Annotated in this window: 46 protein-coding genes, 2 tRNA genes, 1 other RNA gene and 1 pseudogene (1 of these 50 running past the window's edge); 31 read left to right on the forward strand and 19 right to left on the reverse strand. The window is 36.2% G+C overall.

Annotation, left to right across the window (positions count from 1 at the left end; translation table 11 throughout):
- A pseudogene (locus ACFINR_RS04330) lies at positions 1–582 on the forward strand (phage late control D family protein); the annotation flags it as partial.
- Positions 539–2,002, forward strand: coding sequence for a replicative DNA helicase (locus ACFINR_RS04335; protein ID WP_375652678.1), 1,464 nt, complete (start codon positions 539–541; stop codon positions 2,000–2,002). The pseudogene ACFINR_RS04330 and the gene ACFINR_RS04335, both read left to right, overlap by 44 nt.
- A 213-nt stretch (positions 2,003–2,215) precedes the next feature.
- Here the strand turns inward: ACFINR_RS04335 and ACFINR_RS04340 are convergent.
- Positions 2,216–2,292: transfer RNA gene (locus tag ACFINR_RS04340), tRNA-Met, on the reverse strand.
- A gap of 164 nt (positions 2,293–2,456) precedes the next feature.
- Between ACFINR_RS04340 and ACFINR_RS04345 the strand changes: the two genes are divergently transcribed.
- Together ACFINR_RS04345 and ACFINR_RS04350 are read left to right on the forward strand one after the other, a co-directional pair.
- Positions 2,457–3,413: a Gfo/Idh/MocA family protein gene (locus ACFINR_RS04345; protein WP_375631206.1), complete on the forward strand. Its 957-nt coding sequence runs from the start codon at positions 2,457–2,459 to the stop codon at positions 3,411–3,413.
- A 49-nt stretch (positions 3,414–3,462) separates the two neighbouring features.
- Positions 3,463–4,581 carry a DegT/DnrJ/EryC1/StrS family aminotransferase gene (locus ACFINR_RS04350; RefSeq protein WP_375628772.1) on the forward strand — a complete coding sequence of 373 codons (1,119 nt, stop codon included), beginning with the start codon at positions 3,463–3,465 and terminating at the stop codon, positions 4,579–4,581.
- Between the two features lie 324 nt (positions 4,582–4,905).
- Here the strand turns inward: ACFINR_RS04350 and ACFINR_RS04355 are convergent, their stop codons facing one another.
- From ACFINR_RS04355 to ACFINR_RS04365, 3 genes are read right to left on the reverse strand one after another with little or no spacing between them, the layout of a single operon-like run.
- Entirely contained in the window at positions 4,906–5,172 is a 267-nt protein-coding gene (locus ACFINR_RS04355) for a hypothetical protein (RefSeq protein ID WP_375611955.1), read from the reverse strand.
- Positions 5,162–5,548: a hypothetical protein gene (locus ACFINR_RS04360; protein WP_375611956.1), complete on the reverse strand. Its 387-nt coding sequence runs from the start codon at positions 5,546–5,548 to the stop codon at positions 5,162–5,164. Before ACFINR_RS04360 ends, ACFINR_RS04355 begins: the two co-directional genes overlap by 11 nt.
- A 27-nt stretch (positions 5,549–5,575) precedes the next feature.
- The gene (locus tag ACFINR_RS04365) at positions 5,576–6,172 is read right to left on the reverse strand and encodes a DUF1134 domain-containing protein (RefSeq protein ID WP_375613340.1); all 597 of its coding nucleotides are present in this window, start codon (positions 6,170–6,172) and stop codon (positions 5,576–5,578) included.
- 214 nt (positions 6,173–6,386) lie between these two features.
- On the opposite strand from ACFINR_RS04365, the gene chpT reads away from it, so the two are divergent.
- Positions 6,387–7,025 (forward strand): histidine phosphotransferase ChpT, encoded by a 639-nt coding sequence (gene chpT, locus ACFINR_RS04370; protein ID WP_375632317.1) that lies wholly within the window; start codon positions 6,387–6,389, stop codon positions 7,023–7,025.
- A 223-nt stretch (positions 7,026–7,248) separates the two neighbouring features.
- On the opposite strand, the gene ctrA is transcribed toward chpT, so the two are convergent.
- On the reverse strand, positions 7,249–7,950 hold the full coding sequence (gene ctrA / locus ACFINR_RS04375) for a response regulator transcription factor CtrA (protein WP_273790819.1): 702 nt from the start codon (positions 7,948–7,950) through the stop codon (positions 7,249–7,251).
- Between the two features lie 563 nt (positions 7,951–8,513).
- Here ctrA and ACFINR_RS04380 point away from each other — a divergent pair.
- Entirely contained in the window at positions 8,514–8,900 is a 387-nt protein-coding gene (locus tag ACFINR_RS04380; RefSeq protein WP_375606932.1) for a flagellar export protein FliJ, read from the forward strand.
- A gap of 139 nt (positions 8,901–9,039) precedes the next feature.
- Here ACFINR_RS04380 and ACFINR_RS04385 read toward each other — a convergent pair whose 3' ends face one another.
- Positions 9,040–9,315 carry a DUF1153 domain-containing protein gene (locus tag ACFINR_RS04385; protein WP_273790817.1) on the reverse strand — a complete coding sequence of 92 codons (276 nt, stop codon included), beginning with the start codon at positions 9,313–9,315 and terminating at the stop codon, positions 9,040–9,042.
- A 390-nt stretch (positions 9,316–9,705) separates the two neighbouring features.
- Here ACFINR_RS04385 and mnmA point away from each other — a divergent pair, with 390 nt between their 5' ends.
- Complete coding sequence (gene mnmA, locus ACFINR_RS04390; protein WP_375652680.1) at positions 9,706–10,929, forward strand: tRNA 2-thiouridine(34) synthase MnmA; 1,224 nt, start codon at positions 9,706–9,708, stop codon at positions 10,927–10,929.
- Positions 10,930–11,209: 280 nt separating this feature from the next.
- Here mnmA and ACFINR_RS04395 read toward each other — a convergent pair whose 3' ends face one another.
- Positions 11,210–12,019: a TrmH family RNA methyltransferase gene (locus tag ACFINR_RS04395; RefSeq protein ID WP_375652683.1), complete on the reverse strand. Its 810-nt coding sequence runs from the start codon at positions 12,017–12,019 to the stop codon at positions 11,210–11,212.
- Between the two features lie 765 nt (positions 12,020–12,784).
- Between ACFINR_RS04395 and ACFINR_RS04400 the strand changes: the two genes are divergently transcribed.
- The gene (locus tag ACFINR_RS04400) at positions 12,785–13,693 is read left to right on the forward strand and encodes a cation diffusion facilitator family transporter (RefSeq protein WP_375628783.1); all 909 of its coding nucleotides are present in this window, start codon (positions 12,785–12,787) and stop codon (positions 13,691–13,693) included.
- 1,294 nt (positions 13,694–14,987) lie between these two features.
- Here the strand turns inward: ACFINR_RS04400 and ACFINR_RS04405 are convergent.
- Positions 14,988–15,827, reverse strand: a complete 840-nt coding sequence (locus ACFINR_RS04405) for a DUF1460 domain-containing protein (protein WP_375652687.1) — start codon at positions 15,825–15,827, stop codon at positions 14,988–14,990.
- A 759-nt stretch (positions 15,828–16,586) separates the two neighbouring features.
- Between ACFINR_RS04405 and ACFINR_RS04410 the strand changes: the two genes are divergently transcribed.
- Positions 16,587–17,807 carry an MFS transporter gene (locus ACFINR_RS04410; RefSeq protein ID WP_375652689.1) on the forward strand — a complete coding sequence of 407 codons (1,221 nt, stop codon included), beginning with the start codon at positions 16,587–16,589 and terminating at the stop codon, positions 17,805–17,807.
- Between the two features lie 870 nt (positions 17,808–18,677).
- Here the strand turns inward: ACFINR_RS04410 and carA are convergent.
- On the reverse strand, positions 18,678–19,874 hold the full coding sequence (gene carA / locus ACFINR_RS04415; protein ID WP_375632319.1) for a glutamine-hydrolyzing carbamoyl-phosphate synthase small subunit: 1,197 nt from the start codon (positions 19,872–19,874) through the stop codon (positions 18,678–18,680).
- Positions 19,875–20,088: 214 nt separating this feature from the next.
- Here carA and ACFINR_RS04420 point away from each other — a divergent pair, with 214 nt between their 5' ends.
- On the forward strand, positions 20,089–20,586 hold the full coding sequence (locus tag ACFINR_RS04420; protein ID WP_375621384.1) for a GatB/YqeY domain-containing protein: 498 nt from the start codon (positions 20,089–20,091) through the stop codon (positions 20,584–20,586).
- Between the two features lie 678 nt (positions 20,587–21,264).
- Here the strand turns inward: ACFINR_RS04420 and ubiC are convergent.
- The 4 genes from ubiC to ACFINR_RS04440 all read right to left on the reverse strand — a co-directional run bounded on the left by ubiC (position 21,265) and on the right by ACFINR_RS04440 (position 26,953).
- Complete coding sequence (gene ubiC / locus ACFINR_RS04425) at positions 21,265–21,771, reverse strand: chorismate lyase (RefSeq protein WP_375621383.1); 507 nt, start codon at positions 21,769–21,771, stop codon at positions 21,265–21,267.
- Positions 21,772–22,865: 1,094 nt separating this feature from the next.
- Positions 22,866–23,117 (reverse strand): GlsB/YeaQ/YmgE family stress response membrane protein, encoded by a 252-nt coding sequence (locus ACFINR_RS04430; RefSeq protein ID WP_375611967.1) that lies wholly within the window; start codon positions 23,115–23,117, stop codon positions 22,866–22,868.
- Positions 23,118–23,974: 857 nt separating this feature from the next.
- On the reverse strand, positions 23,975–25,666 hold the full coding sequence (locus ACFINR_RS04435) for a Na/Pi cotransporter family protein (protein ID WP_375613347.1): 1,692 nt from the start codon (positions 25,664–25,666) through the stop codon (positions 23,975–23,977).
- 69 nt (positions 25,667–25,735) lie between these two features.
- On the reverse strand, positions 25,736–26,953 hold the full coding sequence (locus ACFINR_RS04440) for a mechanosensitive ion channel family protein (RefSeq protein WP_375638344.1): 1,218 nt from the start codon (positions 26,951–26,953) through the stop codon (positions 25,736–25,738).
- Between the two features lie 134 nt (positions 26,954–27,087).
- Here ACFINR_RS04440 and dnaG point away from each other — a divergent pair, with 134 nt between their 5' ends.
- The 3 genes from dnaG to ACFINR_RS04455 all read left to right on the forward strand — a co-directional run bounded on the left by dnaG (position 27,088) and on the right by ACFINR_RS04455 (position 32,521).
- Entirely contained in the window at positions 27,088–29,025 is a 1,938-nt protein-coding gene (gene dnaG, locus ACFINR_RS04445) for a DNA primase (RefSeq protein ID WP_375652693.1), read from the forward strand.
- Positions 29,026–29,434: 409 nt separating this feature from the next.
- Positions 29,435–31,450 (forward strand): RNA polymerase sigma factor RpoD, encoded by a 2,016-nt coding sequence (gene rpoD, locus ACFINR_RS04450; protein ID WP_375613401.1) that lies wholly within the window; start codon positions 29,435–29,437, stop codon positions 31,448–31,450.
- 609 nt (positions 31,451–32,059) lie between these two features.
- On the forward strand, positions 32,060–32,521 hold the full coding sequence (locus tag ACFINR_RS04455; protein WP_375611972.1) for a YcgN family cysteine cluster protein: 462 nt from the start codon (positions 32,060–32,062) through the stop codon (positions 32,519–32,521).
- Positions 32,522–32,550: 29 nt separating this feature from the next.
- Here ACFINR_RS04455 and ACFINR_RS04460 read toward each other — a convergent pair whose 3' ends face one another.
- Positions 32,551–33,294, reverse strand: a complete 744-nt coding sequence (locus ACFINR_RS04460) for an SIMPL domain-containing protein (RefSeq protein ID WP_375628797.1) — start codon at positions 33,292–33,294, stop codon at positions 32,551–32,553.
- Between the two features lie 170 nt (positions 33,295–33,464).
- Here ACFINR_RS04460 and ACFINR_RS04465 point away from each other — a divergent pair.
- Together ACFINR_RS04465 and ACFINR_RS04470 are read left to right on the forward strand one after the other, a co-directional pair.
- A tRNA-Ile gene (locus tag ACFINR_RS04465) sits at positions 33,465–33,541 on the forward strand.
- Between the two features lie 1,697 nt (positions 33,542–35,238).
- Positions 35,239–35,421: a hypothetical protein gene (locus tag ACFINR_RS04470; protein ID WP_375611974.1), complete on the forward strand. Its 183-nt coding sequence runs from the start codon at positions 35,239–35,241 to the stop codon at positions 35,419–35,421.
- Here the strand turns inward: ACFINR_RS04470 and ACFINR_RS04475 are convergent.
- Positions 35,345–35,659 (reverse strand): helix-turn-helix domain-containing protein, encoded by a 315-nt coding sequence (locus tag ACFINR_RS04475; protein WP_007347852.1) that lies wholly within the window; start codon positions 35,657–35,659, stop codon positions 35,345–35,347. The two genes, ACFINR_RS04470 and ACFINR_RS04475, sit on opposite strands and share 77 nt — an antisense overlap.
- 609 nt (positions 35,660–36,268) lie before the next feature.
- On the opposite strand from ACFINR_RS04475, the gene ACFINR_RS04480 reads away from it, so the two are divergent.
- From ACFINR_RS04480 to ACFINR_RS04495, 4 genes are all read left to right on the forward strand, one after another.
- Positions 36,269–36,394: a hypothetical protein gene (locus ACFINR_RS04480; RefSeq protein ID WP_375613352.1), complete on the forward strand. Its 126-nt coding sequence runs from the start codon at positions 36,269–36,271 to the stop codon at positions 36,392–36,394.
- A 21-nt stretch (positions 36,395–36,415) separates the two neighbouring features.
- Positions 36,416–36,664 (forward strand): hypothetical protein, encoded by a 249-nt coding sequence (locus ACFINR_RS04485; protein ID WP_375613353.1) that lies wholly within the window; start codon positions 36,416–36,418, stop codon positions 36,662–36,664.
- A gap of 306 nt (positions 36,665–36,970) precedes the next feature.
- The gene (locus ACFINR_RS04490; RefSeq protein ID WP_375613354.1) at positions 36,971–37,282 is read left to right on the forward strand and encodes a hypothetical protein; all 312 of its coding nucleotides are present in this window, start codon (positions 36,971–36,973) and stop codon (positions 37,280–37,282) included.
- Between the two features lie 52 nt (positions 37,283–37,334).
- Positions 37,335–37,505 (forward strand): hypothetical protein, encoded by a 171-nt coding sequence (locus ACFINR_RS04495; RefSeq protein ID WP_375613355.1) that lies wholly within the window; start codon positions 37,335–37,337, stop codon positions 37,503–37,505.
- Positions 37,506–38,035: 530 nt separating this feature from the next.
- On the opposite strand, the gene ACFINR_RS04500 is transcribed toward ACFINR_RS04495, so the two are convergent.
- Both ACFINR_RS04500 and ACFINR_RS04505 read right to left on the reverse strand, forming a co-directional pair.
- Positions 38,036–38,215 carry a DUF1508 domain-containing protein gene (locus ACFINR_RS04500; RefSeq protein WP_142416545.1) on the reverse strand — a complete coding sequence of 60 codons (180 nt, stop codon included), beginning with the start codon at positions 38,213–38,215 and terminating at the stop codon, positions 38,036–38,038.
- 389 nt (positions 38,216–38,604) lie between these two features.
- Entirely contained in the window at positions 38,605–39,144 is a 540-nt protein-coding gene (locus ACFINR_RS04505; RefSeq protein WP_375611979.1) for a helix-turn-helix domain-containing protein, read from the reverse strand.
- A gap of 359 nt (positions 39,145–39,503) precedes the next feature.
- On the opposite strand from ACFINR_RS04505, the gene ACFINR_RS04510 reads away from it, so the two are divergent.
- The gene (locus tag ACFINR_RS04510; protein ID WP_375652698.1) at positions 39,504–40,556 is read left to right on the forward strand and encodes a DUF475 domain-containing protein; all 1,053 of its coding nucleotides are present in this window, start codon (positions 39,504–39,506) and stop codon (positions 40,554–40,556) included.
- Positions 40,557–41,009: 453 nt separating this feature from the next.
- Here ACFINR_RS04510 and pncA read toward each other — a convergent pair whose 3' ends face one another.
- Both pncA and ACFINR_RS04520 read right to left on the reverse strand, forming a co-directional pair.
- Positions 41,010–41,618, reverse strand: coding sequence for a bifunctional nicotinamidase/pyrazinamidase (gene pncA / locus ACFINR_RS04515; protein WP_273790795.1), 609 nt, complete (start codon positions 41,616–41,618; stop codon positions 41,010–41,012).
- Positions 41,619–41,664: 46 nt separating this feature from the next.
- Positions 41,665–42,201, reverse strand: coding sequence for a hypothetical protein (locus ACFINR_RS04520; protein ID WP_375613358.1), 537 nt, complete (start codon positions 42,199–42,201; stop codon positions 41,665–41,667).
- 160 nt (positions 42,202–42,361) lie between these two features.
- On the opposite strand from ACFINR_RS04520, the gene ettA reads away from it, so the two are divergent.
- The 11 genes from ettA to mraY all read left to right on the forward strand — a co-directional run.
- On the forward strand, positions 42,362–44,011 hold the full coding sequence (gene ettA, locus ACFINR_RS04525; RefSeq protein WP_375652702.1) for an energy-dependent translational throttle protein EttA: 1,650 nt from the start codon (positions 42,362–42,364) through the stop codon (positions 44,009–44,011).
- Positions 44,012–44,677: 666 nt separating this feature from the next.
- Complete coding sequence (locus ACFINR_RS04530) at positions 44,678–45,616, forward strand: ArsR/SmtB family transcription factor (RefSeq protein ID WP_375613360.1); 939 nt, start codon at positions 44,678–44,680, stop codon at positions 45,614–45,616.
- A 2,160-nt stretch (positions 45,617–47,776) separates the two neighbouring features.
- On the forward strand, positions 47,777–48,154 hold the full coding sequence (locus ACFINR_RS04535; protein ID WP_375613361.1) for a hypothetical protein: 378 nt from the start codon (positions 47,777–47,779) through the stop codon (positions 48,152–48,154).
- A 1,361-nt stretch (positions 48,155–49,515) separates the two neighbouring features.
- Positions 49,516–50,025 (forward strand): lytic transglycosylase domain-containing protein, encoded by a 510-nt coding sequence (locus ACFINR_RS04540; protein WP_375613362.1) that lies wholly within the window; start codon positions 49,516–49,518, stop codon positions 50,023–50,025.
- 83 nt (positions 50,026–50,108) lie between these two features.
- Positions 50,109–50,499: RNase P RNA component class A (gene rnpB / locus ACFINR_RS04545), an RNA gene on the forward strand.
- Positions 50,500–50,763: 264 nt separating this feature from the next.
- On the forward strand, positions 50,764–51,762 hold the full coding sequence (rsmH, locus tag ACFINR_RS04550; protein WP_375652706.1) for a 16S rRNA (cytosine(1402)-N(4))-methyltransferase RsmH: 999 nt from the start codon (positions 50,764–50,766) through the stop codon (positions 51,760–51,762).
- Entirely contained in the window at positions 51,759–52,163 is a 405-nt protein-coding gene (locus ACFINR_RS04555; RefSeq protein WP_375611988.1) for a hypothetical protein, read from the forward strand. The genes rsmH and ACFINR_RS04555 overlap by 4 nt, the downstream gene beginning before the upstream one ends.
- Complete coding sequence (locus tag ACFINR_RS04560; protein WP_375652709.1) at positions 52,163–53,905, forward strand: peptidoglycan D,D-transpeptidase FtsI family protein; 1,743 nt, start codon at positions 52,163–52,165, stop codon at positions 53,903–53,905. Before ACFINR_RS04555 ends, ACFINR_RS04560 begins: the two co-directional genes overlap by 1 nt.
- 23 nt (positions 53,906–53,928) lie before the next feature.
- Positions 53,929–55,380, forward strand: a complete 1,452-nt coding sequence (locus tag ACFINR_RS04565) for a UDP-N-acetylmuramoyl-L-alanyl-D-glutamate--2,6-diaminopimelate ligase (protein WP_375611990.1) — start codon at positions 53,929–53,931, stop codon at positions 55,378–55,380.
- A complete protein-coding gene (gene murF, locus ACFINR_RS04570) occupies positions 55,377–56,798 on the forward strand; it encodes a UDP-N-acetylmuramoyl-tripeptide--D-alanyl-D-alanine ligase (RefSeq protein WP_375652713.1) in 1,422 nt (473 codons plus the stop codon). Before ACFINR_RS04565 ends, murF begins: the two co-directional genes overlap by 4 nt.
- A 22-nt stretch (positions 56,799–56,820) precedes the next feature.
- On the forward strand, positions 56,821–57,671 hold the 5' portion of the coding sequence (gene mraY / locus ACFINR_RS04575) for a phospho-N-acetylmuramoyl-pentapeptide-transferase (RefSeq protein ID WP_375611992.1). Its footprint extends 220 nt past the window's final position; only the first 851 of its 1,071 coding nucleotides appear in the window; it begins with the start codon at positions 56,821–56,823; the stop codon falls past the right edge of the window.

Genomic DNA, 57,671 nt, shown 5'->3' on the forward strand with positions numbered 1-57,671 from the left:
GTGATTCGCACAGATCAATCGGCTGTTGATTTTTTAACCCGCCTTGCCGATCGCATGCGGGCACGTTTTTTGATCAAGGACAATAAGTTTTTATTTTTAAGCGGGGACAATTTACCAGCACTCGACATCCATAAGCACGACTGTTCCAACTGGGAATTTACCCTAGAGCCACGCACGCAATATGGCACCATTGAAGCTTCTTATTTTGATCGCTCAAAAGGGCAGCAATGCCAAGTCAAACATCAGACAGGGTTTAGCGGTCCCGTGCGGCGTCTTCGCACTTGTTACACTTGTGAGGAGGAAGCACGAGCTGCTGCTGCTTCCGAGTCGGACAGGTTGTGTCGTGCTGTAGGCAGTGGTTCTTTGACCCTTGAGGGACGCCCTGAAATCATGGCGGATCAATCTCTCATCCTTCAAGGGTTTCGTGGGCAAATCAATGGACCATGGAAAGCTGCAACCGTCACCCACCGCTATGAAAAACAAAGCGGATACACCACAGAAATCACACTCGAGGCACCAAACAAGGGAAAAGAAAGCAATGAGAACACTGAACATGCTAAAAACAGAAAATCCAAGAGATAATTTTGCTTCTTCTTTTCGTCAACTTCCCCATAATATTGAAGCAGAGCAGGCATTACTTGGAGCAATCCTGATTAATAATAATGCACTCGATCGCGTTTCAGACTTTCTCAAAGCAGAACATTTTTTTGAAACGCTACACCAAAAGATCTTTGAGATTGTCTTACAAATTATTCAAAATGGTCATCTTGCAAACCCCATTACAATCAAGCCCTATATCCAAATGGAAGAAAAAATTGGAGATATTACTGTATACCAGTATGTTGTTCGCTTAGCCACAGAGGCAGTTACTATTATTAACACTGAGGATTATGGACGCGTTATTTACGATCTTTTTATCCGACGCTCTTTGATTAACCTTGGCAATGAAGTTGCCAATACAGCCTTTGATGCGCCTGTCGAACTTACACCTTCCCAACAAATTGAAACGATTGAAAATCAGTTATTTGAGCTCGCCGAAAAAGGAAAATATGGGGGTGGGTTTGAAAACTTTGATACAGCCATTGCAAAAGCACTTAACATGGCAAGCGCTGCAAAAAAGCGTTCCTCACAGCTCTCAGGGATAGCTACCCATATCAAAACCCTTGATGAAAAAATGGGGGGGCTACAGCCATCCGATTTGATTATCATAGCTGGACGCCCTGGAATGGGGAAAACCTCTCTGGCGACCAATATTGCTTTTAATATTGCCAATGCTTGCAAGCGTCATGATAACAGCCAAGAAAATGAAGGGGGTATTGTAGGTTTCTTCTCACTTGAAATGTCAACTGAACAGCTTGCAACTCGTATTATCTCAGAACAAATAAAGGTTTCTTCTTCTGATATGCGTCGTGGTAATATCTCAGAAGAGCAATTTACCAACATCATTTACGCAATGCGTTCCTTACAAACAATCCCTCTTTACATTGATCAAACGGGGGGTGTATCCCTTGCACAATTGTCCGCCCGTGCAAGGCGTCTTAAACGACAACATGGTCTAGATGTCTTGATTATCGATTATATCCAACTCATGACAAGCGGTTCAAAGCGTTCATTAGAAAGTCGCGTTCAAGAAATTACAGCCATTACCACCGGATTAAAAGCACTTGCAAAAGAACTCAATATTCCCATCATTGCTTTGTCACAACTTTCTCGTCAAGTTGAAAACCGAACAGATAAACGTCCACAACTCTCCGACTTACGTGAATCTGGTTCAATCGAGCAAGATGCCGACATTGTTTTGTTCGTTTATCGTGAAGAATATTATCTCAAAAATGAAGAACCCAAAGAAGGCACCGCTGAGTATAACAAATGGCAAGAGGCAATGGAGCAAGCCAAGGGTAAAGCCGAGGTTATTATAGCAAAGCAACGCCATGGTCCGACAGGAATCGTTCCCCTTGCCTTTCAACCCGACTTTACATGCTTTAGTGATTTGGAAAAATAGGAGCAGAAAAACGCGTTAAAGGGAGCTTTAAATACCCTTTGAGAACCACTTTAAAACTCTTTGAGAAAAAATAAATTGGTACAAAACCTAGTGGCAAAATATACAAAACCCGCTGGCAAGCTACACAAGCTACACGCTGGCAAGCTACACAAGCTACAGTTGGTAAGCTACACAAGCTACAGTTGGTAAGCTACACACACAACAAAAAAGTAATGGTAGCGGAGGAGGGATTTGAACCCCCGACACAAGGATTATGATTCCTCTGCTCTAACCTACTGAGCTACTCCGCCAAAATAAGCAATCATAATTGTCAATAATTACATCTTTTGCGGATATAAGGGGTAGAATAGTAAGATGTCAAGCGTCGTTTTTAAGCTTTTCTCTTGTCATTCTATTTTATCCTCGATATGTAAAAGTGTAATTTTCATATGATAAAGTAAGGTAAGGCATGAAAATGGTGCCACGTGTAGCGGTTTTAGGATGCGGTCATTGGGGTGAAAATCATATACGGACACTCCACTCTCTCGGGGCTTTAGCAGCAGTTTCTGATATTGATAATGATCGTGCTGCTAGTTTTGCAACACTGTATGGTGTAGAGGTTGTTACACCAGATGATCTTTTTACTCATCGAGATATTGATGCGCTGGTATTAGCGTTGCCGCCACAATTGCATACGCAAAATGTGCTCCGTGCTGTTAAAAATGGTAAAGATGTTTTGGTGGAAAAACCAATAGCCTTGAATGTTTCTGATGCTAAACGCCAAGTTCAGGAGGCTGAGGCCTATGAGCGAGTTTTTATGGTGGGCCATATTTTGCGTTTTCATCCAGCTTTTGAAAAAATGTGTGAATTGGTGAAAAACGGAGATGTGGGAGATGTGCGATATATTTATTCTCATAGATTAGGCTTTGGAAAATTTCACACACACAGTGATGCTTTATGGGATCTTGCCCCTCATGATCTTTCAATGATTTTGGCGTTGACAGGATGTGAACCTTCCGAAATTCGCGGTGAGGGGGCTGCTGTCGTTGATCAGATTTCTGATTTTTCTCATATTCATATGATTTTTCCAAATGGTGTGCGTAGTCATCTTTTTACTTCACGCTTGAGTTCTTATCGTGAGAGGCGTTTAACTGTTGTTGGAACAAAGGCTATACTCGTTTTTGATGATATGGAACCGTGGAGTCGTAAATTGGCAATGCACCATTTTGCCGTTTGGAAAGAAAATCAAGAGTGGGCTTTTAGCATGGATGAGCTGAATTATATTGATGTTTGTGAAGATTTGCCGCTTACTTGCGAATTACGGCATTTCCTTCATTGTATTGAAACGCGTCAATCACCTCGTACAAATGGTGATGATGCTATTGCGGTTTTACGGATTTTAACAGCTGCTGATGTCAATTATGATAGATAAAAGAGATAGGTAGCGTTTTTGCATTCTTGTGATGATCAATGGAGTTAATATGCAATTCATCGACCTTGGGGCGCAGCGTGCGCGTATTGAAGATAAAATTAATTCTGCAATTGCGCATGTAGTCGCTAGTGGTAAGTATATTTTGGGACCAAAAGTAACAGAATTTGAAGAGAAATTGGCAGAATATCTTGGCGTTAAACATGTGATTGCATGTGCTAATGGAACAGATGCTTTGAAGATGCCTCTTATGGCTAAAAATATTGGTCTAGGGGATGCTGTTTTTTGTCCTAGTTTTACATTTTCAGCAACGGCTGAAGTGGTTGCTTTGGTGGGGGCTGAACCTGTTTTTGTCGATGTTTTACCTGATACATTCAATATTGATGTTGAAAAACTTTCTCACGCTATCGAAATGGTAAAAAAAGAGGGACGTCTAAAGCCAAAGGCTATTATTGCCGTTGATTTATTTGGGCTTTCTGCTGACTATGTGCAAATTGCTCAAGTGGCTGCAAAGGAAAATCTTTTTGTAATTGAAGATGCTGCTCAATCTATGGGGGGGAGAAGCGATAATACTATGTGTGGTGCTTTTGGTGATGTGGCTGCTACAAGTTTTTATCCTGCAAAACCATTAGGATGTTATGGTGATGGAGGCGCTATGATGACCAATGATGATCATTTTGCAGAACTTTTACGCTCTATTTTGTTTCATGGTAAAGGTGAAACGCAATATGACAATGTACGTATTGGTATGAATTCGCGCCTAGATAGCATTCAGGCTGCAATTTTACTAGAAAAGTTTGCGATTTTTGAAGATGAAATGGAAAAGCGTGTAGAAATTGCTCAACGCTATTCCAATGGCTTAAGAGATATTGTTACAGTTCCAGAAATAGGAGAAAATATTCGTTCTGCTTATGCACAATATACGATTAAGGTAAAAGAACGGGATAAATTAAAAGATTTTTTACAAAAAAATTCTATCCCTACAATGATTTATTATAAAACTCCTTTACATCAACAGCCAGCTTATAAACACTTCCCTTATGTAAAAGATTCCCTTTCTGTTTCAGAGTCTTTAGGAGAGTGTGTTTTAAGTTTACCAATGCATCCTTACTTGACACAAACGGATCAGGATATGATTATCAAAAAAATAAGAGATTTTTATCACTCTTGAGAGCGTGTTTTTATCCTTAAAATTATGGTCAAAGCTCTATTGGTGATCCATCTTAGAAGGTATTTTTTGTTAGAGTGTGTGGCCAATATTTTGGTATTATTTCCTTTCTAGGACCTATGAAATGTTGTCCTTTAGAGCGGTGATATGATTAGAAAGTGAAGCTTCTAGACAAGAAGATATTTTTTAACAGAACGGTATGGGCTAAGAAACTTTGTCCTTTAGCTTAGCAAAAAAGTCACGTTTAGTAAAAAGGATTTGGGTTATGAAAGTTACAATGAACCTTTGTTGATTTTACTCTTCATTTAAGGTGTTTTAAAAGATAACTTATTTAACAGGGCTTTTGGAGAGAAAAGTTATTTTTTGGCGAATACGTGATGCTAGGTCATTTTTGCTTTTGGATTTTTGAATCAATGTGTTGATGGGTGATGTATTCCCCTCTTGTAGCGCTATTTGAGCTGCCAATGTTGCTGCAAGTTCTTTTGTTTCTTCTCGGAGTTCTTCTAGCAATTGGTGGTTAGCGGTCGTGTCCAGCTCATGAGTTTGGATTTTTTGTAAGCGTTGCTGATAGTGTGCGACTTTTTCACGCATCATTTGTCTTTCCTTTGGAAGTGTGTAGTGTGGCGATATTTTGTTTGATTGCTATCGCTTCTTTGGTGAGAGTATCTTTTGTGGGGAGGCATAGCCGATAAAATTGTTCTGTTACTTGGCTCAGTTGTATTTTTTGTTGGACATATTTTTTTTGCAAAAATTCGTACTTTTGTTGGTTGTTTGCTAATTCTACAGCATGTTGTGCACGAAGAAAATCATGATTTGCTTCTATTTCCGCGAGTGATAATGGCATTTTCGCACAAACATCTTTATACGCAAAATGAACGGCTTTACGCCAAATAAAAGGAGATAAAAGCACCAGTAACCAGGAAGTGAAAGCAACTCCAAGTATAAAAAAAAGAAATGATTGAATAAGCATAATACCCCTTTTCAAATAAGAAACCGTTTAAAACGGATTCCATGTCGGTCTATGTGTTAATTTTAAATATCCTATATTGATACCAAGGCGTGCGCCGACTCCTGTACGTATTGGGATTAACAAGGTATTATGGTATTTTAGGACATGAAAACCAACACCTGCAATTAAATAGGCCGAACCTGAAATACCACCATAGCGTCTCCATAAATTATTTATGCCATTAAGATTGTAAACTAAGATCATTAAACGGGAGCCTTGGCCGCCAAAATCCCATCCTACTGAGGGACCTTGCCAAAAAACTTTATGTTGACCATAGCTTTTGGTAAAAACCATTCCTTCGCCATAGGTTAATCCAGCAAAAAAGGCACCAGAAGCTTCTTCTCCTAAAATATAGGCATTGGGATAACCGTATTTTGAAAAAATATTTTGAATTGCAACAGCCAGACCACTGGCTGTTTTTCCAAAAAAAATATGACCAGAATCAATAATTTCTTGGAGTGAATAATGAGGTTCGTTTTGCTCTATTGGTTTTAGTCGAGCTTGTGTAGTGTTTATGGTGATGAATAAAAGGAAGATTAAAGATATAATATTTTTGTACCAGTATTTGAGCAGAGAGAGAGCCATGGAGTTTTCTCCTTTTATTAGTGATAAACAAAAAGATAATATTAGAATTTTCATTCTATTCAAATAAAAAATAAGATATAAGGTTATTTAAATTCTTGAATTTATTTCTGAATTTTTTAGCATGATTGTTAATGTTTCCTATTATGCATCAGATGTTAAGAGTTTTTCTTTAAAATAAAGTTTGTTTTTTTGAATCTAGGAGTTTTCAATCATTATGACGTTAGATATTTCTTTGAAGCCTATGGATCTTGCTGCTTTGCTTTGTAGTCGTATTTGCCATGATTTGATTTCACCTGTGGGGGCTATTCAAAATGCAATGGAGCTTTATGATGAAGGAGGAGCTGAAGAAGATGCTTTACAATTGGTGCGTTTATCCGTTGCGAGTGCTGCTGCACGTCTACAATTTGCGCGATTGGCTTTTGGTTTTGCTGGTGCAAGTGGAGGACAAATAGATACACGGACTGCAGAGCAGGTTGCTCAACAATATATGAAAGAAGAAAAAGCAACTTTAAAATGGCAAGCTTCTTCTTTATTGTTAGAAAAAGATGAAGTTAAACTTTTGCTTAATTTATTATTGATTGCAAACGCAACAGTTTCTCGTGGTGGTGAAATTGTTGTTATGATTTTGCAAGAAGAAAATAAACGTTCTTTTCGATTTGAGGTTTTCGGTAGAACTCTCCGTATACCCCCTCATTTTCTTGCGTTATTTCGTGGAGAAGTTCAAGAAGAGCTTATTGATGCACATGTCATCCAATTTTATTACACAATGTTACTTGCTCAGATGACAGAGATGAAAATAAATATTGATGAAAGTGATGGTTGTATTGTTTTAGAAAGTGTAAAAAAGCTTTGAATAAGAGAGAAGCGCTTAAGCTGTGTTGGGAAAAGTGGCTTCGATTGAACTTATGAGCGATAAGGTTATATGTGTAAATTGGGTGTGGTTACTTCTTAAGCTTTAAGCGCTTTCTATATGAGATTTTTAGTGTGCGAGTTCTCTACTTTTAACAGAGAAAAGATCTCGGGAAAAAATCTCGGCCCGCTACACTCCGAGATTTTACAATGTGCATGTTCACTGCTTAAGCGGTTTTTCGTACGTTCTCTTCAACTGGATCACGTAATACATAACCACGTCCCCAAACTGTATCAATGTAATTTACACTGGAAGAGACTGCTTCCAATTTTTTCCGCAATTTACAAATAAAAACATCGATAATCTTTAGTTCTGGTTCATCCATTCCACCATAGAGATGATTGAGAAACATTTCCTTGGTAAGGGTGGTACCTTTGCGTAAAGAGAGAAGCTCTAACATTTGGTATTCTTTACCGGTTAAGTGAACAGGGCGCCCTGCAACTTCGACAGTTTTTGTGTCAAGGTTAACGGTGAGATCTCCGGTAACAATAACCGATTGTGCATGTCCTTTTGAACGACGAACAACTGCATGGATACGTGCAATGAGCTCATCCTTATGAAAAGGCTTCGTCATATAGTCGTCTGCTCCAAAGCCAAAACCACGAACCTTGTCTTCAATGGCATTCATACCAGAAAGGATTAGGACAGGAGTTTTTATTTTTGCCAACCTTAGAGTCCGCAAGACATCATACCCTGACATGTCAGGCAAATTCAGATCAAGCAAAATGATATCATAATCATAGAGTTTTCCTAAATCGATACCTTCTTCACCCAGATCAGTGATATAAACATTAAAGTTAGCCGACTTTAACATCAACTCAATGCTTTGAGTAACTGCTCTATCATCTTCAATTAATAATACGCGCATTTTAGATCCCTCACTTTGCTCCTTCACGAATCATAAGGAGCATTTCTATTTTATATCAGTTAGCAAAACCACTGTTATAAAAACAATTCATTAAATCAAACACTTATAACAAAGCGTTTATGAACATTTCAGTAGTACGCGTAACAATCACTACTAAATTCCCCACTATCCATGATAGTGGTTAACAAAATATTTTTATTTTTGAAAGAGGCTACAAAATTATTTTAGAAAAATCCTATATTTTTTAACATAATAAAAAAGGAGAGCTTTTTCTATAAACTTTAACTTAAAAAAATTTGTAAAAGAGCTTTATAAATTACTTTTTTACAATTTCAGTGTTTATTTACTGAGCTTTAAACCTCTTCAGTTTATAATGGGGGAAAAGTTAAAGAAATAGTTATTGCTCTTTAAAGCAGATTGTATTTTCAGATGCTTTAATGCAAGGCAAAAATTATTATAATTTCAAGTTAATAGACTGTTTTTGTCGGATAGATATATAACTAAGAGATATTTATTGGGTGTGAATGCGAGTTTTGAGTTGGCGCAATCAAGGAGTAGTGAGTATGAAGCCACGAGAAAATATGGTGCGATTGAGGATGTTTCAAGTGCGTGGAAAGCGCCGTGAAATTGCACAGCTTGAGATGATGATCGCAGAATTTGAACGAATGGTGTTAGAGTTGGAAGCACAGATTACTCATGAAGAACGTAAATCTGGAAACAATGATGTTCACCATTTTGCTTATTCTGCTTTTGCGCGTGCAGCGCGGCAAAGACGTGATAATCTGATCAATTCAATTCGTGATTTAGAACTTCAAAAAACAAATGCTGAAATTGCTCTCCATGAAGCTAATACAGAGCTGCAACGTGCACAGCTTTTGGAAGCACGAGAAAAGAAGATTGCTGCGGATGATAAGGATATTTTGATTCAATCTAATTCAATGGTTGGCTAATTTAATGGCTGGATGATAAAAGCAATTATTGAAAAATCCATTCTTTCAGGTTTATCTTTTGGATATAGTATAAAACAGCCAAACTTTTATCAAGTTTGGCTGTTTTATAGATTGCTTTATGTTATTAATCAATGGCAACTTAATGCCTGTAGTGTTGAATCTTGGTCGTTCGTAATCCCGCTAAACCGTGTTCATCGATTAAACTTTGCCATGAAAGAAATTCTTCTACAGTCAAAGTATAACGGTGGCACGCTTCGTCAAGACTTAACAATCCACCTCTGACAGCCGCAACAACTTCAGCTTTGCGACGAATCACCCAGCGCCGTGTTGTTTGCGGCGGTAGGTCGGCAATTGTAAGCGGACTTCCATCTGGCCCAATAACATATTTCATTTGTGTTTTTATCAAGTTGCTCATTCGTATCCTCTACCTTTAGTCAAGGACTTGATTCGTTTATAGAGCATGAAATTTAAAAAAGAGCTAAAAGCGCTGAAAGAAAAAATTAATAAAGTGATTGGGTATGTAAAAAGAAGCTCAAGTTGAAGTGTGTAGAAGAGATTCTTGCAATATTTTACCGGATTTTTCAAAAGAGAAAAAAGGTTTTCTCCTAAACGATTACCATTATGCCTTATTTCCATCATTCTTTTTTTGTTTGCAGCAGCTTTTAAGAAAGTAATGCCTATGGTTGTGGAAAGGATAAAAAAATAATATAAAGACAATTAATCGTGTAAAAGTGCTAAAGAGCGTGCATCAGAATGTCAACATATGGCTAGCCATTAAACAGAGCATTAAATAGAGAATGAATACATGTTTTTAAACAGTCTTGATTTACCAGGACAACCTGAGGATTCTCGCATTGTTGTTGCAATGTCGGGGGGGGTTGATTCATCGGTTGTTGCAGGTCTTTTGAAAAAGGAAGGGTATAATGTTATTGGCATTACGTTGCAGCTTTATGATCATGGGGAAGCAACGCATCGGGTGGGGGCGTGTTGCGCAGGACAAGATATTGAGGATGCACGCCGCGTTGCAGAAACATTAGGAATACCGCATTATGTTCTTGATTATGAAAAGCGCTTTCGCGAAGCTGTTATTGATCCTTTTGCAGAAAGTTATGCTCATGGAGAGACCCCAGTACCATGTATTGCATGTAATCAAACGGTTAAGTTTGCTGATTTATTAGCAACGGCACGCGAATTGGGGGCGGATGCTTTGGCTACGGGACATTATATTCGTTCGCGTTCCAACGGAGCGCATCGAGCACTCTTTCGTCCTCTCGATAATGATCGTGATCAGAGTTATTTTCTCTTTGCAACGACACAAGAACAGATTGATTATTTGCGTTTTCCACTTGGTGACCTTCCAAAAGCCCGCGTTCGTGAAATGGCAGCAGAAATGGGCTTTGTGGTTGCCAATAAGCATGATAGTCAGGATATTTGTTTTGTTCCACAAGGAAAATATTCAGATGTTATCGCAAAACTGCGTCCAGAAGCAGCTAATCCTGGCGTTATTGTCCATATTGATGGAAAGATTTTAGGTAAACATTCGGGAATTGTTAATTATACGGTTGGTCAACGTCGTGGTATTGGGGTGTCAACGGGTGAAGCGCTTTATGTGGTTTATCTCGATGTGGAAAATGCACGTGTTATTGTTGGACCGCGTGAAATGTTAGAAACGCATAAGCTTTTTTTACGTGATGTGAATTGGCTTGGTGATGAGTCGTTAGATAATTTCCCTTCTCAAGGTATTGAGGTGGCTGTAAAGGTACGTTCAACGCGTCCTCCTCACCTTGCGCGCTTACATTATAAAGAAGGTATTTTTTCCGTTGATTTATTGGAATGTGAAAATGGTGTGGCACCAGGGCAAGCTTGCGTTCTTTATGATGGAAATGGTCATGAGGCGCGTATTCTTGGGGGAGGATTTGTAACACATTCAGAACGTGCAGCTGATACTGAAATGATGTTGAAGCGCGTTTTATGCAATCTCGAAACAAAAGATCCTGTTTGCTCAGAACTAAAAACAACAGCTTTATAAAGCATAGTAAATTGATTTATAATGATATTTTTTAATCTTAAACTTGAATGAGAGACTTCCGGAAGATTTTCTCATTGAAAGTTTGTTTTATGATTGAATCCATCAAAATTATATCTTCTGCACGTCATAAGCGGGGTTAGGGTGTGGAAAGTGATGATAAAGAAAATGTAAAAATGTTTTTTATCAATGCTTTCAAAGGCTAGGGAACGGCAATATTATTGGAGACTGGTAGATAACATACAACATTGGGTATGTTCTATAACTTGAAGTGTTATCATCTTTAGTGGTCAAAGTTGGTAAAATGAGCAAGTGCAATACCTGAGGCTGTGGCAACATTAAGGCTGTCAAAACCGTCAGTCATGGGAATACGTAAGGTGTTTGATTGTTGTAGTATGTGGAGTGGTAAGCCATCGCCTTCTGTTCCAAAAATAAGTGCTATTCTTTTGCTTTTGTTGGCTTGTTTGAGAGTGTGTGAGGCAGAAGGGGAGAGTGCATAAAGATGAAAGTTTTCATCGTTTAGAGCAGCTATAATGTCATCTATATCAGCGTTTTGCGTATAGGGTACTTTTAAAGCAGCGCCGGCAGACACTCTTATTGATTTGCGATAAAGTGGGTCGCATGAGGTTTTGTCGACAATAATGCCATTACTGGCAAAGGCTGCTGCATTACGAAAAATTGATCCCATATTATCGTGATTCGAGATACCACATAAAATAAGAATCAAAGCTTTTTCTGGAAGATGTTGTAAAAAACTTTGTAAAGATGGCAGTATTTTGCGTTTACCAATACCCAGAACACCACGATGAACATGGAAGCCGGTGATATTATCCATAACTTTTTGTGGAACGCAATAAATGGGACATAGGGGCTGTGTTTTTTCTAAAAGCGGTAGAAGTCCAGAGAGACGGTTTGCTACGATGAGCAGTGAGATGGCAGAAAACTCTTTTGAGTGTAGTAATGCGGACAATGTTACTTTGCCTTCAGCAATAAATTGATGTTGCCGTCCAACAAGATCTTTTTCACGGATATTATGATAGGCTTTTAGGCGTGAATCATCTGTTTCATTGATTGTTATGATATTCAAATGCATGCGAGATTTTTAGTGCTTTTCTCTTATGATTTCCAGATGTTAGAATTTGTTTTATTTAAAAAGAAGAGATAAAAAAATATTTTTTAAAACTTATGGTAGAATTTATGTTGACAATATACAACCATAGGTATAATGTAAAAATACTGATACGGAATCATATATTTTTCTTGTATCGGGTGCAGTGTCTTGGGTCCCCGCTATTTCCCAAGTTCTGTATGCCCTTAATTTCTAAGGGAAAAGAATCTGGGTCCCCAATGCCCAGATTCTTTTTTTTGAGGGTAATCATTGTTCTTCTTTTTATATCTAAATTTTTTAGTAAATCATATTTTAAAATCCTATTGACCTGTAAGATTACCGTAGAGCGCTAAGATATTTTTTCTAAGGTGCAAAGATGGCTTATAGATGGGTTATAATGCACATCATAAGACTGAAAAATAATGCATGATCATGATAGATTTGAGCAAAAACAAGTTTTTCGTTTATGAGAAGTGAGATGGCTTTAAGTTATTCAGAAAACGATTAATAATGAAGGTTATGTGTTTGATTGCTCTTGGGAAAACTCTTCTTTCTATTATTTTCTCTCTTCTTTATTTATTGGTGCTGTTCGTGTAACTGAGCAGTTTTTACGATAATAATGGTGAGCTGAGGCGTTTATTGTATGATGAAGCTTCTGTAATATTGAGGAAAGATCGTCGTTATGCCAAAAGTATAATGATATGGTTGAAAATATTAATTCCCTATTTCGTGAAGAAAAGGATGAGGTTCATGGATGTAAAAATCAATATACAAAGCTTAACTTTATACTCTATTTTTATTGCGTGTATTGTTTTTGCTTTGAAATATTGGGCATATCACATCACAGGTTCGGTTGCACTTTATTCTGATGCATTGGAATCAATCGTTAATATTCTTGCGTCATTAGCAGCATGGTGGGCTGTTAAAGTGAGTATGAAGCCAGCAGATCATGATCATCCCTTTGGGCATCATAAAGCGGAATATTTTTCCGCAATTCTTGAAGGGGTACTCATTATTATTGCGGCAATTGTTATTTTAAGAGAAGCATGGATAGCTCTTTCTACCGTTAAATTGTTGCAGAAGCCTGGAATATGGCTTGCTATTCATCTTATTGCAACTGTCATAAACTGTATGTGGGGAATGGTTCTTATTGGGCAGGGAAAACTCCATCGCTCACCGGCTCTTAAAGCTGATGGAGTACATTTTATAACTGATGTTTTTACGTCGCTTGCAATTTTAATTGGTTTGATTGCTGGTTTTGTCGGAGGATGGGGAGCTTTAGATCCAATTTTAGCGATAATCGTTGCCGTTAATATTCTCTTACAGGGCTGGAAGGTGATTAGAAGTGCTGTTCAGGGATTAATGGATGTTGGCGTTGAATTGAATGAAAGCATGCGGATTCGGGAGCTGATTTCTGCAAATGCATCGGGTGCGCTTGAGGTCCATGATTTGCGGACGCGTGTTGCTGGGAGGGTTACTTTTATAGAGTTTCATTTGGTTGTGCCTGCTATAATGCAGGTAGGAGAAGCACATAAAATTTGTGATAAAATCGAAGCTGTTCTTCAAAAAGAATTTGATAATGTGCGTATTTCTATTCATGTCGAGCCTGAAGATGAGGCAAAATTGCCTCCTGGTACAACGGTGATCCCTTTTATATAAAAAGATTTTTTCGAATTGTCTGTTATGTTATAAGGGCTTTTTTTTATGATGGAGCGATTCATACCTCTCGAAAATACGATGATGCTCTTTTGTTGATTTTATTTTTGCATCAATCAAGTATACAAGGTTAAACAGAGTATTTAAGGCAAGATTTATTCTATTTCGTTAAAACACTGTCATTTAAGGTGTGGTGAGATAAGGCATATAAAATTTGATCTATTAAGTGTTTTTAGAGTATGAAGTAAATATTCAAAATAGGACTTACCGCTGTATTCTTTTGTAAGTGAATCTCATGAAATGATTAGCAGCTTAAATCCATTTAAGAAAACGGATTGTTTACAGACTGTTGGGAGTAGATGTTTCGTCTCTTAGGGCGAAGAGGAGTGAAGCCTTCGTAATAAGTTTAATGAGATTTAATTATAAATTTTATATAAAAGTTATGAATAGGGTTTTAAATTTTGTGATCATAGATTAATCATCATTATTGTTGCTAATAAATGTATTGTTTTATCGATACAATGGATTCTGTTTAGAGTGTTCTTTATTGCATGAAGGATGGGGACTCATTAAAGAATGAAAAAAAATAATTCTCATGTCTCTACTCTTTGAAGGATATTATTGTCGTTGCTGTAGAAAATCGCAAAGCTGAACTAAAGAATGATGCTAAAGATAGAAACTGGTTTTAATTGATGCTTTCATATTTTCATTCCAATCTGGCATCAAAATTTTACAAGGACTCGTACAGTATTGGTGCATCCTAATCATAAATATGCTTCTACATTAAAGCTATTTTAATTGATAGACAATAACAAAAAGCAAAGACTTTATAAGGAAAACAATGCTATAAAGTCAAAAATTTATATGCAATAAATTAGAGAGAGGTAGATTGAATTTTTATAAAATACTTTATGAAACAACACCAAACATATCTGGCTTTACTTTTACTTATTTTTACAAACGTTCGTTTGTGTTTTTTGCGTTATATTCGTAAAGATCAGATTAGCGGTAATCTAAAGATAACTCTTGGTTGAGAATATGAAAGGAAAGCGTGATACTATAATAGAGTCTTTTCTGTCTTTAATCTTTCAACCAGTAAAAGTGATTACAAATCCGTGATTTCTCCAAAAATGATTTTGTCATACCTATAAACAAAGTTAGATCAAAACGACTTTTTTCTCTTAAAACTGTAAACAAATATATTATATCCGTATAGCTTGAACGAAGTTAGATGTTTACCTGAATAACGACAGTATATATTTTAAGAATAGAGAAGATATTTCATATCGCTATGATGTTATTCAAGAGCTCTTAAAACAATGATTCCTGGTGTTTTTTCAACATAATTCATAAAAGGAGAATCAACGACTTTTTCGTTTTCTTTTCGTGAAGAAGCATTTCTTAACATTGGCCCTTTATCTGTCATGATAAAGAAGCCCACATGTGTTACATCCAATCCAGCAAGTTTCGTATAAATACCAATGAAATCACCAGACTGTAAACGACCTATAACCTCCTCATTAATAAAGTTACTTGGAATATACGTTATCGTGCGTTTCACAACTGGCAACCCTGGTAGATAGCTTTCACCATCAGCTTTTTTGTTGAGATATTTTTCTATTTTTATCGCATGGGGACTTATTTCAGCGGTAATATCAGTGGCGAGTTTATATTCTCTATAAGCCCAATCTGTAAAAAAATGTTTCCGATTTAAAAAATGAACATTACCGTTAATATAACGTGTTTTTATGACGTTATTTATGAATTCTGTTTGGGATGTTGATTTGCGCAATGCTTCAACATAATCCAGATAAGTGAAGCAATCTAAGCCTCTAAAGTCAATAATCAGTTTTTCTGGTGTATTTTCTGAGCCATGTAACATATTTGCTTGGTAAGGTGTCCCTAAAAAAGCTTCAGAAAGAAAGTCAATTAGTGCCCCTTTTTCCTGATAATTTGTTTCTGAACGTTTTTTGAGAAGAGTATTTAATTTATTTAGAGTATAGGGATCTAGGTTTACGTTGGTTGTTTGTTGTGTTTTTATTTTATTTTCTAAAATACTCTCTTGTGAATCAGAATCCTGAACATCACATCCTGTTACCAACATTAATATGAGAATTAATAGGGATATTTTTCGCATTTTATACACCATTTTTGAATTAAAAATTCATGACGAACTATTTCTAAAAGTGCTATTTTTTTAAATGCTTATCATGTTCATCTTTAGATTTAATGCTAGCATATAATCATTAAGAGTATCAATGAATATAAAGATAAAATAAGGTTCCACAAATTGCAAACGATATGAATCTTTTCTAAGATTATAGAATTAAAGGATTTTTCTCTATAATATACTTATTTTTTAATCAAAATTATTGTCAAATAAATATTTTTAAAAATATGATGAGCTTTTTACGTTGTTAAGCTATTCTGGTGTTGCTGCTTTAACTTTATAGCATATTCTGAGGGTAAGAAAATTTTTTAAGAGCTTATCTTTTAAAAGGTTTCAATTACTATAGTATATCTAACGTATCCAATGGAATTGAGATTCCTGAAAACGGTGGTATGAGAGGGGAAAATGATGTCTGATAAAATTCATCGTAATGTCTCTAAAACTATTGGAAATACTCTGTGTTTCATGAAATTTTGTTCATGAGTTTGTCGCACAAATATTTTGTTCGTATAATGCAAAAAAATTTTTATTCTTTGACAATGAGATAGCAACTAAAGATACACCAATTAAAACGTAATTTTATAGTTTTATCTTGACTCTTACTTAAATTTTTACTTTGTTATTATTTTGTATGTGAAAAGTATACAGTATAGAATACTTTTAAAAGGAAAAGGGAGTTAAAAGAGAGCGGGGGAGTCATTGTATGCGTAAAATAGTGTGTATGTTATGCAAGACCAAATGCTCAATCCGAAATTTGCTCAGCGTGGGCTCATTTTAGTGTTCATCACTTTATTGTTAGATATTCTTTGTATTGCGATCATTTGTCCTGTTTTGCCTGAGTATTTTTCTCAATTAACTGGAAAAGAGGTCAGTACATCTTTTGTAGAAAGAGGAAAATTACTTGCAGCTTATTCAGTGATGCAGTTTTTGTTTGCTCCTGTTATTGGCAATCTCTCTGATCGTTATGGTCGTCGTCCTATTTTGCTTCTCTCTATTATCTGCTTTGCTCTTGATAATCTCATATGTGCTATAGCATGGAGCTATTCTATGTTATTTATCGGACGTCTTTTGTCAGGGATAAGTGGCGCTAGTTTTGCAACTTGTACAGCTTATCTTGCGGATATATCTGATGATAAAACCCGTACACGCAATTTTGGTCTGTTAGGCATTGCATCCGCATTGGGGTTTATTTTAGGATCGTTTATTGGTGGTTTTTTAGGTCAGTTTGGTCCGCGTATTCCGTTTTATTTTGCTGTTGGTTTTTCACTCATTAATTTTATTTTTTCTTGGGTTATGCTTCCAGAAACCCTTTCTTTATGGAATAGGCGCTTTTTTGATATTAAGCGGGCAAATCCCTTAGGTGCTTTTTGGCATCTGAAACAATACCCGATGGTTCTTTGGGTGTTATTGGTCTTTTTTCTTTATTGGTTTGCGGAATCTGTATGGTTAAGCATTTGGGCTTTCATTGCAAAAGAACGCTATGATTGGAGTTCTTTTTCTATTGGACTCTCCTATAGTGTTTTTGGGATAGGCCAATTTATTGTAGTCGCTCTCATTTTGCCTTATTTTTCTAAACGATGGAGTGATTGGCATATTGTTATAGTGGGGCTTTTGTTTGCCTCCGTTGCTATGCTGGGCTATACATTCGCGACGCAGGGGTGGATGGTTTATATGGTTTGTGCGTGTACAATGCTTGAATATCTTGTTCATGCACCTATACGTGCGATTGCTTCAGCGCAGGTACCGACAAATGTCCAAGGAGAACTGCAAGGAGCGATGACATCTGTTATTTCGTTGAGTTTAACATTTGGTTCTGTTTTTTATGTGTTTCTTTTTGAATGTTTTACAGATAAAAATGCACTGTTTTATTTTTCTGGTGCTCCTTTTGTTGGAGGCTTTTTTCTTCTTGTCGTTGCGACAGTTATTTTTGCCTTGCGGGTACGTTAATTTGTTGAGAGGGGCTGGTACGTACTATTTTGCTAAAGAATGCACAAGATAAACAAAATGTATCATTTTATAGGCAGAAAGTTTTTGTGATATTTGTTTCACAAAGTGTTGTATAAAATATCGATATATCCTTCTCATTTAGTAAAAATAATTTTTTTATTTTGTGATATTGTTTGTAGAGGGGGAGTCCGTATTTTTTCTATTGCTTGCAAATTAATATCCAGTGCTAATGCAGCAGCATATTGAAAACAAAGATTAAAACGTATCTGAGTTAGATGTATCAGTATTGTATGAACAATTCCAAATTTTATATGGCAAATTGGAAGTAAAATATTGCTTATATTTGTTGGCATCACTTCTGGAATCGAAAGAAAACCTCATTTTGGAAGAATATAAAGTTGTAAAATTGAAAAGATGTTTTCTGTTTTGCTATTACTTTTTTATTCGGCTTTACAGTTTTCAAAACCATCTACGGCAATATCTTTTAAAAAGTAGAGATTTGTTGCATTGTCTCACACTTTAATTTTTTTTTATTCTTTAGGAGGAGTTATGCTTCTCATGCACAATAGAATTCTTAAAATTGTATTGTGAATCAAATGCTTATTTGAAGTTTAGACACTTTACTCTTTTTAAAAATAGTTTTTATCGATACACTTACCTTGCTTGGGGGGAGAAGCCAATGATTTGATGGATACGACCTTAAGAGAAGAGGAGGGAGAAAAATTTAAGTTATTCAGTGCGCTCTTTTTAGTTTTAGAATGATCAATAAGAATATTTATTCAATAAGTTGTAGGTATAAAAATAATATAATTGTGCGTAGGAAGATGATATAATTTAAAGGAGAGAAGTTAAAAGGTGAGGCTTTTTATTTTAAGATATTTTTTTATAATTCATAATGAGATCACTAAAATGCTGAAAGAGGTAGTGGCTATCTTGTGGTCCAGGAGAAGCTTCGGGGTGATATTGAACAGAAAAAACAGGTTTTCCAATGATTCGAATACCACAGTTTGAACCATCAAAGAGAGAAATATGTGTTTCTTGAACATGTTGTGGTAAAGAGGAAGAATCTACGGCAAAACCGTGATTCATCGATACAATCTCAACTTTTCCAGTGTTAAGGTCTTTAACTGGGTGGTTGGCACCATGATGTCCTTGGTGCATTTTCACGGTCTTTGCACCAACCGTAAGAGCGAGAAGTTGATGACCAAGACATATTCCAAAAATTGGTAAATTATGATCAATTAATGTTTTGATTGTTGGAATGGCATATTGAGCCGTAGCTGCGGGGTCTCCTGGTCCATTAGAAAGAAAAACGCCATCAGGGTTCATTGCCAGAATTTCTTTTACAGTTGTGTGAGCAGGCACAACAGTAATGCGTGCTTTTTGTGTTGCCATAAGGCGAAGAATATTACGTTTAATACCGTAGTCAATTGCAATGATATGAAGATTGTGCACATTGTTTGTACCGTATCCTTTATTCCAACTCCATGGTTTTTCATTCCATTGCATTGATGATTGAGATGTCACGTCTTTCGTAAGGTCAAGATTGACGAGACCTTGCCATTTTTGCGCACGTTTCTTTAAAGAAGGAATATCAAAGTTTCCATTAGCATCGTGTGCAATGACAGCATTTTGTGCACCTTTTTCACGAATAAGAATTGTGAGTGCACGTGTATCAATACCACAAAGTGCAATAATTTTACGCGTTTTAAGCCATTGATGAAGATTTTCATTGGATCGATAATTTGAGGGATGTGTAATGTCTGCTTTGAAAATAGCGCCAACAGCACCATGACAATTGAGAGGAGAGAGATCTTCAATATCTTCGCTATTTGCCCCTACATTTCCTATATGAGGAAAAGTAAAATTAACGATTTGTTGTGTGTATGACGGGTCTGTGAGGATTTCTTCATAGCCTGTGATGGCGGTGTTAAAACACACTTCAGCTTCAGCTATACCTGTAGCACCTGCTCCTTTGCCTTCAATAACGGTTCCATCTGCTAAGACTAAGAGGGCTGTCGGTTTTTTGATACTCCAAGGGTGGCTGGGTGAAGTCGCTTGTATCATAGTATGTATCCACAATTTATTCTCTGAAAGGTATAATGATCAACTTTACACAAAAATCATACCTTTAGCGGATGCTGTGTATATTATTCTGGTAACGTTTCGCTTGAAATAGGCAGTATAAGTACATTCCATGAAGAGGTAAAGTCTTGTTTTAGCTTTTCGAAGATCGAGTCCTTAATTATTTTTTTATTCTCCATTGCAAGATGGATAAAGATTGGTTAAAAGGCATCTTCTTCTTGAACAAAAATTGGATAAATTTATGTTGCGTAACCAGATTGATGGGGCTCTTAGGGCTGCTTTGAAAGCGCAAGATAGTGCGCGTCTTGCTACACTTCGTTTAATGAATGCTGCAGTTAGGGATCGTGATATTCTTTATTATGATGAAGGGAAGCTAGAAGTGGATGATCAGCAGATACAGTCTGTTTTCACTAAAATGCTTAAACAGCGTGAAGAATTGATGCGAGCCTATAAAGAGTCTGGTTGCTTGGAATTGGCAGAGAGAGGACAAGCAGAAATAGAAGTTATTCGTGAATTTCTTCCCTATCAACTTAAGGAGATGGAAATAGAACAGGTTCTTTGTGAAGCTTTGGCACAAACAAAGGCAGAAAAATTACGCGATATCGGTAAGGTGATGGCATGGCTTAAGGAACGGTATGCGGGGCAAATGAATTTTTCTAAAGTGTGCAATAGTCTTCGTCAAAAATTGCAATAGATCTTGTTAATTCAAGGGGATTGGAAAATATTTTTTATTGTGCGTCGCCTTTGTAAGTCAGTAGGATGTTGATAAATATCATTTATTTTTTATATACATACTATTATCAAAAAAATATTTTTTTGATATCAACGAAATTTTTTTGGCTCTTATAGAGCAATAAACATTCTTTTAAGTATTATATTTTTCTGTTCTTCAAAGCTGTTAGACCATTAAAAAACAAAAAGGTTATAGAGTTTTTACTTTTTAAAAAAAATCTATTATTCGCACTGTTAAAAATTTTTAAACAGGATGATTAAGTTAATTGATACAGATTTCCAATTTTGGCGAGTGTATTATTGTCTTTTTTGCTGTTTCAAAGCATTTGTTTGATAAAGAGTTACCGTATTTTAGAGTAGTGATTATTCAGCAAGAAATTTAAATATAGATGGTTTTATCAATATGGTGTGTATCTTTTTAATTCAAGTGCTGGTTTTAATGATAAGAAAATCAGAATTTTAGAACGTTTTTTCTAGGGAAGAGATTTTTTAAGCTGAGTTGATGAAATAAAAGGATATTTTGAAAAGAAATCTTTGTTTTTAATGTGTTCTTGAGATAATTTTGAAATTCTTTTCTCTGATTAAATCCCTTATAAGCTATATGAAATCTATAAGTTATGCAGAATAAAATGAGTAACCTCTATTTGTGGGGATACAGTGGTGAATCTGTTAAAAATAGTTCAGTTAGCAACAATGGCTTACCCGTTAACCGCAAACGGGAACGGCGTGCCCATAGCGCACCTTGTTGACCAATATGAATGTAATCGCGGGTTAATTTGTCATTGTTAAATAAATAATGTCCTAGAGGTACAGTTCCCAAATGCATCAAGGCTTGATTGTGTAGGAGGGTTTCTTGTGGAATTACAGTGCGTCCAAGGAGCCAAGGTTTATTATCTCCCATTAATATGATTTCGCGTAGCCAATAACGCGCACTTTCGGGGAGATGCTCTGCTTCTTCTGTTAATTTATCTTGCGTAATAAAACATTCGCGTTGTGGTTGAACTTGGAGGCAGGTACAATATTTCTTTAATCGAAGCGTCATCGAGCCCGATTCCATGAGCCAATCGCGAACGTTTTCTGGTATTGGAGGATTTTGATCAGAGAACCACGTTAGAGGCGGTAAGATGGAATCTTCAAGATCAGACATCGTTTTACTCCACAGCTAAAGTCTTATTCCATATGTTATGTTGGGTTAAATAGATAGCTCTATTGTAATACAAGGAGTATAAAAGCAGCAAGATTTTAACAGGAAGATATCAAAGGGAAAGTCGATTGCAAAGGTCTTTAAAAGAAGATATGCGGGAAGTATATATTATAGGATTATTTTCATTAAAAAAGCAAAATAAGGTATTATGTTTTATCCAAGGCGCTTTCACAATGCATTACGGAAATTTCTTTATCGCATGAGAGCAATGGGAAAAATGTTTCGTGCTTTAAAATTCGTTTGTAACGCATATAAAGAAGAGCTAAAAATTCATCTATGCAAGATGATATAAAGAGGAAATTTTAAGAGGAACAAAACTTTATTTTATACTTTAGAAAGAGAAGAGATATTCAAATCTTTTGAATTGAGATGTAAAGGGGATCGTATTCTTTATAATCAAGAAATTTATATTAATGCATATATTTTTGAAAACTTTAAAATACATTATATTGTTAAAATTGTTAAAAATTACTTCACATAACATAATTTGTAGTAATTCTATAATAAAGTTACATTAATATTATTTCATATTTATTTTATATACTATTTTCTTTCATAGATTAGAAAAAATTCTTTATCATTTTGTTCTTACCGTCTCTCTTTATTTATTAAGATGCAAAAAAGCTCTTCGAGTTTTCTTGGTAAAAGGGTATTGTTGATAGAGTGTAAGCTATTAAGCATTATACGGTAGAATTTTTAATCATCGTTAGTGATTTTTGTAACCTTATGGGTTGTTATTACAGTGAGATAAGCTGGATTTGCGCACGTGGTACAAAAATAATTCGTATTTCGTTAAAATAACGCAACATATCTCTCCTGATATGCGTAAGTTTATATAGGTATGAAATGGTGCGTTATAAAGTTCTTTACTGCATTTGGTTTTATAATACGATGATGGTGTATGCCTAAAATCGCAGCTTAAGCATCTCACCATCATATCAAAATTGGTAACAACAAGTTACAGGGGAATATTTTAAACTCTGCTCGTTGTTTCCTAGTTTTGTATTGAATCCCAAAAGGTGTAAAAAATAAATACTCTATGATCGAATTTTTTGTCCTATCCATATAAGAATACAGGCTCCTATAAAACCTGAAATAAGATAGCCAAGCCAACCAGCAAAACTTACACCTAAAAGACTAAAAAGAAAGCTTGCTAGCGCAGCGCCAATAATCCCTAAGATAATATTTAACAATATTCCTGTTTGGCTTTTCATAATATACTGTGCAGCCCAACCTGCAATCCCGCCGATAATAATAGCTGCAATCCAACCTATGTTTGCATTTTCCATGATACCCTCCTTTGCCTGAATTTAAATTGTAACTAGAGTAAACTTTGTAAAAATCAAGGTTTATTCCTTTTTTACCCAGTGGAAAGGATATTGCTTTTAGAGATTTTACTTATTACTTTCCTTTATATTAAAATAATAGTCACATTTGTATCATAATAATACTTAATAAGTATAAATATATAATACATTTTAATTTATAAACAAATTAATTAATTTAGAAATACGAATAAAATAAGAAAATATTAGTGAAAATGTTTTAAGAACTCATAAAGTGTATTTATAAGCTTTTTAAAGCTCTCTCTTAAATTGAAAAAAACAACTGTGATTAAAGCAATAAGTAAAATGGATATTTAAAAGTTTTGAGCTTGCCAATTGATATCAATGATGTTTGAAATTAAAACTGCTTTGTTGACACGTTATAGCGTGGCTGTATAGGTTTAACCTCTACAGATCTTGATATAAATATTGCATTTTTGTGGGGTTTTGTATTCCTTATAGAGTATTTCTGTTTTGCTGCTACTGTGAAGCGGTTCCCTTTTTACAAGGCGGGTTTAGGTTGGAACTATCATACTCTTGACCTACTCTTTATGTGTTTAACAGTCTTGGCTTTGAGATGGTTAGGCATTTTTACGTCTTTCTTCAAGAGTTCTATTCTACATGCTGCTTTGTTTGTAATGTGCAAGCAGATGACTTTGAGCAATTCATCATGTATAGATTTTAAATGAAAGAAACTTACGATGCAGAAAGCTCATTTAAATTGTCGAATAATAAGATATTTTGATTAAATCAATATCTTGACCATATTCAAAATTGAATAATCGATGTGATGTGTGTTTTATTCAAGTTATTTGAAAGGTTTAAGTTTTTTCTGTTTGTTCTTCAGCAGGGTTGCGTAGACGAGAACTTTGAAGAAGTCCCTGTTCTTCTAAAATGGGGTAGATCATTGAGGTCAAAAGAGAGTTGATTTGTTTAAGGTCGCGCACAGTGTCGAGATGAAGACTGGATGATTCTACATTTTTGAGATCCCCTTCACGCAGACGTTTAAAATGTTTTAAACTCATCTCTTTTTCTAAGTTTCGTAGCTGATCTTTTTTTTGTACCAATAGGTGTGCAGTGTGTGTATCACGTGAGACGAGAACGTTAAATGCTATATGCGCGTTGGCTAGTACAATGGCGTGGAAACGAAGGAGGTCACTCCAGCCCTCGCTGCTGAACTGTAAACCTTTTTGTTGTTTCTTTTTAACCAGCATCAACATATTATGAATAATGATATCGCCTGCTTGGTCTAATTTTATACAGGCGCCTAGAAGTTCTTGCGTTTGAAGAGCTTCTTCGTCAGATAATTTTTGTCCCGCTAATCGGGCAAGATAAAGTTTGATGGCGATATGTTTTTTGTCCAATATGGTGTTGAGTTGGTTGAGTTCACGAATAATATTGGGATCAGGCTTTTCATAAAGTCCCATAATTTTTTCTAGCATGATGTCTACAAGATCACAAATATGAATGACTTCACGCATGACATTCGAGAGGGCGAGAGTTGGGCGATCAAGAACACTGTCATCAAGAGCTGTTTGATCGGATAAATTGAGCGTTTTGTCGGCTTGCATTTTTTTTGCACTTATATTCACGATCTGAGTGGTTAATTTTAAAACCCATTTTGAAAGTGGTATTCCAGCAAGGAGAATGAAAACATTAAAAATGATATGGGCGTTGATTACTTGAGTAGGGGCGTTATTGCCAAGCCATGTGATGGGAGGGTGAAAGGAGAGAAATAAGATAAGTATAAGGATTGACCCTGCCCCACGCATGAGTAAATTTCCTAAGGGAACGAGGCGGGTATTAGGAGAGGCGTTGCGCGTTAAAAGTGGTGCTATAAGAGAAGAGCCAAAGTTGACACCAAGAACCATGACAACACAGAGTTGCGTATGGATAAGATCGTAGTTGGCAAAATTGACCAGCAAAATGATTCCTGCAATGGATGAATGTAAGAGGTAGGTTAAGCCAGCAGCCAACAAAAAAGTGGAAATAGGATCGGTTGAAAGATAACGAATGATGCTAGGTAAAATTTCGCTTTCACGTAAAGGTTCTGTCGCGGTACTTATCATCTCTAAAGATAAAATCAAAAGACCAATACCGATGACAATACGTCCTATTTGACGCCATTCACGTTTTTCTGTTGTCATGAAGATACAAGTGCCAATTAAAAGACACAAGGGTACAACAAGAGTGAGGTCATAGGTGAGAATTTTTACAACGATTGCTGATCCTAATTCTCCTCCACGTACAGCCATAAGTCCTGCTACTCCAGAGACAAAACCAGATTCAACGAAAGAGCCAACGAGGAGTGTTATTGCTGTAGAGCTTTGTAAAATCATTGCTGTAAAAAGTCCAAAACTTACGGCAAACAATGGTTTTGAAACGACGTGGCACATTTTATATTTAAGTCTGTCACCATAGGCGCGTTCAACTCCTGTGCGCACCATGCGTGTGGCCCAGAGAAGTAAAGAAATAGCGCCGGCAAGATGAAGGAGTACCAATGAACCATTCATGATACTTTATTCTTTCTTTGTTGTTGTGAATGTGGTTGCCTCAAATTAATAAATTGAAGTTTATTGTTTTTATTTCACTTTTGCTTTTAATACTTGATTAAAATCATAACCGCTTGGATTTTGAAAAACCTTTAGACCGAAACAGGGCAGAATGGAATAAAGGTGATCAAAGATATCGCCTTGAATTTGTTCATAGTCGATCCAAACGGTGGTGTTCGTAAAGCAATAGATTTCTAAGGGTAAACCATTTTCTGTAGGAGGTAATTGCCGTGCCATGAGGGTCATATTAGGGTTGATGTTTAGATGCTGTTGTAGATAAGCAAAAACATAAGCACGAAAAGTTCCAATGTTGGTTAAACGGCGCGTATTGGCTAAGACATCATGATTTTTATCTAATTGAGCGTTCCATTGTTCGATTTCTTCTACTTTTTGCGTGAAATAACTTTCTAATAAATTAAATCGGGAAAGATATTTTTGTTCTTCTTTTGTGAGAAAATGGATACTTGATTGATCAATAAAAAGGGAGCGTTTGATGCGTCTGCCACCCGATTCTTGCATTCCACGCCAATTTTTAAAAGGGTCGGTCACAAGTTTACGGATAGGAACTGAGGTGATGGTATTGTCGAAATTTTGAACTTTAACAGTATGCAAGGCAATTTCAATAACATCACCATCGGCACCGAGATTGGGGATTTCAATCCAATCCCCAACACGAACCATATCAGTGGATGAAATTTGAATACCGGCAACGAGAGAAAGAAGCGTATCTTGAAAAATTAACATGAGAACCGCGGCCATTGCACCAAGACCGGAGAAGAGAATAAGAGGGGAACGGTCAATCAATGTAGCGACCATTAAAATTGTTGCAACAGCAAAAAGTGCAATTTTAGCAATTTGAATATAACCTTTTATTGGTTTTAGTCGTGCTGTTGGTCGTTGTTCGTAAAGGATGTTAATGACATTGAGACAGGAAGAAATTGTCAGGACGACAAAGAAGATAATGAAGGCGTTGGCAACATTACTGATGACAGTGCTAAATGCATCGGGCAATGTTGAGATAAAATTAACACCAATTGAAAGAATAAAAGCTGAAATGATATCCGCTATGTATTGAATAGCATTATTAATATCGATCGTTGTATTTTTGGGGAGAAAAGAAGAGAGTTTTTTTGCTCCGTGAATAAGTAATTTTCGTCCTAGAAAGTTCACTAAAAGGGCAGCTATAGTAAGAATAACAAGCCAAGAAATAGCCTCTAACCACGGATATTGAGCAATAAATTCGATCACTTTTTATTCTCCATTTCTAAAAACATATGCAGTTGAGGGTTTAAAATTTTACAACTGCTTAAGAGGAAGTATTGGAATTATGCTCTAAAGTCGTTAAATATGCAAAAAAGAATTTTCAAACTCTGTGAGAGATAATGCGTTTTCCGCCCGATTTCCTTAATGAATTGCGTACGAGACTCCCAATTTCAACAGTGATTGGGCAACGGGTGGATTTTGATCCTCGAAAAAGTAAGCCTTCACGGGGAGACTTTTGGTGTTGTTGTCCATTTCATGGTGAAAAAACGCCAAGTTTTCATTGTGATGATCATAAAGGGCGCTATTATTGTTTTGGTTGTGGTGTAAGTGGAGATATTTTTACCTTTTTGTGTGAGCTTGATGGATTGCACTTTTCAGAAAGTGTAGAGCGTTTGGCTGATTTTGCGGGAATAAAACTCCCTATTTTGGATTCACAAAGTCATAAACGTCAACTGGAAAAAGCTGACCTTTATGATGTGATGAAAATTGCTACAGATTTTTTTCAATATAATTTACGCGATAAAGAAGGTACGCAAGCACGTCGTTATCTGGATGCACGTGGTGTTACACCAGAGCTTGTAGAGCGTTTCCGCATTGGTTTTGCACCGGTAAGGCGTACAGCTTTGAAAGAAGCTTTGAGTGCACGGGGCATTTCAATAAAGCAAATGGAAGAATGTGGGCTTCTCTCAGTGTATGAGGAGAGCGCAGATTCTTATGACCGATTTAGAAATCGCATTATGTTTCCTATCGAAGATTTGCGCGGACGTGTGGTGGCTTTCGGAGGGCGTGCATTAGAGAAAGAGACACGAGCAAAATATCTCAATAGCCCTGAAACAGTGCTGTTTCATAAAGGAAATATACTTTATAACGCGGCAGCAGCTCGCAAAAATAGTCGCTTTGTTGGCGATGAAAAAATTCATTCACTCCTTGTTGTTGAGGGGTATATGGATGTCATTGCATTGACTAAAGCTGGTTTTGAAGGAGTTGTAGCGCCCTTAGGGACAGCATTAACGGAAGCGCAAATTGAGCTTTTATGGCAGATGGGGAAGGAGCCTATTTTGTGTTTTGATGGTGATGATGCTGGTTTAAAAGCTGCTTTTCGTGTTGCTGATCGTGTGTTGCCTCTTTTAAAGGCTGGGGTTTGTGTACGCTTTGTTTTGTTGCCACAAGGGAAAGATCCTGATGAAATTGTTTGTGCTGGTGGAGCACAGCTTTTTTCTTCTTTTTTGCAAAAAGCTATTCCTTTGAGTGAGCTTTTATGGTGGCGTGCTACCTATGGAAAGCATTTTGAAATTCCAGAGGCACGAGCAGCGCTAGAAAAACAACTAAAACAACAAATTTTTACGATTAAGGATGAAGATGTCCGTCGTTATTATTTGCAAGATGTAAAAAAACGCCTTTTTGATTTTTTTCGTCCCTCTTTTTCGAAAAAAAGGGGGGAAGGGCGATATGGTCAATCTTCACCAAATAGGACCTTTAAAGATCAAACCTTTTCTCTGTTAGCAAATTCTGAAATAGTACGAAATTCTTCGCAATCTATCCCTTTGCGTGAAGCAGTGATTTTACTTACTTTAGCTTACTATCCTGAGTTGTGGTATGAAAATTTTGAAATTCTTTCTGAGTTAGAATTAAAAAATACTCAATTGATAATTTTTCATCAAGCTATGTTGGAAATTCTTGGGGACCAACAGCTTCATGATAAAGAGACGATGGTTGCGTTCTTAGAAAAAAGAGGGCAAAAGGCTCTGTTAGAGCGTATGAAACATCTTGTGCAAAATATTGGTATGCGTATTATTCCTGGTGGAGCCCCTATAGAAGATGCGCGTGCTATATTAAAACAAGCTGTCTACTTGCATCTTCAAGAACACCACCTACATAAGAGGTTACAGGATATTGAAGAGCAACTTGTAGAAAATCCTAAGAGTGAGGTTTTTGATCTGCTTCGTGAGGTAAAAAATGAGCTGGAGCAGATGCAGGCAACAGAAGCGTTAATTGAAGGATTTGGAAGTTGGTTGGATGAAAAAATAGACGGGAATACACAAGATACGATAAAATGATTCGCTTTTTTAATGCGAATCAGTCACTTAAATTTTAGATGAGGAAGTTTATGTGGAGTGACATTTTTATAAAGATGACAATTAAATTTTAGGAAAAGCGGGTAAATTTTAGGAAAAGCGGGTAAATTTTAGGAAAAGCGGGAAATTGGTTCTTACGATAGGGTGCAGAGATTATCTCAGAAGGGCTGAGAGGTGTCGGGGAAACTTCTGGAGTTTTCCCGCGTTTTTGTCTGGATGTCAAGTTTGTCTGGATGTCAGGGCGTATACAAAATGTATTCTTTCCAATGGTAATCTCTTAACAGGCAGTATATATGGGTAACTATTGGTAGATTTTAGTGAGAACAAAAAACTGGTCACATGGAAACTATGGTTACATGGAAACTGTGAAGTGATCGAGTGGAGTTATGGTATGGCAACAAAGGTTAAACAGAAAGATAATGCAGAAGTAACAAACCAAGCGAGTTTGGATAGTCCTCTTCTTGATTTTTCTGATGATGCCATCAAGAAAATGATTAAACTTGCCAAAAAAAATGGTTACGTAACAATGGATGAGCTCAATGCTGTTCTTCCTTCTGACGAGGTTACATCCGAACAAATTGAAGATATCTTGGCGATGTTCTCTGAGATGGGGGTTAATGTTGTGGATGATGAGGATGAAGTTGAGTCTGAAAATTATGAAGAAGAAGTTACGGTAGAGGGGGGTGATTTAGTAGAAGCCTCTAGCCATGCAATTGCAACGACAACGAATAAACGCGAAGTAACAGATCGTACGGATGATCCGGTGCGTATGTATTTGCGTGAGATGGGAGCTGTTGAGCTTCTTTCGCGGGAAGGCGAAATTGCCATTGCTAAGCGTATTGAAGCAGGGCGTGAGACAATGATTGCGGGACTTTGTGAGAGTCCTTTGACTTTTCAGGCTCTTATTATCTGGCGTGACGAGTTAAAAGAGCAGCGTATTCTTCTTCGTGAAATTATTGATCTTGAAACGACTTATGCTGGTCCAGAAGCAAAGCAGGCTCCTGTTATTGAGCGAAGTGAAGTTGATAAGACCGTAGAAGAAAAAATGTCTTCTGGTATACGTAATATGGGGGAGAGCGCAGGAGAGAGAAACATTGAAGACGATGATGAAGAGGACGAGGACGATGTTAACTTATCGCTTGCTGCAATGGAAAATGAACTTTGTCCTCAAGTTATGGAAACATTGGATTTTATTGCTCAAACCTATGTGAAATTACGAAAATTACAAGATCAGCATGTTGAAAGCAGTTTGGCAGAGCGTAAAGAGGGGGCTCTTACATCTTCTCAGAAGAAGAAATATATTCAATTAAAGGGTGAGTTGATTCAAGCAGTAAAATCCCTTTCTTTAAACCAAAATCGTATCGAAGCTTTGGTTGAACAGCTTTATGACATTAATAAGAGATTGATTCATAATGAAGGTAAGCTGAAACGGATTGCCAATAGCTATGGCATTGGCCATGAGGACTTTTTAAAAGAATACCAAGGGCGTGAATTGGACGCGGATTGGATGAATTATATTTCTGCTTTGCCTACACCTGGTTGGAAAGAGTTTTCGGTGCGTGAAGCAAAAGAAATCCAAAAACTGCGAAGTGAAATACAAAATCTTGCGCAAGAAACGGCTATTTCGATTGGTGAATTTCGTCGGATTGTTATGCAGGTGCAGAAAGGTGAACGCGAATCAACAATTGCGAAAAAAGAGATGGTAGAATCTAATTTGCGTCTTGTCATTTCAATTGCAAAAAAATACACCAATCGTGGTTTGCAGTTTCTTGATCTTATTCAAGAGGGCAATATCGGTTTGATGAAGGCTGTGGATAAGTTTGAATATCGGCGCGGCTACAAATTTTCAACTTATGCAACATGGTGGATTCGTCAAGCTATTACACGTTCAATTGCTGATCAGGCACGTACAATTCGTATTCCTGTTCATATGATTGAAACAATTAATAAAATCGTTCGTACATCGCGTCAGATTCTCCATGAAATTGGACGAGAACCAACACCAGAAGAATTATCTAGCAAGCTTTCTATGCCGTTAGAAAAAGTACGAAAAGTTCTTAAAATTGCAAAAGAACCTATTTCTCTCGAAACGCCTGTTGGTGATGAAGATGATTCCCATTTGGGTGATTTTATTGAGGATAGGAATGCGTTATTACCAATTGATGCAGCTATCCAAGCTAATCTGCGAGATACGACAACACGCGTTCTTGCTTCATTAACACCACGAGAAGAACGTGTTTTGCGGATGCGTTTTGGAATAGGGATGAATACCGATCACACATTGGAAGAAGTGGGACAGCAGTTCTCAGTTACAAGAGAGCGTATTCGTCAGATTGAAGCAAAGGCACTTCGTAAATTAAAACATCCTAGCCGTTCACGAAAATTGCGCAGTTTTCTCGATTCTTAAATAAAGGAATTCGTGTGCATTTTAATAACTTCCTCCTTCTTCTTAATGAAGGGGGAGGTGCGTCACGTTGTACTTGGATGCTTTCTTGAGAAAAACATAGGAAGAATTTGAACAATCTAGAAAGTTTTCGATGTTTAATGTTTTTCTTAGCTTTGGGGCTTTATACTTCTCTGTCTCAGAAGAATAGATATAGGGCAAAGGGTGGTTATGGAGTAGAGAGTAGGGGAGCTTTCAAGAAATGAACGATAAAAACATTACCTTGCGTATAGCGCGGCTCGTTTTTAAGAAATGAGATCTATTAGGAATAAACTTATATTGCAACATACGGACTTTTTGATGAAAAATGTATATTCTTTGCGGAATTTTTCTATCATTTTAGGTGACGCATTTTACTCTTTGTCAGTTTATAAAGAGATGTTTCAATAGGTTACGTTCATTTATATACGCTATTTTTTGAATATTCTCTTTTATTCAGATAGATTTTAAGAACATGGTTTAAAGTATACATTGAGTTAAATCTTTTTAAGAGACAAAAATAGATGAAATTATAGAAATTAAATGTTTCATTTTTTATAGATCGTCTTAATTTAAAAAGGTGTGTCTGAGTTTATGAGTGGAGAGCTTCCCTTTTGGAAAGTAAAAAAATTAGAAGAGATTTCCATTTCTGAGTGGGAGAGCCTTTGTGATGGCTGTGGCCGTTGTTGTCTCCATAAAGTTGAGGACGATGATACGGGTGACCTTTATGCAACCAGTATTGCTTGTCGTCTTTTAGATGGGGAAACCTGCAGGTGTCGAGATTATGCTCATCGTAAATCAATTGTACCAGATTGTATATCGCTAGATATTACGACAGTTAAAACAGCGCGTTGGCTTCCAGAAAGTTGTGCTTATAGATTAATTTATGAGGGAAAAGATCTTCATTGGTGGCATCCATTGGTATCAGGAGATTGTCAGACGGTACATACAGCGCGTATTTCTGCACGCGGACAAATAGAGATTTACGAAGACGAATTATTATCTGAGGAAGATTATCTTTATCACATTACTGGTCTTCTACGTGAAGGCCAGTAATATGATTTTTTATACAACTTGTTTGTGACTTAATCGATCGCAAAGACTACAGTGACGCTCACGTTATAATTTAATTCACCACCTGCAAAATTTGTATTTGCGTAGCTTACATCTGCTGCTCTACTCATGAGACGTGGTGTTGGGTGATAGTAATCATCCTTTTCATTGATTTCAATAATTTTTCCTAATTTTAAATCGGCTGCTTGCGCTATCGTTTGCGCTTTTTCAATGGCTTCAGTAATGGCTTTTTTACGTGCTGCTTGATAAAATGGCTTTGTATCTGCGTTGGTAAAAGTAATGCCGTTAACTGAATTAACACCTAGTGTCATCGCTTGATCAAAGATTTTACCAGCATTGGTAAGATCACGAATGCGCACGGTTAAAGAATTTGAAACATGATAGAGTTTTTCATTATTCTTTTTTTCGTGGTGTTTATCAGAGGTTGACTGATAAATGGATAAGCCTGATGTTTGCAAATCATTTGCTTGGATGCCATTGTTTTTAAAAGCGTTTATAATATCATTGATGGATTGATTATTGGAAGCTAATGCCTTTTGGGCAGTTTTGTCATAGGTAACAACGGCTAGATTAATAATGGCCATATCCGGTGCTGCTTGACTTTCTCCGATTGCTGTCACTGTAATCGTTGCATTTTTCATTTTATTTTCTTCAGCATAAGCACGTACAGTCAACGATGTGGCTAAGAGTGTAAATGCTAATATAACTGTTTTAACCAGAGAACTCTTCAGTGGTTGAATTTTCTTTTCTATCATATCTATACCTTTATATTTGTCAGTTAATTATTCTCTCATTTTTAAGAGTTTTTGTAAAGAAATTAGAGCACTGAAAAAAAAACCAATAGAAAAGAGAAAAAGATGGGTTATAATCTTTGTCAGCTCTTGTATCATAGGGCATTTTAGTTTAGAGAGAAACAACCTATTTAGGGCCTGTAGCTCAATTGGTTAGAGCCAGCGGCTCATAACCGCTTGGTTGGGGGTTCGAGTCCCTCCGGGCCCACCAATAGGGAAATGTACAATAGAAAAATGGATCGCTTATATAAAAGTTTTGAGATTCTACCTTTTTCGTTTTTTATTTATTTTCCTGTTTGTTTTAGAAGCTTTTGGTCGTTGTTTGTTGCAGTTTGTTCTCTCAGTCGCTTTAATATGATGGTATGTTTTCTTAGTCTCATCAAAGAAGTTCTCTCATTTGCAACCTTTTAGCATTTGGATTAACTGATATGGGTCGCTATTTACTTTCTTAATTCATATACTGTTTTGTACTTTTTCTATATGGTGTTCTTCATAAAATAGAAGGCTAAAAGCTTCATTGGATAAGTTTATTTATACTTGTTCTGCAAATAAACAGACCTCAATAAAACCAATTTTAAAGATTGTACCTGTTCAGAACAAATGGCTCAAAAAACATTTAGTGTAAATTTGCTTTTTTCTAAGTGATGTTAATGTCTTTTAGACATTCGAATAGCATCATTGTGATGAAAGGTTAGTGTATAAGAGAATGTGATCTATGGGCATTCATATGTATCATGGGGCAACGATGATAACATTTGTTGTTATTTTCTTTTTCCCAAGAAAGGAATTCTATTTAATATCTTGAGAAATATTGTTCATAGTGACGGTGGCGTGTTTTTTGAAAAGAATTTTATTAATTGTTCTTTGAAAAGTCAATTGAGTGATTGTTTCTATCGCTTTGCATCATCCAGATTCTATTGTAATAAGCATTTTATTATTCTGTAAGAAATGTTTTCTATGATATTGGAAAATTTGTTAAAATGCCATTTTCTGTTTTTGTGTATTTTTTGCTTAATGTTTAAATTATAGAGTTTTCATGTGATCCGAATTATTATTGAAGAGCAGATGTCTTTTTTGATTTTACTCTGATAAGGAATTGGCAATATTGCGGTAACCCTAGCACTTTTTTGTATTGCTAACATTTTTCTCGTATTGATCGTATAGAGAGTTTTATCTTTATTATGAGTTTTTTCTCTTATGAAAAATTATTGGCAGGGAGGGTGTTTTTTTGGAAAAGTATACTTCTTCTTCAAAGCCATACTTTTAAAATATAATTCTTCATTTGCATAAGGGAATTTCTCTCTTGTTGTAAATCTGTATAAAATTTACGTACAAAGATTGTGCGTGGTGATTCGTTTTATTTTTTTGATAGTATCATTTTTGCTTATGATAGAGACTTATATTAGTATTTACAAGGTGCGTTTAGAGGGGAGGTTACCTGTAAATGTGTTACAGAGTTTTAGGTAGTGTGGCTCTGTTTATAAGAATTTATTCCTATAACATTGTTATATTCTCGCTTTGCAATATTGTTAAAAAAACATAGATGGTGCTATGTAGAATAAATTGTGATGTATTTTTTTCAAAAAAGCTTTTTCGTGTTCTCTTATATAGAGTTCAGGAGTGTCTTCAGGGATATTTTCACATTAGTTTTTATTGGTCCGAATCGCAAGATCTGCGTAACATTATTCGCGTTTTTGATAGATTATACCAATTTTCATAAGAAGGTCTGGATCGTGTGATGCTTTCTGTTTCACCATGGTACATGACTAATAGAACTTCATCTGATTTTGTAAAATAAGTTTGTACACAATTGCTTCCATACTGCCTATTGCAAATATTTTTTTCTAAGGTATGAGATATATTTTAAACGCTTTAGCGTTATATAGTGTGACTACATGGAGTATGACTATGAAGAATGATAAAAAATTTGAAACAACTTTATCTGATATTATTGTGAAATGGGAGTCTTTATCGACGTCTCAAAAGCAAGCGATATTGGATAAAGTAGAAAATGCTACAGATTCTGCTCATTCAACAGAACATTTAAGGCTTCAATCTTCTTTTTATCTCCAGACGAAATCAAAGTTATGAGTTTTAAGTCTTCATCGGAGATGTTGAAACCAGTTATTACATATATGGCACTAGCATTTCCCAGTGTATTCAAAATAGCCATGAGTTTATCTACAGAAGGCCTCTTGCCTCCATTTATCATTTGTTGGACGTAATTTTGTCCACAGCCTGCAGCTCTGCTTATTTCAATCATTGTTCGTCCGTCACTTTTTATCAATTCAACTAAGCGTTGGAACCAATCTTTTTCAGTCTTTGTCATTTTTAGACCTTTACATATTTACGCTATAGCGTTAATATTGCGTTGCGAATCCAGAATATATGATACAAGGAGCGTGAAAATATCCATGTGTAGCTCTTCGCTAAGGAAGCATATAGAGTTGTTTTTAACTAATAACAAAATGTCCCCATACACTTTCAGATTCGAATCAATAAAAATGGTTGCTTAGTTCCACGGTTGTGAAAAAGTAAATGTGTATACCAGAAAGGGCGATACACACTCGTATGTTTATGAGATTTCACTATGATAGTATACGTAGCAGCATTATAAATCAAGATATACCCCAACATCAGAATTTGTAAAAAAAATTCTGCGTTGAGGTAGTGTGTGAATATAACGAAGCTTTAGAGCCTTAAGAGATAGGATAATGGCTGTAGAAAAGATGTAAATTGCATAGATAAAGAATACTGATTTCTTCTTTATTGTAATAAATTAGATCACTATCAGATGGTATATCCTATATATGCGTAAAAAAATGGGAAATATCAAAAAAGTGATCTTGGATATTTTATTAAACAGGAAGGTAATCTGATCCACAAAGGTGGTTGTTTGGTAGAATTGTACATTCGATCAATGCCCTTATGGGGATGAATGTGTTTTTATGATGCTGCGGTTTATAATGAAGTCTGTGTTTATAATGATATTGTTATTGATAACAATGCATTAACATATGGTTGTTTAGTTGTTCGTAAGAGTTCGCATGTTTATGAAAAATAAGAACTTTATCGTTATTTGAATATGAGTGGAGATGCATATGTTTATGCTAATGCGGTCTTTTTTGATCAAGTTTTGAATGCTCAATGTATTGAATTTTGTGGTGATACTCGTGATTTTAGAAAGGCTCGAGTTTATAATGATGCTTTAGTTTGTGGTGATGTAAAGATTTGTGGGAAGGCAAAATTTTACAGAAATGCTGTGCTTTGTGACACTGAAGATTTTTGTAATAATGAAAAACTTTCATATATAGCCGCATTCCACATGGCGTAAAAAAGGAAGATAGGAACGATTTGGGCAAGGCTTGTATGATTGGATTGCGTCGTTAGTTTTATTTGACGTTCCTTATTTTTTGTATTTTGTGTCAATAAATGTGTCGCAAATAATTGGTGTGAGTGTAGATTTAGCCGCTTTCAGAGATTTGTTTGCGTCATTTATCAATGCTTTAATGGAGAAAATAAGAACGCCGAGAGTGATTGTTCACACTTGGAACATGCAATTTATTGCATTCTTTTTTTGATTGAGGATGAAACAAATTGGTCAAGATCATCACTTGAGCGACAATTAAGGGAGATCCAAATGAGTGTAAACGAAATTTTATTGGGAGCAATGATTGTTGTTTTGTTGTGCAGCGGGGTTATATTTCGATTTTCTTTATATTATCGCAGTCAAGTGAAAATTTTAAAAGAGGAATCTAGAAGAATAAAGCATGAGTTTTTAAGAGATTCTATGAAGATGACTGAAGAACGAGATAGGGCTATTAGAGAGCAAAGTATGGTGATTAAAAGACGCGACCAAGCAATTGAAAAACTGAAAAAACAAATTAAGCAATATGAAAAAAATGAAAAGAAATATAAAAAAATGCTTAAATCTGAAGATGATAAAGAGTGATTGTATTCATATTTTGCATTAAAGGGTTTGGAAATGTGTTAGGAAGATTGGAATGACGAGAGAGATAAACTTTAATGAAGCCAATTATGGTGCTGATGGAGAGATTGTATTGGAAGAGAATATTCAAGTTTACTCTGATTTTATGACAACATTTAAGGTTATAAGACAGAGCGTCGTTGATCATAAAATAAGAGTTTATGATGATAAACCAGTTTATAGGTAGGCTAGTTATTAAAAAGCGCGTCTATACAATCCAGCAATTTTATATTATTGCTGGAAACAGTTTTGCACGTTCTTTTTAGATGTAAGGTATAAATGCTACGATAGTTTCAGCTAATAGGTATAAAAAATTGCATGATAATAGAAAGAAAGAGATATTTGCTTTTTATGAAGATGAAATGGGTAAGTCAGTTATGATTATCAGATACAGAAGAGGAATATGAACGTAAAAGATATTAATATCTTGTAGAGTAAATATATTTCTCATTGATGATTTATCTTCTCTTCATGTGCGTTTATTTTTTATGAAAAATACAAAACTTAAGAGATTTTCTTTTTGATAAAGGCTATAGAGATTTGAGTATGATTGAAAATAAACATATAATCTGTAAGAATATGAATGTTCTTTGTGAGTGTCAGAAATAATACAAAAACTTCCTCTCATTGAGGGCAAATCAATCACTTTTCATTTGTCACAAAAGTAACTACCATACCATTATACAAAATAAACGCTTGTTTTAATGGTAAAGAACGTTAGGACTGTAGTTCTCTAATAAGAGCCTTATGTGTAATTTCTTTTATTTGCTCAATATTGATTAGGATATCTTGTTTTGTTGGATAACCTTTACTAGAAAAAGCAATTTTTTGTGCATCTCCTGAGATTAAACGCCAGTACCATTGATTGTGAACTCCTTGAAACACCTCAAAATACATGCTTCCCACCTCATAAAATAGCTGATAATTTTCAGGATAAATATTTAACTAATCCGCTTGTAAACATTAATGTATGTCTCTCTAGGAAGTCGTCAATATATTCCCCTTAAATTTTCTGACCTTAAAAAATAATTTCTATGAGAGCTATTATTCTTTTAACAAGAAAAAATTTATTGTCAATAAGATGTGAATGAGAATTTCATACTATAAAATTATTGTTTTTAATTTAAAGACACTATACTTTCATTTACAACGCAAATATTTTTCTGTCGTTACAGAAATAAAGTTTATAAATTATATAAAACTTCACCAGCACGGATAAAGTAAAAAAATACTTCTTTCCATACTGGTGTTTAATCATTTCTTGCTTTTTCTTTTGAAATAGACGTTTATTGATTAGCTATAACCTCTTTTTGGGATACGCTTCGAATGAGTAAATCAATGAATAAGCTAAGGGTATAAGAATTGGCCATTTTAGCTTTCATATCGATAAGAGAGGTTGTAGTTTTAGGGTTAAAACCATTTGATAAACCTTGTCTTGACAAATATTGCTGCAATTTTTCATAAGAACTGTCGATTTTTTCTTGATTTAGTTTTTCGTTACGATCACTATCGGCAAGTGTTTCTTCCAGTCCCTCGATTTTTTTAATAAAATAATTCCAGTCAAAATCACCTTTTGTATATTCGGTGTCAAACATTTTTCCTTGTCCAGTTAAAAGCCAATTAATATTGACACCATATAACGTGCGGTATGTTTGTAAGACACTAAGATTGGGTTCTCTCTCTCCACGCTCATAAAAAGCAATGGAATTTTTTGTCATGCTAAAACTTTTAGCTAAGGTTTCACGTGATGGATCGCCTAAAGCAAGACGTACATAACGTAAACGTTTTCCAAATATGGTTTTTGATTCAGTTTCAGGACGTGCCACGAATTATCTCCCTCGGTAAATCATCATGGTATAAATCATTAAATAATAAAAGCACACTATGTATTAATATTCTATGATATAATGTCAATATTATAGCTTTAATTTCTTGTTATTTTTTTTATTTGTGTAGATAGAAAGCAATCTTGCACTTATTGTATTGACAATTGATATTCACTTCAAAACAAAATTCCTTGTTGCTACATTTGTCTCTTGCTTTTTTTGAGAGAATTTTCATGTAACTTTACCATATATATTCTATACACCTCTGCATTAATAGATGCAACTTTAAAGAGATGCAAACTTTGGATTGGTACTGGGTGTGCTTAGATGAAGTAGAAAATAAACTTTGAGGAATGATCATGGCCCTATTACGCTATTTTGGGTTTGCTTTTTTTTTCACGATTATTGGTGTCTTTTTAGGAGGGGTTATTGGTTGGTTTGAAACGGAAAGTATTACTGGTTTTCTTAAATATTTTTTTATTTGCTTTGTTTTAGGAATTTTGGAAATTTCTTTATCTTTTGATAATTCTATTATTAATGCGCGTGTTCTTAGTAGAATGAGTCCATTGTGGCGTCGTCGTTTTCTTATATGGGGCATTTTGATAGCTGTATTTGGGATGAGAATTGTTTTTCCATTATTGGTGATTGTCGTTGCTGTTGGGATTAATCCAATTGCGGCAGTCAAATTAGCGATATGGGAACCACATCGATATGCTGAAGTTTTAACCGATGCGCATATGGGGATTGCTGCTTTTGGAGGAACTTTCCTTATGATGGTTGGCTTAAAATATTTTTTTGATTCTGAAAAAGAAGTACATTGGCTTAATGTTATAGAGAGACCTGCTCAAAAGTTTGGGGCACTTGTTGGAATTGATATTGCAATTGTTTTGATTTTGATCTTATTTGTTTCAGCTCAGATTGATGCAGAAAATAAAATAACTTTTTTATTGGCAGCACTTTATGGACTTTTGACCTTTATCGGTGTTGAAGTTGTCGGTCATCTCTTGGATACTCCTCAAAAGACTTTAACAACAGTAGCTCACGGGGGAGTAGGGGCGTTTCTTTATTTAGAAGTTCTTGATGCTAGTTTTTCTTTCGATGGCGTGGTTGGTGCTTTTGCCTTTTCACACAACCTTTTTATTATTGCGATAGGTCTTGGTATCGGAGCATTTTACGTTCGTTCTATGACAATTATGTTGGTTGAATCAGGAACATTATTGCATTATCGTTATTTAGAGCATGGTGCTTTTTATGCAATTCTAGTTCTTGCAGTGATTATGTATCTGCAAACGATTATATCGGTTCCTGAAGTTTTAACAGGACTTGTGGGAGTCTGTATTATTGGAATGGCATTATATTCTTCGATTCGTTTTAAGCATCGTCAATTAGATAAACATGTTGTATCTAAGTAATGGAGATTTCTTTCTTTTTCACACTTTTGTTTATCGCATATCTTTGAATAGAAAGAGGTCTTTTATGCAAAATAAAATACTATTTTATTGCTTATTTGCGTTTTTTTAAAGTTGAGTTCATTGCATGATACTACCCATGAAGCCAATAATGTACAATCTCTAGGATACTTTTTGACCTAAATATAAGATAGAAAGCTGATGTTATACTTTTTACCAGCTTTCAATACTATGACAAACTTTTGCATTAATGGTTCATAAGAGGCCTTTTTGCATGTTTTTTTGAACGATTTCTATTCATACATTGGATTCTCTTTGTAACGTGTAAGAGAATGGTTTTGAAACAGGTTTGAAATGAGAGAATTTACGATATTCTGGACTCTTACTTAAATATGTGCAAAATGATTTATCCTTTATAAATCAGTTTATTATAATGGTAGATTAGAGAAGGATCTTTTAAGAGACCATTAAAAGTTCTATACCGGCTTCGTTCATTGTTTTAAGCATAGTGTTTAGTGATCCGTTTACATCAATACCAGCACAGGCATTTAATGAAACACTGACTTTAAAACCGCATTGCATAGCGTGAAGAGCAGAAAATCCGACACAAAAATCAGTTGCTAAGCCACACATAATGAGCTTAGTAAAACCATGTTCTTTAAGATAAACTTGTAAACCTGTTGGTGTTTTTTGATCATTTTCAAGAAAAGCAGAATAGCTATCCATTTTTTGATTATAGCCTTTTCTAAGGATAAGTTGTGCCTTTTCTACTCTAAGAGATGGATGGAATTCTGCTCCTTGTGTTCCTCGTATGCAATGATCAGGCCAAAGTATTTGAGGACCATAGTCAAGAATGACTGTATCATAGGGCTTTTTTTCAGGATAGCAGGAAGCAAAGCTGCAATGGTTTTTGGGATGCCAGTCTTGGGTTAAGATAACGTGGTCAAAATGATTTATGAGATTATTGACGGCGGGTAAAATAGCATCACCTTGAGGTACGGCAAGTGCTCCACCTAGTAAGAAGTCATTTTGAACATCAATGACGATTAAGGCTTTTTTTTCCATAAATATATTCCTATACGAGATGAGCTTTTATCGTATTTTTAAAAAGCTATATGTCGTCTTGAAGTTTTGAAATGATGTGCTGGATATTGATATTATTTTTATAATTATCAAGCCAAAAGAGGGGGATGGATAAGTTTTTACAATTGGCTTTATAGTTTTTTACGAATTGTAACCACGTACCAATGGGAAGGGCACTGTATTCATTTGTTGCTACGTGTTGATGCAAAGCTTTCATGATCATTGGGCTTGGGACGTCAGATCCCATAAGGCGGCGGTCGTTTTGTAAACGTAATTTAAGCCATATCAAGGCAAGGGGTGAAGTCCATTGCTTTCCGTAGCAAAAAATCGATGAAAAAAGAGAAGGATTTTTTACTGCGTAATATAAAGCCCATAAAGCGAGAAAAGAAGGCGCATAGAGAATTGCTTTTCTTTGTGGTACCATATTACATTGATAGGTTGGTTTAATACGATAAAAATATAATGTTATATCTGGTATGGAAAAGAGAGGCAATGTTTGATAACAGGTTTCAGGTACAGCTAAAAAGATTTGCTTTTTGCTCTTTAGGGGGATGTTTTTTTGCATTCAGGACCATACTGGGGCTTGTGAGATTAGAAAAAATGTACCAATATAAAGCGAAAGCTTTTGATACGACGTAAGTGCTATTTACTGTACAGTTTCAAAAAGCAAAAGCAGTTTTTTCAAAATCCTAATCTTTAATATCGCATAATATAAAGAGAAATTTATGGCACGTCAATTTATCTATCATATGGCTGGGCTTAACAAGTCTTACGGCAATAAAAAAGTTCTAGAAAATATTCATTTGTCTTTTTATCCAGATGCGAAGATCGGTATTTTAGGGCCGAATGGTGCAGGGAAGTCAACTATTTTACGTATTATGGCTGGGCTAGATAAGGAATATACGGGAGAAGCATGGATTTCTGAAGGAGCACGCTGTGGTTATCTACCACAAGAACCTTTGCTTGATGCGAGCAAAGATGTGCGTGGTAATGTGATGGAAGGTGTTGCAGATAAACAGGAAATTCTTGAGCGTTATAACGAATTGATGATGAATTATAGCGAGGAAACGGCTGATGAAAGCGCACAGCTTCAGGACATTATTGACAGTCAGAATCTTTGGGATTTAGAAAGTCAAGTGGAAATGGCTATGGCTGCTCTTGGCTGTCCGCCAGCCGATGGGGATGTAACAAAACTTTCGGGTGGTGAGAAGCGGCGTGTTGCACTTTGTAAATTGCTTTTGTCAAAACCTGATTTATTACTTTTGGATGAACCGACAAACCATTTAGATGCTGAAACGACGGCTTGGCTTGAGAGGCATCTACGTGAATATCTTGGGGCTGTGCTTTTGATAACCCATGATCGTTATTTTCTCGACAATGTAACGGGTTGGATTTTAGAATTAGATCGCGGTAGAGGTATTCCTTATGAGGGGAACTATTCTGCTTATTTGGGGGCTAAAGCCAAGCGTTTGGCTCAGGAAGGCCGTGAAGAGGCAGCGCGTCAACGTGCTTTATCACGTGAGCAAGAATGGATCGCTTCTAGTCCAAAAGGGCGACAAGCAAAGTCAAAAGCTCGGATTAAGGCTTATGATGAGTTGGTTCAAGCAGCACGTGAGCGCCGTCCTGGAGAGGCGCAAATCATTATTCCTATTGGAGAAAGGTTAGGACAAGTTGTTATTGAGGTTGATAATCTCTCTAAAGCTTATGGTGAACGTGTATTGATTGATTCTCTTTCTTTTAAACTTCCTGCTGGTGGCATTGTCGGCGTTATTGGGGCCAATGGTATGGGAAAGTCGACCTTGTTTAAAATGTTGACGGGACAGGAAAAGCCCGATTCAGGTCAGATACGTATCGGTGAAACAGTTCACATGAGTTATGTGGATCAGAGTCGCGATTCCTTGGTGGGGGATAAAACTGTTTGGGAGGAAATTTCTGGTGGAAATGACATTATTAAATTAGGCAAATATGAGATGAATAGCCGCGCTTATTGCGGGGCTTTTAATTTCAAGGGGGCAGATCAGCAGCAGAAGGTGGCAAATTTATCAGGAGGGCAGCGCAATCGCGTACATTTGGCGAAACTTCTAAAAGAGGGGGGAAATGTGCTTCTTCTTGATGAACCGACAAATGATCTTGATACTGAAACATTGGGTGCATTGGAAGATGCATTGGAAAATTTCGCTGGTTGTGCAGTTATCATATCGCATGATCGTATGTTTCTTGATCGATTGGCAACACATATTTTAGCCTTTGAAGGTGATGGTCATGTAGAATGGTTTGAAGGTAATTTTGCTGAATATGAGGCTGATAAAGTTCGTCGTCTTGGGGCGGAATCTCTTAATCCTAAGCATGCAAATTATAAACCTCTTACACGCTAGAATTTTTTATCTTATCGCAACTTTGTTAGAATAATAGTGTATTTTATTGCGTTTGTTATTTCATAAATAAAGTGTGTGTGTACTCTGTGGGAGTTTTTATTCATTGAAAAGAGTAAGAGACACTTTATGAAATTATGACCTAAATAGGGTTATTTTACTCATGATATATAACCGGTTATTTTTTGTAAAACTGCAATGAAAAGGAGGGGATGGAGCGTATAGTATTACTTCTACAAATGCCTTGGTCATTGAGCATTATCATCTTTACTTAATAAAAATGCAAGCTGGCATTATCATGTTATTTTTTCTCAATAGTATGCAGTTCTTGTTTTTAGGTGGGCATAAAAGGTATTTTTATCCATCTGTCCCCTCCGTTTATGAGCTGTAAGAGAATGATTTGGATTGATTTATCATGAATAGATTTGAAATGAGAAAAATCTACGGTATTCCGGTTTTTTATTCAAGTTAAAAATGAATTATTATTATAAATCAATGTATTCTCATTATAACGAGAAGCAGGGAGATAAGATCTGTTCGTTTTTTACATTAGCCTATTTTTTTCATAGTATGATAAAATAGAGAGAACAAAATAGATGAGAATATGCGTTGTATGCTTGACTTTTTTTCCTATAAACAAATGTTTATAGGAATGTTTAGGGGATAATTATGAAAAAAAGTGCAAGTTTAGATGCAATGATTGTGCTGCTGAAAGCGGTCGCAGAAGTAAGCCATTTACGTGTTCTTAGGCTCTTACATCATGAAGATTTAACAATTCCTGATTTTATTTTTATTCTTGATCAGTCGCAAGCGTGTATATCACGATATTTACGTTTATTGTACGAAGCACGATTGATTGAGCGTTATCAGAAGGGGGATAGCCTTTATTTTAAGCTTTGTCATGATTTTTGGGGTAAAGACATTGTGATAGGTATTCTTTCGGCTTTGCCAAAGGATGATGTGTTGTTAGCGCATGATTTAGAACGTTTGAAGGATGTTAAAAAGCAGCGTCAAAAAACGAGGAAGAAGCATTTCTTACAAAATGCGTTGCAACGGGATGTATTACGGTCATCCTATATGGCAGATCATGGTGTAGAAAACTCGTTACTTGAAATCATTGGCGATAAACCATTTCAGACGATGTTGAATATTGGAAGAGGTGGAGACTCTATCTTAAAATTGTTTTCTAATCTTTATACGCATGCGGTTCAAGTTGTGCTTGATAGCAATGTTTTTCACTTGTCTGTTGGAGATACAACTTTTGATTTAGTTATTCTTCATTGGGTTTTACATTTTCTTGAAAATCCTGAAATATTCCTTCATGAGATATCAAGTGTTTTGCGTCCTCATGGCCGTTTATTGATTGTGGATTTTGGTTATCATGAAATTGAGTCTTCATATTCTGATCAAGTGCATATGCGTTTTGGATTTTCGGCTTTACAAATAGAACAATGGCTTAAAAATGCGGGACTTGTTCTAGAACAAACGGTTTGTCTTACTCCTATACAAAATGAAAACAGTGAGGAGGGGATTGCTACGCTTTGGCTTGCTCGTGATCCGCGTTTATTGGTTGACGATATCAAAGATAAACAAGTAGATTTTGCATAAATCGCGTTTGTTAACGTGCTTTATACTCTGATTTTTCTCAAGGAATAGCGTAGAGATAAAACTTTATTCAATCATTGATAAGCTATTGTTTTTTACATTTGTATTATGTTTTTATATGGGAGTATTGGTGTTTTATAGCGGCGTGTAGGCTGTATAATGAAGCACCTTCTATAGAGTTAAGCCTATGAGGATCATTATTTAAGGTGTTATTGATATCATATTTATGTTATTAGCCAATATATTGATTTTAAAAGATCATTGATTTTTTTAGACTCAATAAGAGGTTTAAATACAGGAATGTTGTTTCATTTCAAATTTCCTGTTTCAGAATCCGAAAGAGTCTGTTTGTCTGCTACAAAAGAAGGTATTTATCTTAATGATACCGTTTGTAAAAGAAAATACATCTTCTAAATGTGAGAGCGGCTGCAATATGATATAATGCCGCACAATATAATCATAGTGAAGGCTCATACCTTCATAAATGTCAAAGATGGTGGTGCCCAATAGATCTTAAAATATCTCTTTAAAACAGGTTTTTAGATAAGGAGTACGTTGGAACTTTTAGTGAGGGGTGCAAAAAGATGCTCTAAAAAGACGAAAAAGTAAAAGGGTAAGACAATGCATTATATTCATAAAAATAAGATCGGCGATGATCTAGGGATAGTCTGTGGCTGAAAGTAGGAAAGAAAAGTGTGATATTACACTAAAGTTTCGTATCTCTTTATCATGAGAAGTTATGAAGGTTATTAAATAAGTCCATTGTTTTTGCCAAAAGTATTTTCTTTCTTTTTATGTTTGCCGCTCATCTTATGACGCAGTCCGTGGGTATAGCGTAAAATTGATAGGGCATCATCGTCTTTAGTTTAAGTAAAAGTTGTAAGCCGGCATCATCGTTTTATGTTTTTTATCCATATGCTTCTTCTTGTTTGTGATGTGCTATAGTATGGCTATTCATTAATTCAATAGACGAAGATTTAAAATAAGGGAACCTTACGTTCTTGAGATCTCTCATGTAAATTGTAAAATGATGAGTTATGATTGTAAATCAATGAATTGTTTACGTTAGAAGAACAGATTATAAAAATTTTTGAGCATAGAAACTACTGTGTGTATTATTTTACGGGATCATTTAAATGATAGAGATTAAGAGAAAATGTCTGCATTGATTTCGGTTTATTATGTTAAAATGCGTTAGAGACTGTTGGTTATTGTAAAATGGTTTATCGTTATTTGGAATGACGATGGGGCGTGATTCGAAACAAATACCTTCAGAGCTCTCATTTTTTCATAAGATTAAGCTGTTTAAGTTCCTCATTGATTGTTACATGAGGGATGTAACAATATTTTAATGATCATTTACAGAAATTTTTTATAAAGATAGATAAGATTTTATTTTCTCTAATTTATTGTTTTATTTAAATAATTCATAGCTTTCTTGCAAGAAGATGTTTTCCATTTTTTACGGTTATTTGTGTAAGATTTTAAAAATCTACGTTTTTCTTTTTGTGGTGATTGCTGTTGGAAAAGTGATTCTACTTTTACGTAGTTTGATTTTTATAGGGTGGATACGTAGAAATTACTGTTTTTTTATATGATCATCAGAGTTATGAAAGAAACTATTTAAAAGTTATAATGATCGTAGATTCTAATTGATGCTTCTTGAAATAAAATTGCTTCAAATTGGGTCATTTTGAACTTTTTTTGCCTAAATTTAAACATTTTTAAACAATTTATAATTCTTTTATGTTTTTTTGCGTAGAAGATGATAAGAATTTCTTGTTGTTTAAAGAATTTTATTCCATAGCAAGAATATTGCATCGGCTATCTTAGTGGTTGATGTAAGAGGACAATCGGGGAACCTCCTCCCCCCCCCCCGCGTGGATCCCCTAGATTGTCTGGCCTGACTGAGGATTTCCTCAGTCAGGCTTTTTGTAATTATTTTAGGAAATGTAAGGTGTTATTAGGGGGGGAGTGTAAGATCTGTTATTGTTTCGCCTATAGTACCTAAATACATAGAGGGGCGAGTCTTATTGGGCGGATAGTGTTAGCGTATTCATTTTTAATAATTTGATTTTTCTTTATTGAGGCATTGTTGCATGTTATAAGGAGAATCATAAAAGGAAGCTATGTTTGTATTCTGTGATCTTTAGGTAAGAGATAATGGGATCTTTTTCACATCGTATTATTTTTATTTTATTTGTATTTTTTATTTCTGGCGCTGTCTTTTTTGCTTCTCAAAGTAGTGCTGTTTATCAGTTTTTTTCCGGTCGCTCTTCTTTTTCTTCTCAGCAGCTTGATGTAACAGAGGAGGAATTATTAGAGAGATTATCCGTATCTTTTCCAGATATTATCAAGCATCTTTCTAAAATGACCCCTCAACAGCAAGAGTTGTTTATTGCGCAGCTGCGTCGTGATGTAATTGCGCTTGCTTCTAAAAGTGGTCAGAGTCGTGAGCAGGCTCAAAAATCTGGTGAAACTGTTGCTATGGCTCTCTCGAAAGCGATTTCTCGTCCTTCTGTTGCTAATGCTTATTTTTAGCTATTTTTTTAATCGCGCTTTTGGGTTTTATTTTAAGGAGAAAGAGCTTTTCGTGAAATTTTGAAAAGTGCGAGGAGATAATCAATTTGTAAGGTATTAACAAAATTTATCTCTCAAAAGGTAAGCAATTGGAGTATAAGGGTAATGTTGCAATCATTACAGGAGTGATAGAAAGTCTATCAAGGGTATTGGTCCAAGTTAATTGCATTATCAATCGCTACAATGACAAAAGCAGTATTGATTATAATAAAACACGTTAACTGCATTTTATATGCCGGTTATTTTTTTATTTGATATGAGAAAATAAAATTTTTAAAAGGATTTAAGCTTTTTTGTTCTACGGATTTTAGGATATTTATCCACTTGTATGATTTCTGAAAATGAGGTGCAAGACTGATAAGATGATAGTCTGTGACAAAGAAAAAATATTTGAATGAAGATGAGAGGTCTATTTTTATTTAAAAAGGCTTTGGGGGTATTGAGTTTTCTAACATTTTTCAAAAAAATAGACACAAGTAATTGTTAAGCTTTGTTGTAGGGATAAAAACGGATATAACTTTTTTAGTATATTGTTTTATAATGATAATTTATCATTTTATATTGAATGAGAATCTTAAGAATTGTAAAATCCTCTCAATTTAAATTTATCCATGGTGAAAAAATTAAAATCAGTTTCTTGTATACCACAAGTAGAGGCTTGTGTGGATAAAAACTCTTTTAAAAAGGAATTAAAAAGCTTCTTTGAGACATCTTGAGAGCTAAAAGTCTGTTGCAATATTTTGAATTGGTAAAGAGTATGATGGTTTTAGTATATTTATGAATTTTTTATGCGCAATGATGGGGGGATTTGTTTTGTGATTTTTTGAGGTTTTATCGGACATAAAGAGTGCAGTGGGTGTTTATTAATCAGAGAGAAGCGTTGATAACGGTTTATATTTTTTGTGAACCTTTTTTGATATCGAGCATCTTCGGTAAAAAGATGCTCTTGTCTCTCTTTCTTTGAGGGATTGATCTCAATAAAAAAATTAATAATCTTATGTAAAAAATATTACATCTAGTTCAGATGCTATTTTTTTAATATAAAAATTGATTGATACAACAGAGATAGCCGCAAGTTATAGATTATATCATTTTATTTGATACGCTATAAGATTAATTATAGTCTTTTTATTTTTTTATTTTATGATATAGAGAAATCTGAGACTTGTGCATAAAGATATATTCTTTTATTTCATAATTTTAGCTTGAAATTGTCTTACTATTTCCTTTTTAAAGACGTTCTTTTGCTTTCTTTTTTGTATAATACATTTGCAAATTACTTGCGGCTAGAATTTGAGAATGTTTGAGTGAAGAGAAAGAAAATGCAATTTTTGAAAATCTTGTTAAATACAGCATGTGCTGTATTTTTTGTATTTGATATAAGTTGGACTCATAGTGTCTTAAATGTTGCGGAATCAGGAGAAACCTCAGTGATTGTTGCTTCTAAGATTTCTGCTCGTCCTTATGAGTTTCTTATTCAGAAACTTGCGAATAAATATAATGTTCCCGTTAATTTAGCACATGCTGTTGTAAAAGTTGAAAGTAATTATAAGGCAGGTATAAAGGGGGCTGCTGGCGAAATAGGTTTGATGCAAATTAAACCCTCTACGGCACGAGGGTTGGGCTTTAGTGGTTCTGTACAGGATTTGTACGATCCTGCGACCAATCTTGAATATGGTATGCGTTATTTGGCAAGGGCCTATAAACTCAGTGGTGGAAGTACGTGTGGTACAATCCTTAAATATAACGCAGGTCATGCTGCAAAAAAAATGAATTCTATTTCAGCGAAATATTGCGCAAAAGTAAAGACTTATCTGGCTTCATTAAAATAAAAACATCTGTTGAGAGAGGTTTGTCATAAAATATTTTAAGATGCTATTTTCACGGAGCAGAAAATGTTTTATAAATCAGTATGTCAGTCGGCTGGGCAGCCGCGCTTGTCTGATACTGAAATACGGCAGGTGAGGAAAGTCCGGGCTCCATGGAAAGACGGTGCCGGGTAACACCCGGCAGGGGTGACCCTAGGGAAAGTGCCACAGAAAGTAAACCGCCTATTTTTATAGGTAAGGGTGAAAGGGTGGAGTAAGAGCCCACCGCGCATTCAGTAATGAATGTGGCAAGGTAAACCCCACCGGGAGCAAGACCAAATAGAAATGACGTGCAAAATTTAATTTGCAGCCGATTTCCGGGCGAGTCATTCGGGTAGGTTGCACGAGGCGGATGGTAACATCCGTCCCAGATGAATGGTTGCCATGTAAAGTGTAAGCTTTACTCTACAGAACCCGGCTTATAGGCCGACTGATATTTCATGATGATACGCGATATTTTATAAGATCAATTATATATGGTCTTTTATGGAGTCTATGTGTTTGAAATGGACACTTGAGCAAAGAGTGTTTTAAAAAATTATAACATTTCTTTAAGTATAATGCGTTAGGATCTGTTTTGGGATAACTTTAGTTTTTTCGTTCATTGTGATTAATGTGAAAGTTGAAGGCTAGGTTATTCTAAGATCAGTTGCCATGAGAGAGCTGTTGATTTAAGACAGCATAACTTCAAGACGGATTATTTTGATAAAGCAGGATCAAAGAGCTGAACGCCATATTCCAGTGTTGTTACAGCCAGTTTTGGCTGGGCTTATGCCATTGGTTGGAGCAAAAGTGATTGATGGCACCTTTGGTGCTGGTGGTTATACGCGCGCTTTGTTAAAGGCAGGGGCACAGGTGATTGCTCTTGATCGTGATCCTCATGCTATCAGTGCAGGACAATCGCTTGTTGAAGAATTTTTTCCACGCCTTCGTTTGGTCCATATGGCGTTTTCACAGCTCGATCGTGTCGTTGAAGAGAAGGTGGATGCAGTTATTTTGGATATTGGTGTTTCTTCAATGCAGCTTGATGAAGCAGAAAGAGGTTTTTCTTTTCAAAAAGATGGTCCATTGGATATGCGAATGGCTCAGACTGGTTTTACAGCCAGCGATGTTGTCAATCATTTAAAAGCAAGGGATTTGGCACGTATTTTTAAGATATTAGGGGAAGAGCGTTATGCGGGGCGAATTGCACGTATGATTGAAAAGCGTCGTGTTGTGCAGCCTTTTTTGCGTACAGGTGATTTGGCGTATGCTATCGAAACGTTGATAGGACGTAAGCTGGGAGATCGTATTCATCCGGCAACACGTGTATTTCAGGCTCTTCGTATCTATGTTAATGATGAAATTGGTGAATTGGCATGTGGTTTATTTGCTGCTGAACGCGTTTTAAAAGCTGGAGGTCGTTTGGGGGTTGTCAGTTTTCATTCTCTTGAAGATCGTATGGTCAAAAGATTTTTTTCGGCTCGTTCTGGAGAGTGTATGAGATCACGCTATCTGCCTGAAATGAAGGCTGCTCCAGCAACATTTTTTCCTTTGTTTCGAGGTGGGATCACGGCAACTAAAGAGGAGTTACAGAAAAATCCTCGTTCACGTTCTGCGAGGTTGCGTATTGGTGTACGGACTGAAGCAGAGGCTCTTGCAGCAGATATGAAATTATTTGGTTTAGCAGAGATTGCCAGTTTTGAAGGCAGCAAAAAATGACAGTTTTTCGTACATTTGATATGATTTTAGTGTTGATTATGATTTGTATGGCAGGACTTACTTATAAGGTAAAATATGATGTTCAAAAGCGAATGAACGAAGTTCTTCATCTTGAGCATGAAATTGCTGCAGCAAAAAATACGGTAAGTTTGCTTCATGCTGAGTGGGCTGTGATGATAAGGCCTTCACGCATGCAAAAACTTGCGAAACGTTATCAGAAAGAACTTGGGTTAGAGGTTATACAGCCGCGTCAAATCGTGGAGTTTAAAGACATTCCGGTACGGGTACATGATCAAATTGAAGAAGTGATTAAACAAAATATCTTGGAAGATAATCAAGATATTTTGACAAATAATCGGGCTTCTCAGATCAATAGTGTTGTCCAAAAAGGCGCGCAGTAATGAAATCGACTTTTTTATTCTCACAGAAGAAAAAGCGCTTAAAGAATTCGTTGAATAATTATAATGTTTCTGTTCGTCGTCCCTATTCTAGTCGTCCACGTTTGCTTTTTTCGTTGTTCTGCTTTTTAATTTTATATGGCATCATGGGGGCTTGCCTTATTTCTTATGGGTTGGAAGGTGGACAGATTGAAGAAGCAAAAGGGCCTGGAGTTCTTCAATTGATGGCACGGCCTGATATCGTTGATCGTAATGGTCGTTTATTGGCAACAGATATTAAAACTTATTCACTTTTTGCTGAGCCACGACGTATTATTGATGTGGATGAAACAATTGAATTGCTCTCAACAGTTTTGCCTGATCTTAATTGGCAGGAAACCTATAAGCGCTTAAAAAGAAAATCTAGTTTTTCTTGGATACAGCGGGGGTTAACACCAATGCAGAAGACGCAAATTATGGCTCTTGGTATACCAGGAATTGGTTTTCGGACTGAAATTCGTCGTTTTTATCCTGATGGACCTGTAACTTCCCATATTCTCGGTATGGTGAATGTTGATAATCAGGGCATTGCAGGTATGGAAAAATATATTGATGATGCGGGGTTGAGTGCTTTGCGTGCCGCTGGTCTTGCCATGGAAGAATCGTTAAAACAAGTTCAGCTTTCGATTGATGTGCGTGTTCAGGCAATTGTTCATGATGAACTTATTCAGGCTATGAAGCGTTATAAGGCAATTGCTGCAGGAGCTGTTATTTTAAATATACATACGGGGGAAGTTTTGGCTTTGGCATCACTACCAGATTTTGATCCTGGAAATCCTATCGAAGCTTTAAAAAGTGATCGTCTCAATCGGATGACGGCAGGAGCTTTTGAAATGGGATCAATTATTAAAAGTTTTACGACCGCCATGGCACTTGATTCCAATATTTTTCATTTAAACAGTATTATTGATGCTTCAAAGCCAATAAAAGCAAGTAGTGGGTATACTATTCATGATTTTCATGGAAAAAATCGACCCTTAACGTTATGGGAGGTTTTTATTTATTCTTCTAATATTGGTTCTGCTAAAGAGGCATTGGCGATAGGGATTGATAAACATCGTGGTTTTTTACAAAAACTTGGATTACTGGATCGTCTCACAACAGAGTTGCCTGAAGTTGCCCACCCTATTGTGCCACATCATTGGAAGGATATACATTCTATGACGATTTCTTTTGGGCATGGTATGGCAACAACACCCTTGCAAACAGCTGTCGGGGCTGCTGCTTTAATGAATGGTGGTTGGTTAATTGCTCCGACATTTTTAAAACGGACAAAAGAACAAACTCTGCACCATGCAAAACGGGTTTTGCAGGCTAAAACAAGTCAAAATATGCGTTACCTTTATCAATTAAATAGTGATATTGGTTCTGGACGTAATGCAAAAGTAGAAGGCTATCGTGTAGGTGGTAAGACAGGAACAGCTGAAAAAGTTGAAAATGGAAAATATTCTAAAACAAAAAATTTCAATAGTTTTCTTGCTGCTTTTCCTATTGAAGATCCTGCTTATGTTGTTTTAACAATTATCGATGAACCAAAGCCAGAGGAGGGACAGCGTTCAGCAACAGCGGGAATGAATGCTGGACCAATGCTTGCTAATATTGTTCGTCGCACAGCTAGTTTTCTTGGTGTAAAACCCGATTTTAAAAAAGAATATGAGCCTCTTTTAAGTAAAAAGAGCAATTCAAGTTTCGTTAAACAACGGTAAAATGAATATAAAGGTGCGTTATTATGTTGTTGGGAACAGTTTTTACAGAATGTGTTGAAGATGAAAGTCTTTCTTCAATAGAAATAACAGGAATAAGTGTGGATTCTCGGCAAGTTTTGCCAGGCTATGTTTTTGTCGCTGTTCAAGGAAAAAAAAGTGATGGAAGGCACTATATAGATGATGCGATAAAGCGTGGCGCACGAGCAATCGTTACAGATTATCATGCTGTTCTTGAGGATTTATCTGTTCCCATTTTACGTGTTTCTAATGTTCGTCATAGTTTAGCGTTGGCAGCTGCACGTTTTTACGGTTCTCAGCCTGAAACGGTTGTTGCTGTGACTGGTACAAGTGGTAAAACATCTGTTGTCTCTTTTCTTCGGCAAATTTGGACTTATGCTGGATTTTGTGCTGCGAGTATAGGAACGGTTGGTGTTGTTTCTCCTAAACGGAATGTTTATGGTTCTCTCACAACACCTGATCCGGTCGTCTTGCACCGTCTTCTTTATGAAATTTCTCATGAAGGTGTGACTCATGCAGCTCTTGAAGCTTCTTCGCATGGGCTTGACCAAGGACGACTTGATGGAGTCCGTTTAACGGCTGGTGCCTTTACCAATTTAGGGCGAGATCACATGGATTATCACACGGGGGTAGAGGATTATTTGCGGGCTAAAATGAGGTTGTTTGATACACTTTTGCCTGTATCTGCTCCTGCTTTGATTTTTGCTGATGATGTTTATTCACAAAAGGTTATTGATGTTGTTACACAAGCGCGCCGCCGTGTCTTGACAATTGGTCGTAAGGGGCAATTTATCACGATTAATCGTGTCGAACATCAACGCTCAAAACAGTGTATTGAGTGTCGTGTGGAAAACAATATTTATACATTTGATTTGCCTTTAGCTGGAGATTTTCAGGTCGCCAATGCGCTTATGGCAGCGGGGTTAGCAATTGCAACGGGCGTTTCACCTCGTAAGGTTTTTTCTGCGCTTGAAACTTTGCAGGGGGCACCTGGGCGGTTAGAGTTTGTGGGAAAGACAGAAAATAATGCGCTTGTTTACATTGATTATGCCCATAAACCAGAAGCTTTGGAGCAGGTTTTGCTTTCTGTTCGTCCCTTTACGCAAGGGCGCTTGATCGTTGTTTTTGGTTGTGGAGGAGATCGTGATCAAGGGAAAAGACCTTTGATGGGAAAAATTGCGGCGGATAAAGCGGACATTGTTATTGTAACGGATGATAATCCTCGCACAGAAATGCCAGAAAAAATACGCAAGGATATTTTACAGGCGGTGCCAACAGCAATAGAGATAGCAGATCGTGGAGAGGCTATTTCTTACGCGGTGGAGCTTTTGAAAGTTGGTGATACATTAATCATTGCTGGAAAAGGTCATGAGGATGGCCAAATTATAGGGCAGACAACTTATCCTTTTTCAGATCGTCTGAAAGCGATAGAAGCTTTAGAGGACCGAAAGAAATGACAGCTTTATGGGATAAGCAAGCACTTGTTGCTGCAGTTAATGGTGTTGTAATGGGAAGCCTGCCAGAAACTTTTTCTGGGGTTTCCATTGATAGCCGTACTCTTGCGGAAGGGGATGTTTTTTTCTGCATTAAAGGGCATCATCTTGATGGTCATGATTTTGCTGCGCAAGCTTATGAACGAGGTGCAGGCGTTCTTATCGTTGCGGAACACCGTTTGAGGGATATGAAAAAGATATCGGCTCCACTCATTGTCGTTCCTGATGTTTTGAAAGCCTTAGAACAACTTGCACAAGCTGCACGCAAACGTTCAAGAGCTAAGATTATCGCGATAACAGGATCGGTGGGAAAAACAACGACAAAAGAAGCTTTGAAACAAGCACTTGCAACGGCTGGGAATGTTCATGCGAATCTCGCTTCTTTAAACAATTGCTGGGGGGTTCCACTCACTTTAGCGCGGATGCCTGTGGAGAGTGATTATGGTATCTTTGAAATTGGCATGAATCACAGAGATGAAATTCGCCCTCTGGTCAAACTGGTTTGTCCGCATGTTGCTCTCATTACGCATATTTGTGCAGGACATATGGGTTTTTTCAAGGATCTTGAAGAAATAGCAAAGGCAAAAGCTGAAATTTTTGAAGGATTGGATGAGGAAGGCATTGCCATTTTAAATGCGGATAGTGATTTTTTTTCTTATCTCGTTCAAAAAGCAAAGAAATGCGGTGTAAAAAAGATCTTAAGCTTTGGTGAGACTAAAGATGCTGATTATCAAGCGCATGATATACGTCTTCTAACCGATAGTTCTTCTATGATTGTGCGTATGGGGGGGCGGGATAGGGAGGTCCAAATTGGTACTCCTGGGCGCCATATTGTGCAAAATAGTTTAGGGGTTATTGCTGCTTGTGATGCTATGGGGGTTGAGCTAGAGCCTGTTTTTCTTTCTTTTCGCCATTTTTCTTCTCAAAAGGGGCGAGGTGTTCGTTATCGACTGTCTTTATCAAATGGGGGTGAATTTTATCTCATTGATGAAAGCTATAATGCAAATCCTGCTTCTATGCGTGCTGCACTTGAGCTTCTTGCTACAGGACCTGTAGGGAAAGGGGGGCGGCGAATTGCTATTTTAGGAGATATGCTAGAGTTAGGGGAGTATAGTGAAAAGCTTCATCGTGATTTAATAAAACCAATACGTCTTTCTGGTGCTAATCCGGTTTTTCTATTTGGTGAGGCGATGAAATCTTTAGTCAGTGATTTGTCTGCTGGTGTTAAGGTTCATTATGCTGAAAATATTGAGAAAATTTTATCGCTTCTTTTAGCAGAAATTTCTTCTGGGGATCTGCTTATGGTTAAATCATCCAATAGCCTTTGTTCATCAAATATTGTGACTGCATTGCTTGATCGCTATAAAGCGGTTTCTTCATAGTTTTAAGAGGTTTTTTTGTTCCATGATGCTATTTTTTTCTTCGTTTAGTGATTGGCTTCCAGGTGTGAATGTATTTCGTTATATTACTTTTCGCACGATAGCGGCTATGCTTACTTCGGGGCTTATCGTCTTTTTGTTTGGACCTAGCATCATTGCTTCTCTTAAATTGCGGCAGGGTAAGGGGCAACCGATTCGTGCTGATGGTCCTCAAACACATTTTAAAAAGGCTGGAACACCTACAATGGGTGGATTGATGATTTTAATCGGCATTGTGGTATCGGCATTTTTATGGGGTAATTTATCGAATATTTACTTTTGGGTATCGCTATTGGTTATGCTTTCTTTTGGGGGAATTGGATTTTATGACGATTATCTTAAGGTCACAAAACAAACAGACAAAGGATTTTCTGGGAAAGCACGATTAAGCTTGGAGTTTTTTGTTGCGGCAATTGCGGCTTTTGCCATCTTGAAAATTGGCTCATCTGGATTAGCTTTGCCTTTTTTAAAAGATTATCTTATCAATTTGGGCTGGTTTTTTATTCCTTTTTCTGCTTTCGTCATTGTTGCGACGGGTAATGCGGTTAATTTAACGGATGGACTCGATGGCCTTGCTATTGTTCCTGTGATGGTTGCAGCTTTATCTTTTGCTCTGATTGCTTATCTTTCTGGTAATATGAATTTTGCTGATTATCTCCAAATCCATTATGTATCGGGAACAGGTGAATTGGCTGTTTTATTGGGAGCTGTTGTTGGGGCAGGGCTTGGTTTTTTATGGTTTAATGCACCACCTGCAGCTATTTTTATGGGAGATACTGGTTCATTGGCTCTTGGAGGACTCTTAGGGACTGTTGCGGTTGCTACGAAACACGAAAT

It is taken from the genome of Bartonella sp. AP19HLJMH (assembly GCF_042196245.1).
Classification (GTDB): Bacteria; Pseudomonadota; Alphaproteobacteria; order Rhizobiales; family Rhizobiaceae; genus Bartonella.

Excerpts from the sequence above, each read along its gene's own strand:
- ACFINR_RS04405 (WP_375652687.1), bottom strand. The coding sequence starts at position 15,827 with ATGCGAAAAATATCCCTATTAATTCTCATATTAATGTTGGTAACAGGA.
- ACFINR_RS04565 (WP_375611990.1), top strand. The coding sequence starts at position 53,929 with ATGTTGTTGGGAACAGTTTTTACAGAATGTGTTGAAGATGAAAGTCTT.
- ACFINR_RS04475 (WP_007347852.1), bottom strand. The coding sequence starts at position 35,659 with ATGACAAAGACTGAAAAAGATTGGTTCCAACGCTTAGTTGAATTGATA.
- mnmA (WP_375652680.1), top strand. The coding sequence starts at position 9,706 with ATGTTTTTAAACAGTCTTGATTTACCAGGACAACCTGAGGATTCTCGC.
- ACFINR_RS04485 (WP_375613353.1), top strand. The coding sequence starts at position 36,416 with ATGAGTGGAGATGCATATGTTTATGCTAATGCGGTCTTTTTTGATCAA.
- ACFINR_RS04470 (WP_375611974.1), top strand. The coding sequence starts at position 35,239 with ATGAAGAATGATAAAAAATTTGAAACAACTTTATCTGATATTATTGTG.
- ACFINR_RS04400 (WP_375628783.1), top strand. The coding sequence starts at position 12,785 with ATGGATGTAAAAATCAATATACAAAGCTTAACTTTATACTCTATTTTT.
- ACFINR_RS04490 (WP_375613354.1), top strand. The coding sequence starts at position 36,971 with ATGAGTGTAAACGAAATTTTATTGGGAGCAATGATTGTTGTTTTGTTG.
- ACFINR_RS04480 (WP_375613352.1), top strand. The coding sequence starts at position 36,269 with ATGTGTTTTTATGATGCTGCGGTTTATAATGAAGTCTGTGTTTATAAT.
- ACFINR_RS04530 (WP_375613360.1), top strand. The coding sequence starts at position 44,678 with ATGAAAAAAAGTGCAAGTTTAGATGCAATGATTGTGCTGCTGAAAGCG.
- ACFINR_RS04410 (WP_375652689.1), top strand. The coding sequence starts at position 16,587 with ATGCAAGACCAAATGCTCAATCCGAAATTTGCTCAGCGTGGGCTCATT.
- ACFINR_RS04395 (WP_375652683.1), bottom strand. The coding sequence starts at position 12,019 with ATGCATTTGAATATCATAACAATCAATGAAACAGATGATTCACGCCTA.
- ACFINR_RS04385 (WP_273790817.1), bottom strand. The coding sequence starts at position 9,315 with ATGAGCAACTTGATAAAAACACAAATGAAATATGTTATTGGGCCAGAT.
- dnaG (WP_375652693.1), top strand. The coding sequence starts at position 27,088 with ATGCGTTTTCCGCCCGATTTCCTTAATGAATTGCGTACGAGACTCCCA.
- ubiC (WP_375621383.1), bottom strand. The coding sequence starts at position 21,771 with ATGTCTGATCTTGAAGATTCCATCTTACCGCCTCTAACGTGGTTCTCT.
- ctrA (WP_273790819.1), bottom strand. The coding sequence starts at position 7,950 with ATGCGCGTATTATTAATTGAAGATGATAGAGCAGTTACTCAAAGCATT.
- ACFINR_RS04555 (WP_375611988.1), top strand. The coding sequence starts at position 51,759 with ATGACAGTTTTTCGTACATTTGATATGATTTTAGTGTTGATTATGATT.
- ACFINR_RS04355 (WP_375611955.1), bottom strand. The coding sequence starts at position 5,172 with ATGATGCGTGAAAAAGTCGCACACTATCAGCAACGCTTACAAAAAATC.
- ACFINR_RS04335 (WP_375652678.1), top strand. The coding sequence starts at position 539 with ATGAGAACACTGAACATGCTAAAAACAGAAAATCCAAGAGATAATTTT.
- ACFINR_RS04455 (WP_375611972.1), top strand. The coding sequence starts at position 32,060 with ATGAGTGGAGAGCTTCCCTTTTGGAAAGTAAAAAAATTAGAAGAGATT.
- ACFINR_RS04520 (WP_375613358.1), bottom strand. The coding sequence starts at position 42,201 with ATGCAAAAAAACATCCCCCTAAAGAGCAAAAAGCAAATCTTTTTAGCT.
- murF (WP_375652713.1), top strand. The coding sequence starts at position 55,377 with ATGACAGCTTTATGGGATAAGCAAGCACTTGTTGCTGCAGTTAATGGT.
- ACFINR_RS04435 (WP_375613347.1), bottom strand. The coding sequence starts at position 25,666 with ATGAATGGTTCATTGGTACTCCTTCATCTTGCCGGCGCTATTTCTTTA.
- ACFINR_RS04460 (WP_375628797.1), bottom strand. The coding sequence starts at position 33,294 with ATGATAGAAAAGAAAATTCAACCACTGAAGAGTTCTCTGGTTAAAACA.
- ACFINR_RS04510 (WP_375652698.1), top strand. The coding sequence starts at position 39,504 with ATGGCCCTATTACGCTATTTTGGGTTTGCTTTTTTTTTCACGATTATT.
- ACFINR_RS04535 (WP_375613361.1), top strand. The coding sequence starts at position 47,777 with ATGGGATCTTTTTCACATCGTATTATTTTTATTTTATTTGTATTTTTT.
- rpoD (WP_375613401.1), top strand. The coding sequence starts at position 29,435 with ATGGCAACAAAGGTTAAACAGAAAGATAATGCAGAAGTAACAAACCAA.
- ACFINR_RS04500 (WP_142416545.1), bottom strand. The coding sequence starts at position 38,215 with ATGTATTTTGAGGTGTTTCAAGGAGTTCACAATCAATGGTACTGGCGT.
- pncA (WP_273790795.1), bottom strand. The coding sequence starts at position 41,618 with ATGGAAAAAAAAGCCTTAATCGTCATTGATGTTCAAAATGACTTCTTA.
- chpT (WP_375632317.1), top strand. The coding sequence starts at position 6,387 with ATGACGTTAGATATTTCTTTGAAGCCTATGGATCTTGCTGCTTTGCTT.
- ettA (WP_375652702.1), top strand. The coding sequence starts at position 42,362 with ATGGCACGTCAATTTATCTATCATATGGCTGGGCTTAACAAGTCTTAC.
- ACFINR_RS04365 (WP_375613340.1), bottom strand. The coding sequence starts at position 6,172 with ATGGCTCTCTCTCTGCTCAAATACTGGTACAAAAATATTATATCTTTA.
- carA (WP_375632319.1), bottom strand. The coding sequence starts at position 19,874 with ATGATACAAGCGACTTCACCCAGCCACCCTTGGAGTATCAAAAAACCG.
- ACFINR_RS04540 (WP_375613362.1), top strand. The coding sequence starts at position 49,516 with ATGCAATTTTTGAAAATCTTGTTAAATACAGCATGTGCTGTATTTTTT.
- ACFINR_RS04360 (WP_375611956.1), bottom strand. The coding sequence starts at position 5,548 with ATGCTTATTCAATCATTTCTTTTTTTTATACTTGGAGTTGCTTTCACT.
- ACFINR_RS04495 (WP_375613355.1), top strand. The coding sequence starts at position 37,335 with ATGACGAGAGAGATAAACTTTAATGAAGCCAATTATGGTGCTGATGGA.
- ACFINR_RS04380 (WP_375606932.1), top strand. The coding sequence starts at position 8,514 with ATGAAGCCACGAGAAAATATGGTGCGATTGAGGATGTTTCAAGTGCGT.
- ACFINR_RS04350 (WP_375628772.1), top strand. The coding sequence starts at position 3,463 with ATGCAATTCATCGACCTTGGGGCGCAGCGTGCGCGTATTGAAGATAAA.
- ACFINR_RS04430 (WP_375611967.1), bottom strand. The coding sequence starts at position 23,117 with ATGGAAAATGCAAACATAGGTTGGATTGCAGCTATTATTATCGGCGGG.
- ACFINR_RS04345 (WP_375631206.1), top strand. The coding sequence starts at position 2,457 with ATGGTGCCACGTGTAGCGGTTTTAGGATGCGGTCATTGGGGTGAAAAT.
- ACFINR_RS04560 (WP_375652709.1), top strand. The coding sequence starts at position 52,163 with ATGAAATCGACTTTTTTATTCTCACAGAAGAAAAAGCGCTTAAAGAAT.